This window comes from Streptomyces sp. NPDC001728, from assembly GCF_040297565.1.
Taxonomy (GTDB): Bacteria; Actinomycetota; Actinomycetes; order Streptomycetales; family Streptomycetaceae; genus Streptomyces.
The window spans coordinates 1-56,551 of the sequence record NZ_JBEOZK010000028.1; the positions used below are offsets into that span (position 1 = coordinate 1).

The 56,551-nt window shown below is 72.9% G+C and carries 52 protein-coding genes (1 of these 52 cut by a window edge); 21 read left to right on the forward strand and 31 right to left on the reverse strand.

Translation table 11 applies throughout. The features are described from left to right. Nucleotides 1-602: 602 nt before the first annotated feature. Nucleotides 603-1,601 (forward strand): tryptophan--tRNA ligase, encoded by a 999-nt coding sequence (gene trpS / locus ABT154_RS30655; protein ID WP_351861160.1) that lies wholly within the window; start codon nt 603-605, stop codon nt 1,599-1,601. Here the strand turns inward: trpS and ABT154_RS30660 are convergent. Then, nucleotides 1,568-2,611, reverse strand: a complete 1,044-nt coding sequence (locus ABT154_RS30660) for a GlxA family transcriptional regulator (protein WP_351861162.1) — start codon at nt 2,609-2,611, stop codon at nt 1,568-1,570. The genes trpS and ABT154_RS30660 overlap by 34 nt on opposite strands. A gap of 45 nt (nt 2,612-2,656) precedes the next feature. On the opposite strand from ABT154_RS30660, the gene ABT154_RS30665 reads away from it, so the two are divergent. Beyond that, on the forward strand, nt 2,657-3,268 hold the full coding sequence (locus tag ABT154_RS30665; protein ID WP_351861165.1) for a cysteine hydrolase family protein: 612 nt from the start codon (nt 2,657-2,659) through the stop codon (nt 3,266-3,268). Nucleotides 3,269-3,274: 6 nt separating this feature from the next. On the opposite strand, the gene proC is transcribed toward ABT154_RS30665, so the two are convergent. From proC to ABT154_RS30695, 6 genes are all read right to left on the reverse strand, one after another. Continuing rightward, the gene (gene proC, locus ABT154_RS30670; protein ID WP_317877189.1) at nt 3,275-4,084 is read right to left on the reverse strand and encodes a pyrroline-5-carboxylate reductase; all 810 of its coding nucleotides are present in this window, start codon (nt 4,082-4,084) and stop codon (nt 3,275-3,277) included. A gap of 84 nt (nt 4,085-4,168) precedes the next feature. Beyond that, on the reverse strand, nt 4,169-4,906 hold the full coding sequence (locus tag ABT154_RS30675; RefSeq protein ID WP_351861167.1) for an ABC transporter permease: 738 nt from the start codon (nt 4,904-4,906) through the stop codon (nt 4,169-4,171). Continuing rightward, complete coding sequence (locus tag ABT154_RS30680) at nt 4,903-5,751, reverse strand: ABC transporter ATP-binding protein (RefSeq protein WP_351861169.1); 849 nt, start codon at nt 5,749-5,751, stop codon at nt 4,903-4,905. Before ABT154_RS30680 ends, ABT154_RS30675 begins: the two co-directional genes overlap by 4 nt. Before the next feature lie 57 nt (nt 5,752-5,808). Then, a complete protein-coding gene (locus tag ABT154_RS30685; RefSeq protein WP_351861171.1) occupies nt 5,809-6,900 on the reverse strand; it encodes an NAD(P)/FAD-dependent oxidoreductase in 1,092 nt (363 codons plus the stop codon). A gap of 183 nt (nt 6,901-7,083) precedes the next feature. Beyond that, nucleotides 7,084-7,629, reverse strand: coding sequence for a hypothetical protein (locus ABT154_RS30690; protein WP_502969624.1), 546 nt, complete (start codon nt 7,627-7,629; stop codon nt 7,084-7,086). Nucleotides 7,630-7,664: 35 nt separating this feature from the next. Then, nucleotides 7,665-7,979 carry a peptidase gene (locus tag ABT154_RS30695; protein WP_502969625.1) on the reverse strand — a complete coding sequence of 105 codons (315 nt, stop codon included), beginning with the start codon at nt 7,977-7,979 and terminating at the stop codon, nt 7,665-7,667. A gap of 158 nt (nt 7,980-8,137) precedes the next feature. Between ABT154_RS30695 and ABT154_RS30700 the strand changes: the two genes are divergently transcribed. Beyond that, entirely contained in the window at nt 8,138-10,345 is a 2,208-nt protein-coding gene (locus ABT154_RS30700) for a protein kinase domain-containing protein (RefSeq protein ID WP_351861173.1), read from the forward strand. A 118-nt stretch (nt 10,346-10,463) separates the two neighbouring features. Here the strand turns inward: ABT154_RS30700 and ilvD are convergent, their stop codons facing one another. The 4 genes from ilvD to ABT154_RS30720 all read right to left on the reverse strand — a co-directional run bounded on the left by ilvD (nt 10,464) and on the right by ABT154_RS30720 (nt 15,019). Then, entirely contained in the window at nt 10,464-12,317 is a 1,854-nt protein-coding gene (ilvD, locus tag ABT154_RS30705) for a dihydroxy-acid dehydratase (protein ID WP_351861175.1), read from the reverse strand. A gap of 167 nt (nt 12,318-12,484) precedes the next feature. Next, nucleotides 12,485-13,096: a TetR/AcrR family transcriptional regulator gene (locus ABT154_RS30710; protein WP_351861177.1), complete on the reverse strand. Its 612-nt coding sequence runs from the start codon at nt 13,094-13,096 to the stop codon at nt 12,485-12,487. Continuing rightward, the gene (locus ABT154_RS30715) at nt 13,093-13,929 is read right to left on the reverse strand and encodes a sugar phosphate isomerase/epimerase family protein (RefSeq protein WP_351861179.1); all 837 of its coding nucleotides are present in this window, start codon (nt 13,927-13,929) and stop codon (nt 13,093-13,095) included. Before ABT154_RS30715 ends, ABT154_RS30710 begins: the two co-directional genes overlap by 4 nt. 157 nt (nt 13,930-14,086) lie before the next feature. Next, the gene (locus ABT154_RS30720) at nt 14,087-15,019 is read right to left on the reverse strand and encodes a Ppx/GppA family phosphatase (RefSeq protein WP_351861181.1); all 933 of its coding nucleotides are present in this window, start codon (nt 15,017-15,019) and stop codon (nt 14,087-14,089) included. 41 nt (nt 15,020-15,060) lie between these two features. Between ABT154_RS30720 and ABT154_RS30725 the strand changes: the two genes are divergently transcribed. Next, nucleotides 15,061-15,927 (forward strand): DUF3109 family protein, encoded by an 867-nt coding sequence (locus ABT154_RS30725; RefSeq protein ID WP_502969626.1) that lies wholly within the window; start codon nt 15,061-15,063, stop codon nt 15,925-15,927. A gap of 28 nt (nt 15,928-15,955) precedes the next feature. Here the strand turns inward: ABT154_RS30725 and ABT154_RS30730 are convergent, their stop codons facing one another. Then, nucleotides 15,956-17,728, reverse strand: a complete 1,773-nt coding sequence (locus ABT154_RS30730; protein ID WP_351861183.1) for a BACON domain-containing protein — start codon at nt 17,726-17,728, stop codon at nt 15,956-15,958. Between the two features lie 171 nt (nt 17,729-17,899). Between ABT154_RS30730 and radA the strand changes: the two genes are divergently transcribed. After that, a complete protein-coding gene (gene radA, locus ABT154_RS30735; protein ID WP_317877424.1) occupies nt 17,900-19,297 on the forward strand; it encodes a DNA repair protein RadA in 1,398 nt (465 codons plus the stop codon). Nucleotides 19,298-19,605: 308 nt separating this feature from the next. After that, entirely contained in the window at nt 19,606-20,730 is a 1,125-nt protein-coding gene (disA, locus tag ABT154_RS30740) for a DNA integrity scanning diadenylate cyclase DisA (protein ID WP_056569600.1), read from the forward strand. Between the two features lie 136 nt (nt 20,731-20,866). Here disA and ABT154_RS30745 read toward each other — a convergent pair whose 3' ends face one another. After that, nucleotides 20,867-21,727 (reverse strand): hypothetical protein, encoded by an 861-nt coding sequence (locus ABT154_RS30745; protein WP_351861185.1) that lies wholly within the window; start codon nt 21,725-21,727, stop codon nt 20,867-20,869. A gap of 269 nt (nt 21,728-21,996) precedes the next feature. Between ABT154_RS30745 and ABT154_RS30750 the strand changes: the two genes are divergently transcribed. From ABT154_RS30750 to cseC, 6 genes are all read left to right on the forward strand, one after another. Continuing rightward, entirely contained in the window at nt 21,997-22,680 is a 684-nt protein-coding gene (locus tag ABT154_RS30750) for a phosphatase PAP2 family protein (protein ID WP_351861187.1), read from the forward strand. Nucleotides 22,681-22,712: 32 nt separating this feature from the next. Beyond that, nucleotides 22,713-23,756 (forward strand): iron-sulfur binding domain-containing protein, encoded by a 1,044-nt coding sequence (locus tag ABT154_RS30755; protein ID WP_351861188.1) that lies wholly within the window; start codon nt 22,713-22,715, stop codon nt 23,754-23,756. A gap of 212 nt (nt 23,757-23,968) precedes the next feature. Beyond that, nucleotides 23,969-24,541 (forward strand): SigE family RNA polymerase sigma factor, encoded by a 573-nt coding sequence (locus ABT154_RS30760; RefSeq protein ID WP_351861190.1) that lies wholly within the window; start codon nt 23,969-23,971, stop codon nt 24,539-24,541. Beyond that, complete coding sequence (locus ABT154_RS30765; protein WP_502969627.1) at nt 24,529-25,326, forward strand: hypothetical protein; 798 nt, start codon at nt 24,529-24,531, stop codon at nt 25,324-25,326. Before ABT154_RS30760 ends, ABT154_RS30765 begins: the two co-directional genes overlap by 13 nt. Nucleotides 25,327-25,420: 94 nt before the next feature. Then, a complete protein-coding gene (gene cseB, locus ABT154_RS30770; protein ID WP_351861192.1) occupies nt 25,421-26,125 on the forward strand; it encodes a two-component system response regulator CseB in 705 nt (234 codons plus the stop codon). A 12-nt stretch (nt 26,126-26,137) separates the two neighbouring features. Then, on the forward strand, nt 26,138-27,502 hold the full coding sequence (gene cseC / locus ABT154_RS30775) for a two-component system sensor histidine kinase CseC (RefSeq protein ID WP_351861194.1): 1,365 nt from the start codon (nt 26,138-26,140) through the stop codon (nt 27,500-27,502). A 135-nt stretch (nt 27,503-27,637) separates the two neighbouring features. On the opposite strand, the gene ABT154_RS30780 is transcribed toward cseC, so the two are convergent. Next, nucleotides 27,638-29,224 carry an MDR family MFS transporter gene (locus ABT154_RS30780; RefSeq protein WP_351861196.1) on the reverse strand — a complete coding sequence of 529 codons (1,587 nt, stop codon included), beginning with the start codon at nt 29,222-29,224 and terminating at the stop codon, nt 27,638-27,640. A gap of 101 nt (nt 29,225-29,325) precedes the next feature. On the opposite strand from ABT154_RS30780, the gene ABT154_RS30785 reads away from it, so the two are divergent. Then, on the forward strand, nt 29,326-29,883 hold the full coding sequence (locus tag ABT154_RS30785) for a TetR/AcrR family transcriptional regulator (protein ID WP_351861198.1): 558 nt from the start codon (nt 29,326-29,328) through the stop codon (nt 29,881-29,883). A gap of 67 nt (nt 29,884-29,950) precedes the next feature. On the opposite strand, the gene ABT154_RS30790 is transcribed toward ABT154_RS30785, so the two are convergent. Beyond that, nucleotides 29,951-30,652 (reverse strand): M23 family metallopeptidase, encoded by a 702-nt coding sequence (locus tag ABT154_RS30790; protein ID WP_351861200.1) that lies wholly within the window; start codon nt 30,650-30,652, stop codon nt 29,951-29,953. Between the two features lie 488 nt (nt 30,653-31,140). Here ABT154_RS30790 and ABT154_RS30795 point away from each other — a divergent pair, with 488 nt between their 5' ends. The 3 genes from ABT154_RS30795 to ABT154_RS30805 are packed head-to-tail and all read left to right on the forward strand — an operon-like array spanning nt 31,141 to nt 37,354. Continuing rightward, on the forward strand, nt 31,141-34,194 hold the full coding sequence (locus ABT154_RS30795; RefSeq protein ID WP_351861202.1) for an NACHT domain-containing protein: 3,054 nt from the start codon (nt 31,141-31,143) through the stop codon (nt 34,192-34,194). 38 nt (nt 34,195-34,232) lie between these two features. Further along, nucleotides 34,233-34,565: a trypco2 family protein gene (locus ABT154_RS30800; RefSeq protein ID WP_351861204.1), complete on the forward strand. Its 333-nt coding sequence runs from the start codon at nt 34,233-34,235 to the stop codon at nt 34,563-34,565. Beyond that, a complete protein-coding gene (locus ABT154_RS30805; RefSeq protein ID WP_351861206.1) occupies nt 34,562-37,354 on the forward strand; it encodes an NACHT domain-containing protein in 2,793 nt (930 codons plus the stop codon). The genes ABT154_RS30800 and ABT154_RS30805 overlap by 4 nt, the downstream gene beginning before the upstream one ends. Before the next feature lie 96 nt (nt 37,355-37,450). On the opposite strand, the gene ABT154_RS30810 is transcribed toward ABT154_RS30805, so the two are convergent. Next, nucleotides 37,451-39,973: an ATP-dependent Clp protease ATP-binding subunit gene (locus ABT154_RS30810; protein WP_351861208.1), complete on the reverse strand. Its 2,523-nt coding sequence runs from the start codon at nt 39,971-39,973 to the stop codon at nt 37,451-37,453. A 474-nt stretch (nt 39,974-40,447) separates the two neighbouring features. On the opposite strand from ABT154_RS30810, the gene ABT154_RS30815 reads away from it, so the two are divergent. Next, nucleotides 40,448-41,038, forward strand: a complete 591-nt coding sequence (locus ABT154_RS30815) for an SCO3374 family protein (RefSeq protein WP_351861210.1) — start codon at nt 40,448-40,450, stop codon at nt 41,036-41,038. On the opposite strand, the gene ABT154_RS30820 is transcribed toward ABT154_RS30815, so the two are convergent. From ABT154_RS30820 to ABT154_RS30865, 10 genes are all read right to left on the reverse strand, one after another. Then, on the reverse strand, nt 41,017-41,352 hold the full coding sequence (locus tag ABT154_RS30820; RefSeq protein ID WP_351861213.1) for a histone-like nucleoid-structuring protein Lsr2: 336 nt from the start codon (nt 41,350-41,352) through the stop codon (nt 41,017-41,019). The genes ABT154_RS30815 and ABT154_RS30820 overlap by 22 nt on opposite strands. A 136-nt stretch (nt 41,353-41,488) precedes the next feature. Continuing rightward, on the reverse strand, nt 41,489-42,034 hold the full coding sequence (locus ABT154_RS30825; RefSeq protein WP_351861214.1) for an amino-acid N-acetyltransferase: 546 nt from the start codon (nt 42,032-42,034) through the stop codon (nt 41,489-41,491). 9 nt (nt 42,035-42,043) lie between these two features. After that, entirely contained in the window at nt 42,044-42,463 is a 420-nt protein-coding gene (locus tag ABT154_RS30830; RefSeq protein ID WP_317874819.1) for a BlaI/MecI/CopY family transcriptional regulator, read from the reverse strand. A 120-nt stretch (nt 42,464-42,583) separates the two neighbouring features. Then, nucleotides 42,584-42,763 (reverse strand): hypothetical protein, encoded by a 180-nt coding sequence (locus tag ABT154_RS30835; protein ID WP_351861216.1) that lies wholly within the window; start codon nt 42,761-42,763, stop codon nt 42,584-42,586. Nucleotides 42,764-42,777: 14 nt separating this feature from the next. Then, complete coding sequence (locus ABT154_RS30840; protein ID WP_351861286.1) at nt 42,778-43,374, reverse strand: hypothetical protein; 597 nt, start codon at nt 43,372-43,374, stop codon at nt 42,778-42,780. Nucleotides 43,375-43,490: 116 nt separating this feature from the next. Then, nucleotides 43,491-44,297, reverse strand: coding sequence for a type III pantothenate kinase (locus ABT154_RS30845; RefSeq protein ID WP_351861218.1), 807 nt, complete (start codon nt 44,295-44,297; stop codon nt 43,491-43,493). Next, nucleotides 44,297-45,319 (reverse strand): carboxylating nicotinate-nucleotide diphosphorylase, encoded by a 1,023-nt coding sequence (gene nadC / locus ABT154_RS30850; protein ID WP_351861220.1) that lies wholly within the window; start codon nt 45,317-45,319, stop codon nt 44,297-44,299. Before nadC ends, ABT154_RS30845 begins: the two co-directional genes overlap by 1 nt. Beyond that, nucleotides 45,320-47,014: an L-aspartate oxidase gene (locus ABT154_RS30855; RefSeq protein WP_351861222.1), complete on the reverse strand. Its 1,695-nt coding sequence runs from the start codon at nt 47,012-47,014 to the stop codon at nt 45,320-45,322. It lies immediately after the preceding gene. After that, on the reverse strand, nt 47,011-48,102 hold the full coding sequence (panC, locus tag ABT154_RS30860) for a pantoate--beta-alanine ligase (protein WP_351861224.1): 1,092 nt from the start codon (nt 48,100-48,102) through the stop codon (nt 47,011-47,013). Before panC ends, ABT154_RS30855 begins: the two co-directional genes overlap by 4 nt. Next, complete coding sequence (locus ABT154_RS30865; protein ID WP_351861226.1) at nt 48,099-49,064, reverse strand: Rossmann-like and DUF2520 domain-containing protein; 966 nt, start codon at nt 49,062-49,064, stop codon at nt 48,099-48,101. Before ABT154_RS30865 ends, panC begins: the two co-directional genes overlap by 4 nt. Before the next feature lie 124 nt (nt 49,065-49,188). Here ABT154_RS30865 and ABT154_RS30870 point away from each other — a divergent pair, with 124 nt between their 5' ends. After that, nucleotides 49,189-50,445 (forward strand): threonine aldolase family protein, encoded by a 1,257-nt coding sequence (locus ABT154_RS30870; protein ID WP_351861228.1) that lies wholly within the window; start codon nt 49,189-49,191, stop codon nt 50,443-50,445. Here ABT154_RS30870 and ABT154_RS30875 read toward each other — a convergent pair. Beyond that, on the reverse strand, nt 50,442-50,642 hold the full coding sequence (locus ABT154_RS30875) for a hypothetical protein (protein WP_351861230.1): 201 nt from the start codon (nt 50,640-50,642) through the stop codon (nt 50,442-50,444). The two genes, ABT154_RS30870 and ABT154_RS30875, sit on opposite strands and share 4 nt — an antisense overlap. Before the next feature lie 100 nt (nt 50,643-50,742). Between ABT154_RS30875 and ABT154_RS30880 the strand changes: the two genes are divergently transcribed. Continuing rightward, on the forward strand, nt 50,743-51,831 hold the full coding sequence (locus ABT154_RS30880) for a DUF5937 family protein (RefSeq protein WP_351861232.1): 1,089 nt from the start codon (nt 50,743-50,745) through the stop codon (nt 51,829-51,831). A 17-nt stretch (nt 51,832-51,848) separates the two neighbouring features. On the opposite strand, the gene ABT154_RS30885 is transcribed toward ABT154_RS30880, so the two are convergent. After that, nucleotides 51,849-52,526 (reverse strand): response regulator, encoded by a 678-nt coding sequence (locus ABT154_RS30885; protein WP_351861234.1) that lies wholly within the window; start codon nt 52,524-52,526, stop codon nt 51,849-51,851. Nucleotides 52,527-52,555: 29 nt separating this feature from the next. Next, entirely contained in the window at nt 52,556-53,758 is a 1,203-nt protein-coding gene (locus tag ABT154_RS30890; RefSeq protein WP_351861236.1) for a sensor histidine kinase, read from the reverse strand. A gap of 97 nt (nt 53,759-53,855) precedes the next feature. Between ABT154_RS30890 and ABT154_RS30895 the strand changes: the two genes are divergently transcribed. Beyond that, on the forward strand, nt 53,856-54,890 hold the full coding sequence (locus ABT154_RS30895; protein WP_351861238.1) for an SAM-dependent methyltransferase: 1,035 nt from the start codon (nt 53,856-53,858) through the stop codon (nt 54,888-54,890). A gap of 4 nt (nt 54,891-54,894) precedes the next feature. Further along, entirely contained in the window at nt 54,895-56,037 is a 1,143-nt protein-coding gene (locus ABT154_RS30900; protein WP_351861240.1) for an NADH-quinone oxidoreductase subunit D, read from the forward strand. Between the two features lie 14 nt (nt 56,038-56,051). Here ABT154_RS30900 and ABT154_RS30905 read toward each other — a convergent pair whose 3' ends face one another. After that, nucleotides 56,052-56,540, reverse strand: coding sequence for a GNAT family N-acetyltransferase (locus ABT154_RS30905; RefSeq protein ID WP_351861242.1), 489 nt, complete (start codon nt 56,538-56,540; stop codon nt 56,052-56,054). Further along, nucleotides 56,537-56,551: the final stretch of a hypothetical protein gene (locus ABT154_RS30910; protein ID WP_351861243.1), read on the reverse strand. It continues 1,098 nt past the right edge of the window; 15 of the gene's 1,113 nt are visible here — the last part of the coding sequence; the start codon falls outside the window, past its right edge — the gene reads right to left on this strand; its stop codon occupies nt 56,537-56,539. Before ABT154_RS30910 ends, ABT154_RS30905 begins: the two co-directional genes overlap by 4 nt.

The window sequence follows — 56,551 nt, forward strand, 5'->3', positions numbered from 1 at the left end:
GGTATCAACTAATCTGGCGTTGATTTTTGGCACGCTGTTGAGTTCTCAAGGAACGGACGCTTCCTTTGTACTCACCCTCTCGGGCTTTCCTCCGGCGCTTCCTTCGTTTCCGACTCTATCAGATCCTTTCGGCGTCTGATTCCCAGTCAGCGGGATTTGCCTTTCCGGCTGTTGGGCCGTTCCGACGAGTGAGACTTTAGCGGATTCCCTGCCTCCGACGCTAATCGGGCGGCTGCGTCCGTAGTTCGAACGCGGATTCCTCATTTCGCAAAAACGCACGGAAAGCAGAACGGCGCGACAAAGCGCCGACGGCTTCTGTGGATCTTGCGGAATGGCTGTCCGGGGCCGACCGGAGTCGGTGCTCACGTCGGACAACTCGGAGAACACTACGGATCCGGTAATCCCGTGTCAACCCGGGGCCTGGGGAGTAGCCTCTCCCCCATGACTACGCGTGCGCACACCACCCAGTGGTGGGCCGCCTGACGGCGGCCCGCACTCGCGCATGCACCACGCGGCCGCCGCTTCGGCGGCCGTTCGCGTATCCCCCTCCGGGAGCCGGGCCGTCGAGGCCGGCGCCCAGGAGAAGAGGGAGAACGAACGCGATGACCAGGATCTTCAGCGGGGTCAAGCCCACCGGGCATCTGACGCTGGGCAACTACCTCGGGGCCGTACGACGGTGGGTCGAGGTCGACCAGCACCGGGCGGAGGGGCTGTTCAGCGTCGTGGACCTGCACGCCCTCACCGTCGAGCACGATCCGGCCCGGGTGCGGAGGCTCAGCCGGCAGGCGGCGACGCTGCTGCTGGCCTCGGGGCTCGATCCGGAGCTGTGCACCTTGTTCGTGCAGAGCCACGTGGACGAGCACGCGAGGCTCTCGTACCTGCTGGAGTGCACGGCCACCGACGGTGAGCTGCGGCGGATGATCCAGTACAAGGAGAAGAGCGTCCAGGCGCGGGCGGCCGGGCAAGGGGTGCGGCTGTCGTTGCTGACGTATCCGGTGCTGATGGCGGCGGACATCCTGGCGCACGGAGCCGACGAGGTGCCGGTGGGTGAGGACCAGACTCAGCACGTGGAGCTGACGCGGGACCTGGCGGTGCGGTTCAACCAGCGGTACGGGCACACGTTCACCGTGCCCCGGGCCACTCGGCCCGAGGTGGCGGCGCGGGTCATGGACCTGCAGGACCCCCACTCGAAGATGGGGAAGTCGCACGCGAACACGGCCGGGATCGTCTATCTGCTCGATGACGCGGAGACCGTGCGGCGGAAGATCATGCGGGCGGTCACCGACAGCGGGAGGGACGTGGAGTACGACCGGGAGGGCAGGCCGGGGATCGCGAACCTGCTCGATCTGCTGGCCGCCGCGACGGGTGGGAAGCCCGAGGTGCTCGCTGATGCGTACGCGTCGTACGGGGCGTTGAAGAGGGATACCGCGGACGCGGTCGTCGAGCTGCTGAGGCCCGTACGGAAGCGGCATGCCGGGCTCGCGGCGGATCCCGGTCATGTGGACCGGGTGCTGCGGGACGGGGCCGAGCGGGCCCGGGGAACGGCGCGGCCCCTGGTGGACCGGGCCTATCGGGCGATCGGGCTGTTGCCCGCCGGGTGACGGAAGGCATTGCGGTAGTCGCGCGGGCTGGTGGCGAGGTGCGAGGCGAAGTGCTGGCGCATCGTGACCTCGCTGCCGAAGCCCGCGCGGCGGGCCACCTCGGGGAGAGGGTGGTCGGTCAGTTCGAGGAGTTTCTGCGCGGCGGCTACGCGCTGGGTGATGAGCCAGTGCAGGGGGGTGGCTCCGGTGGTCGCCTGAAAGTGGCGGGCGAAGGAGCGGGGGGACATGCCGGCACGGGCGGCGAGCGTGGCGACCGTGTGGGGCTCGTCCAGGTGGGCGAGGGCATGGGCGCGGACGGCGGCCAGGGCGTCGGCGTCCCGGTCGGCGCGGGGCGTGGGGTGCTCGATGAACTGGGCCTGGGTGCCCGTACGGAAGGGGGCGGTGACCATCGAGCGGGCAATGGCCGCGGCTGCTTCGGCGCCGTGGGCGGTGCGTACGAGATGGAGGCAGAGGTCGATCCCGGCGGCGGTGCCTGCGGAGGTCCAGACTCCGGTGTCCTCGACGAAGAGGGCGTCCGCCTGGACCTGGGTCCCGGGGTGGCGGGCGGCCAGGGTGGCGGCCAGGTGCCAGTGGGTGACGGCGCGGCGGCCGTCGAGGAGTCCGGCGCGGGCGAGGACGAACGCGCCGGCGCAGAGCGAGGCGACCGGGGTGCCCCTGGTGTGGGCGCGGCGGAGGGCGTCGAGGACGGGGGCCGGGAGGCCGGCGTCGGGGTCCTCGATGCCGGGGACGACGACCAGGTCGGTGGTGGTGAGGGCGTCGAGCCAGTCGAGCGGGCGGTCGGGGGTGAGGGTGAGGCCGCCGCGCAGGGGGATGGGGGTGTCCGGGTCGGCGGCGGCTCTGCGGAGTTCGAAGGGCGGCACGCCCCGGAGGGTGCGGTCGCTGCCCCAGACCTCGGTGATGACGGAGATGTCGAAGGCGCGGACGCCCGGGAAGGAGAGGAGGGCGATGCGCTGGGGGCGGGGCGCGGGGGTCGGCGGCACGTGTGGCAGTAAATCATCGATCGCTGTCATTCATCCCTCTGGGAGTGGGGGCCGCGCGGGGGAAGGATCGTGGGCATGGAGATCGCAGAGAACGCAGCGCTGGTGGTCATCGACGTACAGAAGGGTTTCGAGTTCGACTTCTGGGGGCGCCGGGACAACCCGGGGGCCGAGGGGAACATCGCGGCCCTGATCGATGCCTGGCAGGAGACGGGACGGCCGGTCGTCTTCGTACGGCACGACTCGCCCCGGGCGGGTTCGCCGCTGGAGCCGGGGACCGAGGGGAACGGGTTCAAGGACTTCGTCGAGGAGCGGCGGGGGAAGGGCTCCGGTCCGGAGCTGCTCGTCACGAAGTCGGTGAACTCGGCGTTCTACGGGGAGCCGGATCTGGACGCCTGGCTGAAGGGCGCGGCCCGCGGCGGAGCCGCTGATGGACAGCGTGGGCAGATCGTGATCGTCGGGATCCAGACGAACATGTGCAACGAGACGACGGCCCGGATGGGCGGGAACCTCGGGTACGACGTGCTGTTCCCGCTGGACGCGATGCACACCTTCGACCTGGCGGGGCCGTTCGACTGGACGCAGACGGCGGAGGAGCTGACCCGGGCGACGGCGGTGTCGCTGCACGGTGGGCGGTTCGCCCGGGTCGTGACCACGGAGGACGTGCTGAAGGGCGCGGCCTCGGAGTAGTAGGGGTCAGCTGTTGCCGGAGGCGAGTTCGCGGCTGCGGTCGCGGGCGGCTTCGAGGGCGGCGATGAGGGCGGCCCGGACGCCGTGGTTCTCCAGCTCGCGGATGGCGCTGATGGTGGTGCCGGCCGGGGAGGTGACGGCCTCGCGGAGCTTGACCGGGTGCTCGCCGCTGTCGCGGAGCATCACGGCGGCGCCGATGGCGGCCTGGACGATGAGGTCGTGGGCCTGGGCGCGGGGCAGGCCGAGGAGGATGCCGGCATCGGTCATGGCCTCGACGAGGAAGTAGAAGTACGCGGGGCCCGAGCCGGACAGGGCGGTGGCCGCGTCCTGCTGGGACTCGGGAACGCGGAGGGTCTTGCCGACGCCGCCGAAGATCTCCTCGGTGTGGGCGAGGTGCTCGGGGGTGGCGTGGCTGCCGGCCGAGATGACGGACATGCCCTCGTCCACCAGGACGGGGGTGTTCGGCATGACGCGGACGACGGGGGTGCCGGTGGTCAGGCGGTCCTCGATGAAAGAGGTGGGGATGCCGGCGGCGGCGCTGATGACCAGGCGGTCGGCGGCGACGTGCGGGGCCAACTCGTCGAGGAGGCGGCCCATGTCCTGGGGCTTCACGGCCAGGATGAGGGTGTCGGCGCGCTTGGCGGCCTCGGCGTTGGTGACGGTCTCGACGCCGTAGCGGGCGCGGAGTTCCTCGGCGCGCTCGGCACGGCGGGCGGTGACCAGGAGGTTCGCGGGGCGCCAGCCGGCGCGGATCATGCCGCTGAGGAGCGCTTCACCGATCTTGCCGGTGCCGAGGACTGCGACGGTCTGGGTCATGGCTCTGTTCACCTCGCCGGAGGGGGTACGTGTCGTCATCCTCGCACCGGTGGGCCGGGTGGTGTGGTGGTGTCCGAGGGGCGGTCACGCGGTGCGGCGGCGGAGGGTGGCCGCGCCGAGGACCAGGACGAGGACGGCGCAGCCCGCGACGACGAGGGCGTCGCGGACGAAGTCGCCGGTGATGTCGGGGTGGTGGAGGACCTGGTTCATCCCGTCCACGGCGTACGACATGGGCAGGACGTCCGAGATCGCTTCGAGGGCGGGGGCCATGCGGTCGCGCGGGGTGAAGAGGCCGCAGAGGAGCAGCTGGGGGAAGATCACGGCCGGCATGAACTGGACGGCCTGGAACTCGGAGGCGGCGAAGGCCGAGACGAAGAGGCCGAGGGCGGTGCCGAGGAGGGCGTCGAGGAGGGCGACCAGGAGGAGCAGCCAGGGGGAGCCGATGACGTCGAGGCCGAGGAACCAGACGGCGAGGCCGGTGGCCAGGACGGACTGGAGGACGGCGACGAGTCCGAAGGCGAGGGCGTAGCCGCCGATGAGGTCGGCCTTGCCGAGCGGCATGGCGAGGAGGCGTTCGAGGGTGCCCGAGGTGCGCTCGCGGAGGGTCGCGATGGAGGTCACCAGGAACATCGTGATCAGCGGGAAGATGCCGAGCAGGGAGGCGCCGATGTTGTCGAAGGTGCCCGGGCTCCCGTCGAAGACGTACCGGAGCAGGAAGAGCATCACGCAGGGCACCAGCAGCATCAGGGCGATCGAGCGGGGGTCGTGGCGCAGCTGACGCAGGACGCGGGCGGCGGTGGCGAGGGTGCGTGCGGTGTTCATGTCCGGGGCTCCTCGTGGGCGGCTCGGGCCGCGGCGGCGTCGACCAGGTGGAGGAAGGCCTCCTCGACGGTGTGGGTGTCGTTGTGTCGGCGGAGGTTCTCGGGGGTGTCGTCGGCGAGGAGTTCTCCGTCGCGCAGGAGGAGGAGGCGGTGGCAGCGCTCGGCCTCGTCCATGACGTGCGAGGAGACCAGGAGGGTCGTGCCGCGGTCGGCGGCGATCTGGTGGAAGAGGTTCCAGAGGTCGCGGCGGAGTACGGGGTCGAGGCCGACGGTGGGTTCGTCGAGGACGAGGAGTTCCGGGGTGCCGAGGAGGGCGACGGCGAGGGAGACGCGGCTGCGCTGGCCGCCGGAGAGCCGGCCTGCGAGGGAGTCGGCGTGCGAGGCGAGGTCGACGTCCTCGACGGCCCGGTCGACGGCGACGCGGCGTTCTTGGCGGCGGGCGCGGCCGGGGAGCAGGACGGCGGCGAAGTAGTCGAGGTTCTGGCGGACGGTGAGGTCGTCGTAGACGGAGGGGGCCTGGGTGACGTAGCCGATGCGGGAGCGGAGGGCGGCGTCGCCGGCGGGGCGGCCGAGGACGCGGAGGGTGCCGTCGACCTTGGCCTGGGTGCCGACGACGGCGCGCATGAGGGTGGACTTGCCGCAGCCGGAGGGGCCGAGGAGGCCGGTGATGCGGCCGGCGGGGACGGTGAAGTCGAGGTCGCGCAGGGCGGTGCGGTCGCCGCGTACGACGGTGAGGCCGTGGGCGGTGATGGCGGGGGTGGCCTCTTGGGCCGCGGCGGTGGGCGACGTGGTGGCCCGGGCGTGGCCGGCGGGGTCGGCGGGCTCCCCCGCCGAGTAATTCATCATGTGATGAATACTGCTCCCGGGGGTACCCGTCGTCAAGCACCCGGTGTGCCCCGCCGGTCAGAGGCGGTGGGCCGAGCGGCGGACGAGCCAGGTCGCGCCGCGTACCACCAGCTCCTTGAACACCGCCGCCGGGCGGCCCGTGAGGATGCGGTCGCGGGGCGAGTCGTCCGGGTGGACGAACTGGATGAGTCCGTCACGGCGCCCGAGGCTGACGCACTGGAAGTGGAACCCGAAGTCGAGCGGCTCCGGCTCCTCGCCGCGCAGCTCCCTCTCGATCGACCGCGCCGTGTGGATGCCCGTGGGCAGCGCGGTGGCGCAGGCCATCCGCAGCTCCCCGCCGGTGGCCGCGTGCGGGGCGGCGCCCGCGTCGCCGGGGACGTAGATCTCCGGGTGGGAGACCGAGCGGAGCGAGGAGTCGACGGCTATCCGGCCCGAGGGGGCGAGGGTGAGGCCGGCGGAGGCGGCGAGTTCGGCGTTCGGGACGAGGGAGGCGGCCCAGACGACCACGTCCGAGTCGATCTCGTCGGCGCTGGTGACCCTGCGGCCCTCCTCGACGCGGACCCCTCGCGCCTGGAGGACCCGGTGCACATGGGCCGCGCCGCGCGGGGAGAGCCCGGGGCCGACCCGGCCCCCGGTGAGGAGGCGTACCCCGGTGCCCAGCGGGCGGTACGTCTCCGCCAGCTCGGTGGCCGTCTCGATGCCGGTGAGACCGCCGCCGACGACGGTGACCGTGCCGGGGCGGTCCCGCAGGTGCTTGTGCAGCGCCCCGGCGGACTCCGCCGTGTAGGCGCGGGAGTCCCCGGGCGTGGCGGGCAGACGGGTGCGGCTGCCGAGGGCGTAGACCAGCCGGTCGTACGGGAGGCGGCGGCCGTCGTCGGTGGTGACCAGGCGGGCCGCCGTGTCGATGGCGGTGGCGCGGGCCGGGACGTGTTCGATGCCGGTGCGGTGGAGGAGTCCGGCCAGGGGGTGGGTGACGTCGGGGCGGCCGGCCGCCCGCTCGTGGAGCCGCACCCGCTCGGTGAAGTGGTCGGCGGGGTCGACCAGGGTGACCTGGGCGTGCCGGCCGAGCCGGAGGGCGGTCATGAGGCCCGCGTATCCGGCGCCGAGGACGAGAACGCGGTGGGCGGGGCGGTGCTGTGTCGTCTGCATGCCAAGGGGACGGCGCAGGCCCCGCGAAGTGTGACATCGGCGCGGACAGAATTTCGGGAGCGGTGATTCGGGGGCGGGGGCCGGGGCCGGGCGGGGCGATTCGGGGGCGGTGGGCCGGGAACGGTCGGCCGGGAACGGTCAGCCGGGGCGCGCCGCTTGGCGCGCGGGTTACTTGCGCTTGGGCTACTTACGCTTGGGCTTCTTGCGGGCGGCCGGGTTGCCCGTGCGGGTTCCGCGCCGCTTCTCGAACTGGGCGACGGCCGTCTCGTACTCGGCGCGGCGCAGCTTCTCGCCGGGTGCCTCGACGAAGCAGCGGGCGCAGTAGGCGAGGAGCGAGCCGATGAACCCGATCGCCTTGAGGCTGCGCAGGGACTCCTCGCGGGCCGGGTCGGCGGGCCGGCGGAGGAAGCCCTCCCAGGTCTTGCGGAAGGCGATGGCGCTGCAGACCGCGAACATGACGACGACCAGCATGTTGACGATGCCGCCGACGTCCGCGATCTCCAGGCCCTCGTACGCGAAGCGCAGCACGAAGCAGGCCGCGACGGCGACGGCGAGCGAGCCGGCGGCCATGCCGACGCGGCGCGCCGTGTAATTGCCGTCGTGGTCGACCCAGGTCGTGCCGAAGAAACGGATCTCCTCGGGCTGCGGCCCGGCGGGGGTGCCGCCGGTCGTGCCGCCCGTGCCGCCGGCCGTACGGGGGGTCTGCTCGTCGTCGCTCTGGTCGCTCACGAGGTCGATTATCCCCGGGCCGGCGGAGGAGGGCCTCAGGCGCAGCGCGGTGCGACGAAGCCGTCGCTGCCCGTGTGCACATAGGCGTCGGAGACGTACTCGCCGGGCGCGATGCTGTCCCAGATCCTCGTGGTGCCGTACGGGCCGGTGATCCACTCGCCGTACTTCTGGCAGGTGATCGCCACCGTGGCGTCCAGGGGCAGCACCCGCACGATCGCGTACTGGGTGCCCGGGCCCGAGCGCACGTTGACCCGGTAGCCCGGTGCGACCGTGTAGCGCGAAGCGGCCATCGCCGTCACCGCGCTCGGCGCGGCGGCGTCCTCCGTCGTCTTCTTCTTGTCCGTGTCCATCTGGTCCTCCCCCGTTGGCGCAAAAGCACTCCGCTGAGTTTCACTCTCCGCGACGCGCAGGCTAGCAAGCCGCACCGACATCGCGGGGGTCATGGACTAGGCTCCGTCGGGTCGCGCACGTGCGCGCGAGGTGACGGGCAACCACACGGGGGTGGGCGATGCCGCCGCTGCGAAACACCGGTGCCGACCGGGAAGCGGAGGGGCCCGAGTACGCGGGCGACTACCGCCTCCAGGCATGCCTGGGCGCCGGTGGCATGGGGGTCGTGCACCTCGCCGCCTCGGCCTCGGGGCTACGGCTCGCGGTCAAGGTCGTGCACGCACGGTATGCGGAGGACCCCGAGTTCAGGGCGCGTTTCCGCCAGGAGGTCGCCGCCGCCCGCCGGGTCAGCGGGGCCTTCACCGCGCCGGTCGTCGACGCCGACCCCGATGCCGTACGCCCGTGGATGGCCACCCTCTACGTCCCCGGGCCCACCCTCTCCGACCAGGTGAAACGGAACGGCCCGCTGGCCCCCGCCGAGCTGCGCAGGCTCACCGCGGGACTCGCCGAGGCCCTCCGCGACATCCATCGCGCCGGGGTCGTCCACCGCGACCTCAAGCCCAGCAACGTCCTGCTCACCGACACCGGCCCCAAGGTCATCGACTTCGGCATCTCGCGGCCCGTCGACAGCGATCTGCACACCGAGACGGGCAAGCTCATCGGCTCGCCGCCGTTCATGGCGCCCGAGCAGTTCCAGCGGCCGAGGGAGGTCGGTCCCGCGGCGGACGTGTTCGCGCTGGGCTCCGTGCTCGTGCACGCGTCGACCGGGCACGGCCCCTTCGACTCCGACAGCCCGTACATCGTGGCGTACCAGGTGGTCCACGACGAGCCGGACCTGACGGGTGTGCCCGCGGACCTCGCGCCGCTCGTCGCGCGCTGCCTCGCCAAGGACCCCGCCGGGCGGCCGACGCCGGCCGAGATCATGTCGGCGCTGCTGCCGCCCTCGTACGCGGCGGAGGCCTTCATACCGGCGCAGCGGCGGCGGCCCGCCCTGCCGGACGGCCGGGACGACGAGTCCGGCCCCACGCCCGCGTGGGACGCGGACACACCGGTCCGGGCCACCGCGCCGGCCCCGCCCCGACGGCGTCCGCGCCCCGGCCGGGACCGCGCCGACGGGACATCCGGCCGCACGGGCCTCGGCAGGGTACGGCTCCGGCCGACGCTCGCCGTCGTCGCCGCGCTCGCGCTGGCCGGGGCCGGGCTGTACGCGGCGCTGACCCCGCCGGCGGGCGGGACCCCCGAGCCGCCCGCCCGTCCGGCCGAGGTCGGCACCGCCTTCGCCGGCTGGCACACCGGGCTCCAGAAGCACGGCCCCACCGCCGCTCCCGCCTGCGCGTACGGCGGCGGCGCCCTGTACTGCGCGGCCCGGGGCATCGGCCTGGCCCGGCTCGACCCCGTCACGGGGCGGGTCCTCTGGTCGCGGACCACTCCCGTCGAGGGCGACTCCCCGAAGCCGCCCCTCTTCCTCGCCGACGGTCTGGTCGGCGCCTCCACGCCGACCGGGCCCCTGCGGGCGTACGCGGCCGAGGGCGGCGTCCCCGGCTGGACCGCCGACGCGGACCTCCCCGAGCTGTACCGGACGGCCGGTTCCGCCGTCGTGCTGTCCGACGGGCAGGGCGGGACGCGGGCCGTCGACGGCCGCACCGGGAAGGAACTCTGGCGGCACGGTCTTGCCGGCTTCGGAGCCGCGCGGCTCGGGCCGTACGACGCCCCGACCGGGCTGATGACCGTGTCCGAGATCTCGGCCGACGGCACGCACACGCGCGTGGCCACGCTCCGGCCGAGGACCGGCGAGCTGGTCCGGCAGCGGAACCTGGAGGGCGACCTCGACCCGCTGGGCCTCACCGGGGACGGCGCCGTGCTCCTCGCCTCCCGCTACCAGGCGCTGTTCGACGCCCTGGTCCTGCTGGACCCCGAGAGCGGTTCCGTGCGCCGGCTCGCGCTGCCCTACCGGATCGACATCCGGGGCGTCGCCGTGCGCGGCGCGGTCGTCCACGTCCTCGACGCGGACGGGCACCTCACCGCCTTCGACACGGCGGCGCCCAGGGGCCGGGTGCTGTGGGAGCTGGAGACCGGCGCCGGGAACGTGTCCGCGCCGGTCCTCGGCCCCGGCGACCGGTTGTACTTCGCCGCCCAGGACGGACGGCTGCTCGCCGTGGACACCGCGCGCGGGGCGCTGATCGGCCAGACCAGGCCCCGGCTCACGAACGGGCGGATGGAGTACGCGCCCCTCGTGCCCGTACCGCTGGTGGTCGGGGACCGGGTGTTCGGCACGGCCCCGGACGGCTCCGTCTTCGCGGTGGACGCGCGCGATCCCGCGTCCTGGTGACATCGGGCGGCGGCGTGGGGACGACGGCGGCGGGGAGCGGGCGTCTCCGCCCGCTCCCCGCCGCCGTCGTTCGTTCCCGCCCGCTCCGGGTGGGTGTCCGGGCGGGTCTCAGGGCGGGTCAGCCCAGCTTCGTCACGTCGCGGACCGCGCCCTTGTCGGCGCTCGTCGCCATCGCGGCGTACGCGCGGAGGGCCGCCGACACCTTGCGCTGACGGTTCTTCGGCTCGTACACGCCGTTCAGCGCGTCCCGGCGGGCGGCGAGGGTCTCCTCGTCGACGAGCAGCTCGATCGAGCGGTTCGGGATGTCGATGCGGATGCGGTCGCCGTCCTCGACGAGGGCGATGGTGCCGCCCGAGGCGGCCTCCGGCGAGGCGTGGCCGATGGACAGGCCCGAGGTGCCGCCGGAGAAGCGGCCGTCGGTGACGAGGGCGCAGGTCTTGCCCAGGCCCCGGCCCTTGAGGAAGGAGGTCGGGTAGAGCATCTCCTGCATGCCGGGGCCGCCGCGCGGGCCCTCGTAGCGGATGACGACCACGTCGCCGTGGGTGATCTGCTTGTTGAGGATCTTCTCGACGGCCTCGTCCTGCGACTCGCAGACCACGGCCGGGCCCTCGAAGGTCCAGATCGACTCGTCGACGCCTGCGGTCTTCACGACGCAGCCGTCGGCGGCGAGGTTGCCGTGCAGGACGGCGAGGCCGCCGTCCTTCGAGTACGCGTGGGCCGCGTCGCGGATGCAGCCGCTCGCCGCGTCCGCGTCGAGGGTGTCCCAGCGCTCCGACTGGGAGAAGGCGGTCGCCGAGCGGACGCAGCCGGGGGCCGCGTGCCACAGCTCGACGGCCTTCTCCGAGGGGGAGCCGCCGCGCACGTCCCAGGCGTCCAGCCACTCCTTGACTGAGCGGGAGTGGACGGTGTGGACGTCCTCGTTCAGGAGTCCCGCGCGGTAGAGCTCGCCGAGGATGGCCGGGATGCCGCCCGCCCGGTGCACGTCCTCCATGTAGTACGTACGGTCCTTGGCGACGTTCGGGGCGACCTTGGCCAGGCAGGGCACCCGGCGCGAGACCTCGTCCATGTCCGGCAGGCCGTAGTCGAGCTCGGCCTCCTGAGCGGCGGCCAGCAGGTGCAGGATCGTGTTGGTCGAGCCGCCCATGGCGATGTCGAGGGCCATGGCGTTCTCGAAGGCGCCGCGGGTCGCGATCGAGCGCGGCAGGACGGAGGCGTCGTCCTCGTCGTAGTACCGGCGGGTGATGTCGACGACCGTGCGGGCGGCGTCCTCGTACAGCGCCTTGCGGGCGGTGTGGGTGGCGAGGACCGTGCCGTTGCCGGGGAGGGAGAGGCCGATCGCCTCGGTCAGGCAGTTCATCGAGTTGGCGGTGAACATGCCGGAACAGGACCCGCAGGTCGGGCAGGCGTTCTCCTCGATGCGGGAGATGTCCTCGTCCGAGATGTTCGGGTTCACCGCGTCGGAGATCGCGTCGACCAGGTCGAGGGTGCGAACCGAGCCGTCGACGAGGGTGGCGCGGCCGGACTCCATCGGGCCGCCGGAGACGAAGACCGTCGGGATGTCGAGGCGCAGGGCGGCCATCAGCATGCCGGGGGTGATCTTGTCGCAGTTGGAGATGCAGATCAGGGCGTCGGCGCAGTGCGCCTCGACCATGTACTCCACGCTGTCCGCGATCAGGTCGCGGGAGGGGAGCGAGTACAGCATGCCGCCGTGGCCCATCGCGATGCCGTCGTCGACGGCGATCGTGTTGAACTCGCGGGCGATGCCGCCGGCGGCCGTGATGGCCTCGGAGACGATCCGGCCGACGGGCTGGAGGTGGGTGTGGCCGGGGACGAACTCCGTGAAGGAGTTGGCGACCGCGATGATCGGCTTCCGGCCGATGTCCGCGCCGGGTACACCGGAGGCGCGCATCAGGGCGCGTGCGCCCGCCATGTTGCGGCCGTGGGTGACTGTGCGGGACCTCAGCTCGGGCATCGTCGCTCGCTCCTCGTGAAGGGTGTGCTTGCCGTCGAGCGTACGCCGACGGACCACGATCTGGACAGTGCGTCCGCATGGCGGACCGGGTGTTCAGTTGCCGGTCCGGGCTCGGCCCGGCGGACCGGGCTCGGCCGGGGCGCGCGGTACGGGCCTCCGGCCGGTGTTCAGGCCTCGGTCAGGTAGCGCTGGAGCGTCGGGGCCACCTGGGCCACGATGTCCTCCGGGTCCGCCGAGGCCATCGGCTCGACCTGGATCACGTACCGCATGATCGCGATCCCGATCATGTGGGAGGCCGCGAGCTCCGCCCGGAACTTCGGATCCGGTACGTCGAGCTCGGCCGCGATCCGTTCGAGCAGCCGCCGCAGCACGAACGCCCGCAGCACCTTCGCCGCCGCCTCGTGGGTCAGCGCCGAGCGCACCACCGCGAGCAGCGGAGCGCGGCTGGCCGGATTCTCCCAGACGCCGATGAAGAAGCGCGCGAGCCGCTCCCCGATCGCCTCGCGGGGGCCGCCGACGATCGCCGGGACCACCGTCGCCGCTTCGAAGGAGACCTCGATGGAAGCGGCGAAGACCTCGTCCTTCGTCCCGAAGTAGTGGTGGACGAGCGCCGGGTCCACCCCGGCCGCCTTGGCGATGCCACGCACCGAGGTCTGGTCGTAACCCCGCTCGGCGAACTGGGCGCGGGCCGCCTCCAGGATGCGTTCGCGGGTGCCCGGTCCGCTCTCCTCGCCGGTACGGGAGGGGCGGCCTCGCCGGCGCGGGGCCGGTGCGGTCACGGTCGCGGCACCCGGGAGGGGCGGGGGGCCGCCGACGCGAGGTGGAGCCTTGTGAACGCCAGGGCCTCCGCGAGGTCGGCCTCGCGTTCGGCGGCCGACATCGCGCGGCGGGTGTTGACCTCGATGACGACATGGCCGTCGAAGCCGGTGAGCGCCAGCCGCTCCAGGAGTTCGGCGCAGGGCTGGGTGCCGCGCCCCGGGACCAGGTGCTCGTCCTTGGCCGAGCCCTTGCCGTCGGCGAGGTGGACGTGACCGAGCCGGTCGCCCATGCGGTCGATCATCGCGAGGGCGTCGGTACGGGCGGTCGCGGTGTGCGAGAGGTCGACGGTGAAGTGCCGGTAGTCGCCCTTGGTGACGTCCCACTCGGGGGCGTACGCGAGCATCTCGCGGTCCTTGTACCGCCAGGGGTACATGTTCTCGACGGCGAACCGCACGTCCGTCTCGTCGGCCATCCGCCAGATGCCGGTGACGAAGTCCTTGGCGTACTGGCGCTGCCAGCGGAACGGCGGGTGGACGACGACCGTCGACGCACCGAGCCGCTCGGCCGCCGCCTGGGCGCGCTGGAGCTTGGTCCAGGGATCGGTGGACCAGACGCGCTGGGTGATGAGGAGGCAGGGGGCGTGCACGGCCAGGATCGGGACCTGGTGGTAGTCGGAGAGGCGGCGGAGCGCCTCGATGTCCTGGCTGACCGGATCGGTCCACACCATGACCTCGACACCGTCGTAACCGAGGCGCGCGGCGATCTCGAAGGCCGTCGCCGTCGACTCCGGATAGACCGAGGCCGTCGACAGGGCGACCTTCGCATCCGGGATGCGCACCACTGGTTCTGCCACGGGGACAGGGTACGGGGCTGGCCGGGGGGCCGGGGGGTGGTTCAGGTCACGCCGGCGGGCATCCCGCGCGCGCGTGGGATGGGGTTTCCGGCGGGGTGGGGCACGCGCGCGTGGGCGGGGGTCCCTCGGGTTCCGGCGCCGCGCGCGCGTGCCCGGGCTACTCCGTCGGCAGGTGGTCCAAGCGGCGCAGGATGACGCCCTCGCGCAGGGCCCAGGGGCAGATCTCCAGTTCCTCCACCCCGAGCAGGTCCATCGCGCCCTCGGCGACGAGCGCGCCCGCGAGGAGCTGGCCCGCGCGGCCCTCCGAGACGCCCGGCAGGGCCGCGCGCTCGGGGGCGGTCATCGCGGCGAGGCGCGGGACCCACTCCTCCAGGGACTTGCGGGTCAGGATCCGCTGGACGTAGAGGCCCTCCCCCGAGCCGGGGGCGCCGGCGATCCTGGCCAGCTGCTTGAACGTCTTCGAGGTGGCCACGACGTGGTCGGGGCGGCCGGAGCGGCTGAAGTCGCCGACCGTACGCGCGATCTGCGCGCGCACATGGCGGCGGAGGGCCTTCACGTCGGCGGTGTCGGCGGGGTCGCCGGGAAGCCAGCCGGCGGTCAGCCGGCCCGCGCCCAGCGGCAGGGAGACCGCGGTGTCGGGGTCCTCGTCGAGGCCGTACGCGACTTCGAGGGAGCCGCCGCCGATGTCGAGGAGGAGGAGCTTGCCGGCGGACCAGCCGTACCAGCGGCGGGCGGCGAGGAAGGTGAGCCGGGCCTCCTCCCCGCCGGTGAGGACCTGGAGGTCGACCCCGGTCTCGTCCTTCACGCGCGCGAGGACGGCGTCGGCGTTGCTGGCCTCGCGGACCGCCGAGGTCGCGAACGGCAGCACCTCCTCGCAGCCCTTGTCCTCGGCGGCGAGCAGCGCGTCCCTGACGGTCGCGATGAGCCGCTCGACGCCGTGGGGCGCGATGGCGCCCCGCTCGTCGAGGAGCTCGGCGAGCCGCAGCTCCGCCTTGTGGGAATGGGCGGGCAGCGGCCGGGCGCCGGGGTGGGCGTCCACCACCAGGAGGTGCACTGTGTTCGAACCGACGTCGAGGACTCCGAGTCTCATGGGCGGAACGCTACTGCGCCCGCCCGCATACGCTTGGACCTGTGCCAAAGACGAAGAAGGCGAAGCCGGGCAAAGACCGCGGTGGCGACACGGACGTGACGGGCGTGAAGGCCGGCAAGGGCGTGAAGAGCGGCAAGAAGCGGGGCAAGGGCGTGGAGCAGGACGAGAAGGGGCTCGACTTCGCGCGCGCGTGGGTCGAGTTTCCCGACCCCGCCGACGAGGAGCAGGTCTTCCGCTGCGACCTGACCTGGCTGACCTCGCGCTGGACGTGCATCTTCGGCAGCGGCTGCCAGGGCATCCAGGCGGGCCGGGCCGACGACGGCTGCTGCACGCTCGGCGCGCACTTCTCCGACGAGGACGACGAGAAGCGGGTCGCCGGGCACGTGGCCCGGCTGACGCCCGACCTGTGGCAGTTCCACGACGTCGGTACCGAGTCGGGCTGGACCCAGCTCGACGAGGACGGTGACCGGCAGACCCGCCGCTGGGAGGGGTCCTGCATCTTCCAGAACCGTCCCGGCTTCGCGGGCGGCGCGGGCTGCTCGCTGCACATCCTGGCCCTCAAGGAGGGCAAGGAGCCGCTGGAGACCAAGCCGGACGTCTGCTGGCAGCTGCCGGTGCGGCGCACGTACGACTGGATCGACCGGCCGGACGACACCCGGGTCCTCCAGGTGTCGATCGGCGAGTACGACCGCAGGGGCTGGGGTCCCGGCGGCCACGACCTGCACTGGTGGTGCACCTCGGCCACCTCGGCGCACGGGGCGGGGGAGCCGGTCTATGTGACGTACCGGCCCGAGCTGACCGAGATGATGGGCAAGGAGGCCTACGAGGTGCTGGCCGGGCTGTGCGCGGCGCGGCTCTCCTCGCAGCTGCCGCTGGTGGCCCCGCACCCGGCGGACCCGAAGGCCTGAGGCCGGAGGCCCACGCAGGACGCCCGGCTCAGGATGACGGTGACGGCGGTTCCTCCGTCGTCGGCGGCGGGGTGTTCGGTTCCGTCGTGCCCGGGCCCGTCGTCGGCGGATCCGTCGTGGGCGGCGGGGTGCTCGGCTCCGTGGTCGGCGGGCTCGTCGACGGATCCGTCGTGCCCGGGTCGGTCGTCGGTGGCGGGGTCGTCGGCCCGGTGGTGGGCGGGCTCGTCGGCGGGGTCGTCGGCCGAGTCGTCTTCGGCGGCGGGGTGACCGGGTCGCCGACCGGCGGCACGGCGGTCTCACCGCGCCCGTCGATCCTGACCACCGCGCCCGAGGGGTTCACCCCGATCCGCGCGCTCCAGGCGCCCCGGGGCGCGCGGCCGTGGTCCACGCGGACGGCGATCGTGACCGTCTCGCCGGGGCGGAGCGTGCCCGAGGCCCGGCTCACGTACAGCCAGGGCGCGTCCGTCCACAGCGACCAGTCGACGGGTGAGCCGCCCTCGGCGGTGAGCGTGAGCAGCGTCAGGTCACCGTGGCTCCGGGCGCTCACGGTGATCCAGCCGGGGGCGGGGGCACCGGGCCGGGACGGGCCCGCGGAGCCGGTGGGGCCGCCGGGGCTGAGCACCTCGACGGAGACGTCGGGGGCGCGGCTGCCCCGGGTGAAGCGGGGCTCGGGGGTGGTGCGGGCGTTGCCCGCGTTCTCGTAGTGGTCGTAGGGGCGGCCGTCGGGGCCGTCCTGTTCGTCCCGGTCGCTCGCGCTGATCCGGGCCCCGTCGCGGGCGCCCGCGTCGGCGACCGGGCTGCCCCGGTAGGAGGTCCACAGGGCGAGGACGGGGGCGGCGACCACGGCCGCGACGACGGTGGTGGTGACCGCGCGGGCCCGCATCCGGTCGCGGCGGGCCACATGGTCCTTCGGGTCCATGGGGAATCCGGTCGGCGCGAAGCGCGGGGCGCCGGCACGCGCGCGCGGGACGTGCAGCATCGCCATGTACGCGGCGGCCCGGGGCGCCTCGACGAGCGGCAGTCCGGCCGAGGGCAGGGCCCCGGCGCCGGGCCAGGGGGCGGTGGCGCCCACCCGCTCGGCGGCCTTCCGGCAGCGCGGGCAGTCGTCGACGTGCCGGACGAGTTCGGCGCGCAGGGCGGCCGAGAGGAGCACCTGGTGGTCGCCGGTGAGCCGGGCGACGGTGGGGCAGCTGCCGGTCTCGACGACGGTGAGGGCGGCACGGGTGCGCTCGACCTCGCAGCCTGCGGTGGCGAGGAGTTCGCGGGCGGCGAGCGGGTCGAGGGAGAGCACGGCGGCGACCTGGCGGTGGCTGAGACCATGGCGGACGGCCAGTTCCAGGCCCTCGCGCTGCTCGGGGGTGGTGCCGGCGGCCTCGGGCCAGGCGAGCCTGGCGAGCTCGGCGCGGCGGCGCTCGGCGGTCTCCTCGGGGACCCGGGGCGGCTCGGGCGCGGTGACGGCGGGCCGGCCGGTGTGGGCGCCCTGGCGCCTGCGGCGCTGCTCGCCGAGGCTGCGGAGGCAGGCCCAGCGGGCGAGGGCGTACAGCCAGGCCGTACGGCCGTCCTCGTCGGAGGGGCAGCGGCCGTGGTGTCGGTCGGCGACGGCGAGGACGTCGCCGAGGACGGCGGTGGCCGTGTCGTGGTCGCAGAGCACGGAGAGGCAGTACGTGAAGAGCCCGTCGAGGGCGGCCTCGTAGCGGGCGGGGGGCCGTCGGCCGAGCGTGCGCGGGCTCTGGTCCGCGGCGGAGTGCGCCCGGTGTGCGCCGGTGGTGCGTGCGGGGGATTCCAGCCTGCTGCTCGTCACCGGTCGACCGTAGGCAGCCCGGGGGCGCTCTCCGTACCGGTTGCGGACTTCTCATTCGTACGGGTGAAGCTATCGCTCGATAGGGGACAGGAACCGGACGTTCCGGGGACGGGTGCCGGCCGTACGCCGGGCCGGGGCCCGTTGTCGGTGGCGGCGGCTACGGTGGGCGACATGGCTGCCCGTACGAAATCGACCAAGGACCGGCCGTCCTACCGCTGCACCGAGTGCGGCTGGCAGACGGCCAAGTGGCTCGGCCGCTGCCCCGAGTGCCAGGCCTGGGGGACGGTCGAGGAGTACGGTGCGCCCGCCGTACGCACGACCGCCGCGGGCCGGGTCTCCACCGCCGCCGTCCCCATCGGGCAGGTCGACAGCCGGCAGGCGACCGCCCGCTCCACCGGCGTCGACGAGCTGGACCGGGTCCTCGGCGGGGGGCTGGTGCCCGGCGCCGTCGTCCTCCTCGCGGGCGAGCCGGGCGTCGGCAAGTCCACACTCCTTCTGGACGTGGCGGCCAAGGCGGCGAGCGACGAGCACCGCACGCTGTACGTCACGGGCGAGGAGTCCGCGAGCCAGGTCCGGATGCGCGCCGACCGGATCAACGCGCTCAGCGACCACCTGTATCTGGCGGCCGAGACCGATCTGTCGGCGGTCCTGGGGCACCTGGACGCCGTGAAGCCCTCACTGCTGATCATGGACTCGGTGCAGACCGTCGCCTCCCCCGAGATCGACGGCGCGCCCGGCGGCATGGCCCAGGTCCGCGAGGTCGCGGGAGCGCTCATCCGGGCCTCCAAGGAGCGCGGCATGGCCACGCTCCTCGTCGGTCACGTCACCAAGGACGGGGCCATCGCCGGACCCCGCCTCCTGGAGCACCTGGTCGACGTCGTACTGAGCTTCGAGGGCGACCGGCACGCGCGCCTGCGGCTGGTCCGGGGCGTGAAGAACCGGTACGGGGCGACGGACGAGGTCGGCTGCTTCGAGCTGCACGACGAGGGCATCACCGGGCTCGCCGACCCCTCCGGGCTCTTCCTGACCCGGCGTGACGTGGCCGTGCCCGGTACCTGTCTCACGGTCACCCTGGAGGGCAAGCGTCCGCTCGTCGCCGAGGTGCAGGCGCTGACCGTGGACAGCCAGATCCCGTCCCCGCGCCGGACCACCTCGGGTCTTGAGACCTCCCGCGTCTCGATGATGCTGGCGGTCCTGGAGCAGCGCGGCCGGATCACCGCGCTGGGCAAGCGGGACATCTACAGCGCGACCGTGGGCGGTGTGAAGCTCACCGAGCCGGCCGCCGACCTGGCGATCGCCCTCGCGCTCGCCTCCGCCGCGAGCGACACGCCGCTGCCGAAGAACCTCGTCGCGATCGGTGAGGTCGGGCTCGCGGGCGAGGTCCGGCGGGTGACGGGCGTCCAGCGCCGGCTGTCCGAGGCGCACCGGCTGGGCTTCACACACGCACTCGTCCCCTCGGACCCGGGCAGGGTCCCGGCGGGTATGAAGGTGACGGAGGTCGCGGACATGGGCGACGCGCTGCGGGTGCTGCCGCGCAGCCGCCGCGCGGCGAAGGGGGCGCAGGAGTAGGCCTGGCGGAGGGTGCCGGGGACGGGAGCCCGCGCGGAGTGCGCGGGGTGCCGGGCCGGGCGTCCGCGCGAGGGCCGGGCCGGGTGCGCCTCGGGTGCGTAGGGTGCCGGTGAGAAGCGGTGCCGGGTGCGGCTCGACGGGTGCACAGGTGTGTTCCGTACGCTTCGCAAAGGCGGGAAGGGTTTGGCAGGTGCCAGGCCGGGGACCCCTCTCGGACCACCCGCGATCGGTCGGGGGCGGGGGGCGGCGGGGTGGTGTCGCTAGACTTTGCCCTGGTCTCGCCCATCCGTACGAGCCGGAGGAGTGCAGTGGCAGCCAAGGACGGGGCAGCAGCTCCTGGAAAGTCCGGCGCGGGCTCCGGCAACGAAGCGCTGATGCGCGCCGCCCTGAGCGCGGTCGCGCCGGGCACCGCGCTGCGTGACGGCCTGGAGCGGATCCTCCGGGGCAACACGGGCGGTCTCATCGTGCTGGGCCTGGACAAGACGGTCGACTCGATGTGCACCGGCGGTTTCGTGCTGGACGTCGAGTTCGCCGCCACGCGTCTGCGGGAGCTGTGCAAGCTCGACGGTGCGCTCGTCCTCGACAAGGACATCACCAAGATCCACCGCGCGGGTGTCCAGCTGGTTCCGGACGCCTCCATCCCCACCGAGGAGACCGGAACCCGCCACCGCACGGCGGACCGGGTCTCCAAACAGTGCAACTTCCCGGTCGTCTCCGTCTCCCAGTCCATGCGCCTGATCGCGCTGTACGTGGACGGGGAGCGCCGGGTCCTGGAGGAGTCGGGCACGATCCTGTCCCGGGCCAACCAGGCGCTCGCGACCCTGGAGCGGTACAAGCTCCGGCTCGACGAGGTGGCCGGCACGCTCTCCGCGCTGGAGATCGAGGACCTGGTCACCGTCCGGGACGTCACCGCGGTCGCCCAGCGCCTGGAGATGGTCCGCCGGATCGCGACCGAGATCGCCGAGTACGTGGTCGAGCTCGGTACGGACGGGCGGCTCCTCTCGCTCCAGCTCGACGAGCTGATCGCGGGCGTGGAGCCGGAACGCGAGCTGGTGATCCGGGACTACGTGCCCGAGCCGACCGCCAAGCGCTCGCGGACGGTCGCGGAGGCGCTGACCGAGCTGGACGCGCTGACCCACACCGAGCTGCTCGAACTCCCGGTCGTGGCACGGGCGCTGGGCTACAGCGGTTCGCCCGAGACCCTCGACTCGGCCGTCTCGCCGCGCGGTTACCGGTTGCTCGCCAAGGTGCCGAGGCTGCCGGGCGCGATCATCGAGCGGCTCGTGGAGCACTTCGGCGGGCTGCAGAAGCTGCTCGCGGCCAGCGTGGACGACCTCCAGACCGTCGACGGCGTCGGCGAGGCGCGCGCCCGCAGCGTCCGCGAGGGCCTGTCCAGGCTCGCGGAGTCCTCGATCCTGGAGCGGTACGTCTGATCTCCGGCCGGGGGCGCTGATTCCCCGGGGCCGTAGGGGTATGCGTGACTTCTGGCGGCCGAGGCCAGCCCAGGGGTACGCCTGGTGGCCGGGGTGTTTGATTCCCCGGCCCTGAGCGGTGGACCTGTCCGGCCCGTCAGTCCTTGGCCAGGCTGAACGGGGCCGGGAGCACCTTCGTGCCCGGCATCGTCGCCTCCGCGAGGTAGGTGCCGGGGCCGACCGGGCCCGCCGGGGCGGTGGCGCACTGCGGGGCGCTGCGGGCGCGGTTCCACTCCACGGTGTGGGTGACGGTGGCGTGCGCGGGGACGCGCAGCAGGACCGGGTTGCCGGGGCGCGGGCAGTCCGCGGTGGACCAGACCTCGTCGTCCTTGTTGTCACTGATCGTCAGAACCGCGCTGCGGGGCCCGAAGTCGGCCTTGCACGTGGTGTTCGAGGTGTTCTTCACGACGAGGTGGAAGCGGGGCTTCTCCCCCGCCTCGTAGGTGACCTTGGTCGTACGGAGCGTCAACTGCAGCGCTCCGGCGGGGCAGTTCGGGAGCGGGGAGCCGGCCGGGACCTGCTGGCCCGCGCCGGTGCCCGCGCCGCCGTCGCCGCCGGCGCCGTCCGTATCGCCGTTCTTGCCGCCGGCCCCGGTGCCCGCACCCGCGTCCGTACCCGCGTCGGCGCCCGAACCCGGGCCCGCACCGGTGCCGCCCGAGCCGCCGCTGCCGCTACCGCCCGTGGAGTCGCCGGAGTCGCCGGAGTCGCCCGACTCGTCGCGTCCGCCCGGGTGTTGGCTGATCGCGGGTCCGGTGCCGGAGGGGCCGGGGGTGATCGAGGGAGGTGTGGGGGACGAGCCGTTGGCGGCGTCGTTCGACTTCTTCCCGCCCCCGTCACCGGAGGCGAGGGCCCATACGGCGAGGAGCGCCAGAACCGCCGCCAGGCACGCCGCCACCGCCCTCCGTCGCCAGTAGATGGTGGAGGGAAGCGGCCCGACCGGATTGCGCAGAGATCCCACGACCCGAACCTTACGAGAGATCCGGCCCAACTCCCGCCCCACCCGCCGCCCGAGACCTCAAGTTTTGCCGATGATCACATCCGTCGGTTCCGGGAACTTTTCGGGGAACCGGCGCCCAGCCCCGTCCCGGACCCGGTCGGCCACCCTCCCGAACCCACCGGAACCGGGAGAGAACCGGCATGCCCCGGGGGACCCCCACTTTCGTCAGGGGTCGCTCTGGCCGTTGGCCCGGGGCGGGGGACTCCGGATTCCGGTTAGCGTCATCCACCATGGACACCCTTCTCGACCTCTCCGACCGTCTGTATCTCGACGTCGCCGACTTCGCGCACTCCACCCCCCACTGGTTCCAGTGGGGCGCCGAGGTCTGGACCGAGGCCGGACTGCTGCTCTTCGGCGTGCTGTTCCTGGCCGTCTGGTGGCGCTCCCGCGAGGGGTCGAGCCGGATGATGGCCCTCGCCCTGCTCGCCCCGCTCGCCACCGCCTTCGGATACGTGGTGAGCGAGGCGCTGAAGTCGCTGGTCGACGAGGACCGCCCGTGCCGGGCCCTCCTTGGGGCACCCGCCTCACTCGTGACCTGCCCGCCGCACGGCGACTGGTCCTTCCCCAGCAACCACTCGGCCATCGCGGGAGCCGCCGCCGTGGCGCTCGCCCTGTCCTGGCGCGGGATCGTCTGGCTGACCGTGCCGATGGCGCTGCTCATGGCGTTCTCCCGGGTCTTCGTCGGCGTCCACTACCCGCACGACGTGACCGTCGGCCTGCTCGTCGGCGCCTTGGTCGCCTTCGTCGTGATGCGGGCGGCGGCGCGGCCGATGGGGGCGCTGGTGGAGACGGCCAGGTCGAGCCGGAACCCGGCCGTGGCGTGGTGCGCGGGGCGCGGGCCCAGCGCGCACGCCCCGGCGCACGCCTCCCCGTATGCCGAGGACGCCCCGCGCTCACGCCACGGCGCGTACTGATCCCGTCGGGGACGTGCCAGGATCGGGGTGCCATGACTTCCATCGACGCTCCCCTCACTCCCGCCGTCCCCGGCATCTCGGCTGCCTCGGCTGCCTCGGCTGGCTCGGCCGTCCCGGCTCCCTCGGCCGTCCCGGCCGCGCCTCAGGCCTCCGCCGCCCTCCGCGCCTCCGGCATCCCGGCCGTCCCCGAGGTCCCGACGCCCCCCGCCGAGCTGCACGGGCCCGTCCTCGCCTGGTTCGACCGTCACGCCCGTGACCTGCCCTGGCGGCACCCCGAGGCCGGCGCCTGGGGCGTCATGGTCAGCGAGTTCATGCTCCAGCAGACCCCCGTCGTCCGGGTGCTCCCGGTGTACGAGCAGTGGCTCGCGCGCTGGCCCCGTCCTGCCGACCTGGCCGCCGACGCCTCCGGCGAGGCCGTCCGCGCCTGGGGGCGGCTCGGCTACCCACGCCGGGCCCTGCGGCTGCACGCGGCGGCCGTGGCCATAACGGAACGGCACGGCGGCGACGTACCCAGCGATCACGGGCAGCTGCTCGCGCTGCCCGGCATCGGCGAGTACACGGCGGCGGCCGTGGCCTCCTTCGCGTACGGGCAGCGGCACGCGGTCCTGGACACCAATGTGCGCCGGGTCTTCGCGCGGGCGGCGAGCGGAGTCCAGTACCCGCCGAACGCCACCACGGCCGCCGAGCGCAGGCTCGCCCGCGTGCTGCTCCCCGAGGACGAGCCGACGGCCGCCCGCTGGGCCGCCGCCTCGATGGAGCTGGGCGCGCTCGTCTGCACGGCGAAGAACGAGGACTGCGGGCGCTGCCCGATCTCCGGGCGGTGCGCCTGGCTGCTCGCGGGGAAGCCGGCGCACGACGGCCCGCCCCGGCGCGGCCAGACGTACGCGGGGACCGACCGCCAGGTCCGCGGCCGGCTCCTCGCGGTGCTGCGGGAGTCGCGCGAGCCGGTGGCGCAGGCAGCCCTGGACACGGTCTGGGACGAGCCGGTGCAGCGGGCCAGGGCGCTGGACGGCCTGGTCGCGGACGGCCTGGTCGAGCCGCTGGAGGGCGGTCTCTACCGGCTTCCGGTGGCCTGAACCCGGGCGGGACCCCGCCCGGGTTCCGTGGGAATCCGCCCGGGTTCCGTGGGAATCCGCGCCGGAAACCTCCTCCGCCCTCGTCGTTACACAACCGATGGGTACCCGTGCGTCCACCGAGGGCTGCCACGCACAGCCCCGTGACAACCGCTCCGTAGCGTCTTCCACGACACGAGGAACGAAGCAGGTCACGGGGTTCGGAGGCGGTTCGGATGAGGCATGGCGAGGTGCTCGACTTCGAGGAGTACGTACGCACGCGGCAGGACGCGCTGCTGCGCAGTGCCCGTCGTCTCGTGGCCGACCCCGTCGACGCGCAGGACCTGCTCCAGACCGCCCTCGCCCGCACCTTCGGGCGCTGGGACGGCATCGCCGACAAGTCGCTGGCCGACGCCTACCTCCGCCGGGTCATGATCAACACCCGGACCGAGTGGTGGCGCTCCCGCAAGCTCGAAGAGGTCCCCACCGAGCAGCTCCCCGACGCCTGCGTCGACGACCCCACCGAGCAGCACGCCGACCGCGCCCTGCTCATGGACATCCTGAAGGTCCTCGCGCCGAAGCAGCGCAGCGTCGTCGTCCTGCGCCACTGGGAGCAGATGAGCACGGAGGAGACGGCGGCGGCGCTCGGCATGTCGACGGGTACGGTGAAGTCCACGCTCCACCGCGCGCTCGCCCGGCTCCGTCAGGAGCTGGAGAGCCGTGACCTCGACGCCCGTGCCCTGGGGCGCCCCGGGGAGCGCACGACCGTACATGGCGACGAACGGGGGCGGGAGCGGTGCGCGGCCTAGACGGCGAAGCCGACGGCAGACGCGAGAGCGGCGAGCGGCGGGGCGGCGGAGGCCACCGCGGCGTGCGCCACGGCGGCGGCGTCGACATCGACAGCGCCTGCGACGGCGGCGACGACCGGTACGGAACCGGGCGGCGCCGCCGGCGCCGTACCGCCAAGGCGACGGGGCTCACGGCGACGGCCGGGCTCGTCGCCCTCGGTCTTCTCCTGGTCTCCTGCTCCACCGGCGGCACCGGCTCCCGCGACGAGGGCGCCGCCCGCACCGACGGGGTGGCCGCCACCGCGCCCACCCCCTCCGCCTCCGGCGGTCCGCAGTCCGCCGAGCGGGTGGACCCGATCGCGCTGCTCAAGGCCGACCCGAAGATCGGCGACCGGCTCAAGGCCGATCTGAAGCCCTGCGTCGCGGACGCGTACCCGGTGGACGCCTCCTACGGCAGTCTCACCGGCGCGCCCGCCCCCGATGTCGTCGTCAACGTGATGACCTGCGGCGACGCCGTCGGCATCGGCACCTACGTGTACCGGATGCAGAGCGACCGGTACGAGAACGTCTTCATGGCGGAGGACGCGGCCGTGTACGCCACGATCGACCGCGGCGACCTCGTCGTCACCAAGCAGGTGTACGCCAAGGGCGACCCGGTCGCGTATCCCTCGGGCGAGGACGTCATCACCTACCGCTGGTCGGGGAACAAGTTCACCCAGCACGACTGGGTGCACAACGACTACAGCCGTGCCCTCGGTGACGCCGGCGTCGCCGAGCCCGCCCCGTCCGCGTCCCCCGCCGACTGAGCCGTACGCCCCGCACCCGGCGGACGCCCCGGACCTGGCCGCACGCCCCGAACACGCACACAGCAGCAGCGCACAGACCCGAAGGACACGCACGATGGCCGAAACCCATGTCCTGTTCGTCGAGGACGACGACGTCATCCGTGAGGCCACCCAGCTCGCCCTGGAGCGGGACGGCTTCCGGGTCACGGCCATGCCCGACGGGCTCTCCGGCCTCGACGCCTTCCGCTCGCAGCGGCCGGACATCGCCCTGCTCGACGTCATGCTGCCGGGCATGGACGGGGTCAGCCTCTGCCGCCGCATCCGCGACGAGTCGACCGTGCCGGTGATCATGCTGTCGGCGCGCGCCGACTCGATCGACGTCGTCCTCGGTCTGGAGGCGGGGGCCGACGACTACGTCACCAAGCCCTTCGACGGATCGGTGCTGATGGCCCGTATCCGCGCCGTCCTGCGCCGTTTCGGGCACGCGGGCGGCCCCGGCGCCGGTGAGCACGGCGAGGGCGCGGCGGACGGCGGCGGCCTCCTCGTCTTCGGCGACCTGGAGGTCGACACCGAGGGCATGGAGGTCCGCAAGGGCGGCACGACGGTCGGGCTGACCCCGACCGAGATGCGGCTGCTCCTCGAGTTCTCCTCCGCGCCCGGCACCGTGCTCTCCCGGGACAAGCTCCTGGAGCGGGTCTGGGACTACGGCTGGGGCGGCGACACCCGGGTCGTCGACGTCCATGTGCAGCGGCTGCGCGCCAAGATCGGCCAGGACAGGATCGAGACGGTCCGCGGCTTCGGCTACAAGCTCAAGAGCTAGGGCGCGGACCGGATGAAGCTGCTCCCGCTGCGGACCGGGGTCCGCTGGAAGATCGCCGTCGCCATCGCGGCGGTCGGCGCGCTGATCGCCGTCACCCTGAGCGTGGTCGTGCACAACGCCGCCCGTATCTCGATGCTCGACAACGCGCGCGAGGTACAGATGGAGCGGCTGCTGTTCGCCCAGCGCATGTACGAGACCTCGAAGCCCAAGGAACCGCGCTTCGGCACGAAGATCAACGACCCCTCGCTGCCCGCCCAGCTCGACCAGCTGATGCGGGACCGGCGGCGCGGCACCTACGTACAGGAGCACCGGCACGGCGGGCCGCCCGACGTGTGGGCCGCCGTGCCGCTCGCCAACGGCGACGTGCTCTCCCTCCACATCCCCTTCGCCGACCGCAGCGCCACGATCATGAGCGATCTGGACCGGGCCCTGGTCATCGGCTCGGTCTCGGTCGTCTTCGGCGGCTGCGCGCTCGGCGTGCTCATCGGCGGCCAGCTCTCGCGGCGGCTGCGGAAGGCGGCCGTCGCGGCCGGGCGGGTCGCCCAGGGCAACACGGACGTACGGGTGCGGGACGCCGTCGGCGGAGTCGTACGGGACGAGACCGACGACCTCGCGTGGGCGGTCGACGCCCTGACCGACGCCCTCAACGAACGGATCGAGGCCGAGCGGCGGGTCACCGCCGACATCGCGCACGAGCTGCGCACCCCCGTGACCGGGCTGCTCACCGCGGCCGAGCTGCTGCCGCCCGGCCGCCCCACGGAGCTGGTACGGGACCGGGCGCAGGCGATGCGGACACTGGTCGAGGACGTGCTCGAAGTGGCCCGGCTGGACAGCGCCTCGGAGCGGGCGGAGCTGCAGGAGATCGCGCTCGGTGAGTTCGTGGAGCGGCGGGTGCGGGCACTGGACCCCGAGGTGGTCGTCCGTGTCGTCCACGAGTCCTGGGTGAACACCGACCCCCGGCGGCTTGAACGCGTCCTCGGCAATCTCCTCGCGAACGCCGCCAAGCACGGCAAGCCGCCGGTCGAGGTCACCGTCGAAGGCCGGGTCGTACGCGTCCGGGACCATGGCCCCGGCTTCCCCGAGGCGCTCCTCAAGGAGGGCCCGAGCCGTTTCCGTACGGGCACGAGCGACCGCGCGGGGCAGGGCCACGGTCTGGGCCTGACCATCGCGTCGGGCCAGGCCCGGGTCCTGGGCGCCCGGCTCACCTTCCGGAACGTGGCGTCCGAGACGGCGCCGAACGGGGTGGCCGGCGCGATCGCCGTGCTGTGGCTGCCGGACCACGCGCCGACGAACACGGGGAGCTTCCCGATGCTGCGGCCCGCGGAGCTGTGCCAGCTGGAGCAGCGGGCGGCGGAGTCGCGGACTTCGTCGGACTGAGTCCCGGTCGGGTCGTATCTCAGTCGGGCTGGATTTCCGGCGGACCGGTTTCCGGGGGTACGGCGGTGGGGCCGGCCCCTGTACCGGGACCGGCCCCACCGCCGTACGTACCGCTTCCGCTTTCGGGTCGGACCGTCAGACCTTCTGGTCGACCTTCGCGCTCTCGTCGTCCGAGGACGCCTTCGGCTCCGCCGCGGGACCGGCGCCGCGGAGCGCCACCTCCTTGACGAGGAAGGCGAGGGCGAAGCTGAGGACGGAGACCGCGGCGGCGACCACGAAGGCGCCGTGGGTACCGGCGGAGACCGCGTGCTGGTAGGCCTCGCGGAGCGCCGCCGGCAGCTTGGCGAGGCTCGCCGCGTCGAGCTGGGCGGTCCGCTCGGTGATCCCGGACCCGCCGCGCGTGGCCATCTCGTCCTGGACGCGGCTCGTGAAGAGCGCGCCCATGATCGCGACGCCGAAGGAGGAGCCGAGCGTCCGGAAGAGGGTGGTGGAGGACGAGGCGACGCCCATGTCCTTCATCTCCACGCTGTTCTGGGCGACCAGCATCGTGATCTGCATGAGGAAGCCCATGCCGGCGCCGAGGACGGCCATGTAGACGCCCGAGGTCAGCCGGGAGGTGCCGGTGTCCATCGTGGAGAGGAGGAAGAGGCCGGCCGTCATGAGCGCGCCGCCCACGATCGGGAAGATCTTGTACTTGCCCGTGCTGGTGGTGAACCGGCCGACGAGCAGCGAGACGACCATCATCGACAGCAGCATCGGCAGGAGCAGCAGACCGGAGTTGGTCGCCGAGGCGCCCTGGACGGACTGCTGGAAGATCGGCAGGTAGAGGACCGCGCCGAACATCACGAAACCGGTGACGAAGCCGATCAGGGACATCACGGTGAAGTTGCGGCTGCGGAAGATGTGCAGCGGCATGATCGGGTCGCTCGCCCGGGTCTCCACCCACAGGAAGGCGGCGAGGGCGAGGGCTCCGCCGACCGCGAGGCCGATGATGGTGGCCGAGCCCCAGGCGTACTCCGTACCGCCCCAGGTGGTGACGAGGACGATCGCGGTGATGCCGACGGTGAGCAGCGCGGCGCCGAGGAAGTCGATCCGGGTGCCCGTGGCGCGCTGCTTCTTCGGCAGGTGCAGGACGGTGCTGACCATCGCGAGGGCGACGGCGCCGAGCGGCAGGTTGATGTAGAAGGACCAGCGCCAGCCCCAGTGGTCGGTGATGGTGCCGCCGACGAGCGGGCCGCCGATCATGGCGAGGGCCATCACGCCGGCCATCATGCCCTGGTACTTGCCGCGCTCGCGGGGCGGGATGAGGTCGCCGATGATCGCCATCACGCCGACCATGAGGCCGCCGGCGCCGAGGCCCTGGATCGTGCGGAAGCCGATGAGCTGGCCCATGTCCTGGGCCATGCCGCTGAGCGCCGAGCCGATCAGGAAGATCACGATCGAGGTGAGGAAGACGCCCTTGCGGCCGAACATGTCGCCGACCTTGCCCCAGAGGGGGGTCGAGGCGGCGGTGGCCAGGGTGTAGGCGGTGACGACCCAGGAGAGGTGCTCCAGGCCACCGAGCTCACCGACGATCGTCGGCATCGCGGTGCCGATGATCATGTTGTCCAGCATCGCGAGGAGCATCGCGATCATCAGGGCGAGGAGGACGACGCGGACGCTGCGTGGCTGCGGCTCCGATTCCCCCTGCACCGTTTTCACCGTGTCTTGTTGCGCCGCCATGTCAGTCCCTTACTTGCCGCCCGGCTAGTTACTACACTGGGGAAAGTAGACCCGTAACTTGCCGGTCGTCAAGTAAGTTCTTTGGAAAGTGGAGGGCAGTCATGGCCCGAGGCAACACCCGCCAGCGCATCCAGGACGTGGCCCTCGACCTCTTCGCCGAGCAGGGCTACGAGAAGACCTCCCTGCGCGAGATCGCGGAACGCCTCGACGTCACCAAGGCGGCCCTCTACTACCACTTCAAGACCAAGGAAGACATCCTCGTCGGGATCTTCGACGACCTGACCCGGCCCATGGACGAGCTGATCGCCTGGGCCCGGGAACAGCCCCGCACCCTGGAGACCCGCCAGGAGGTACTGCGCCGCTACCAGGTGGCGCTGCGCGCGGCGGCCCCGCTCTTCCGCTTCATGCAGGAGAACCAGGCGACGGTCCGCGAGCTCAGCGTCGGCCTCACCTTCAAGGAGCGCATGCTCGAACTGACCGGGCTGATCCAGGAGCCGGACTTCGCGATGGTGGACCAGGTGCGCTGCGTCAGCGCGATCTTCACCCTGCACGCGGGCACGTTCTTCACGCAGAACATCGAGGGCGACCCCGAGGAGAAGCACAAGGCCACCCTCGAGGTCGCCCTCGATCTGCTCAATCAGGCCCACGGGGCCGTGTAGAGCGTTCTGTGCGGTTGGACCGGGCGCGCCCGGTCGAGGCCCCGGCGACCCAGGGCGCTCAGGACGCTCAGATGGAGACGCCGTGGGTCCGCAGGAAGGCGGCCGGGTTCACGGCGGAGCCGTAGTTGGGGGTGTTGCGGATCTCGAAGTGCAGGTGCGGGCCGGAGGAGTTGCCGGTGTTGCCCGAGAGGGCGATCTGCTGGCCGGCGCCGACCTTCTGCCCGATGTGCACCTTGATCTTCGACAGGTGGGCGTACTGGGAGTACTTGCCGTTGGCGTGCTTGACGACGATGGCGTTGCCGTACGCGGGGCCGTCGCCGCCGCCGTTCGGGCCGGCCTTCACGACGGTGCCGGCGGCCGCGGCCTTGACCGGGGTGCCGGTCGGGACGGCGAAGTCCTGGCCGGAGTGCTTGTGGGCCCACATGGCGCCGCCCTGGTTGAAGCTGGCGCTCAGCGTGTAGGCGCTGACCGGCTTGACCCAGGACGGGGCCTTCTTGGCGGCGACGATGTGCTGCGTGGCGGCGGCCTTCACGGCCACGGTCTTGGCGTTCGCCTTCGCGGCGGCGGCCTTCACCTGGGCGGCGACGTGGGCCTGGGCCTCGGCCTGGGCGGAGACGGCGGCGGACGCGGTGAGCGCTACCGGGGCGGCGACCTTGCCCTCGGCGGCGAAGGCGGACCCAGCTCCGGCCACCAGCGACGCTCCCAGGCCGGCGGCGGCGAGAGCGACGACGGTGACACGGGCGGCGGGGTTCATGACGCGCTTCGACATACGGGGGAAAACCTCCGGGTAGGGCGGAACGGAATGTGCGAGGCCCGACGCGAACGGTGCGGCGCCGGGCTTGCTCATCCTTGGTAACCCGGACCCCCATCCAGCCCAAAACCCCCCATCTACGACATCACCTCGTAGCGATCTCCGGAGAAGTTCAGCCCTTGACGACCTCCGGACCCATCCCTGAAATCGGACATAACGGCACAAGCGAATCGGTTTATCCGCATGTCACGGATGCCCGGAACCGCCGAAAACGCCGCCTCGCGTCCGGTTCGGGACCCCTCGGGACCAAAGTCCCGACGATTCGCTCAGGAACGTCCCGAATCGACACCAAAGGGCACCACTATTCCGGCTAGTACCCCCCCAAAGCCCTGTGCGCCTTGTCACCAGACACCGGCCCCGAATGGGACCTGGGTCACGCGACCGGCCCGCCCCGAGGCCCCTCCCGCACTACGCTGACCGCTTCGGGGACCCATGGGGGGACACAGATGGAACCGGCACTCATCGGCACACGCCTCGCTTCGGCCGCGATCGGCCCGCTCCTGAAGAAACTGCTGGTCAGCGAGGGTCCGGGGGCCGGTCTCACGGGACGGTCCGGCAAGGTCCGGCTCTCCTCGCTGGTCTCCTTCCGCGGCGAGAAGCGCACGCTGACCGAGAAGGACGTCCGGAAGCTGGCGTCGACGCTGGTCGAGCGCTCACTGCGGGGGAGCGACGCCGGGCCCGGCGAGCGCCCCTTCCCCGCCGACGAGGCCGAGGCCGTCACCGACACCCTCGCCGCCACCCTGATCGCCCTCGGCGACCTCGACATGGACGACGTCCAGGCGGTCCGCCTCGGCCATCTCGACCTCGCCCGCCGCCTGCGCGCGGCGGCCCCCGCCCCGGACGGCCTGTCCACCGACTCGGTCCTCTACCTGGAGTCGATGACGCAGTGGGCCTGCCTCCACATCCTCGACTTCTTCACCCAGCGCTCCACCTTCGTGGCCCGCAGCCTGGTGGAGCAGACCCGTGGCCAGCGGGAACTCATCGCGAAGGTCGACGAGGTCATCCGCAGGACCCCACGGCAGGACGGCCGGGACACGGAGTTCGAACGCCGCTATCTGGCCCACCTCGCCAAGAAGCACGGCCGACTGACCATCTACGGCGTGGACCTCAGGGACGCCCCGGAGAAGTGGCCGCTGGACGTGGCGTACCTGTCGCTGGAGGCGACGGGAGGACCCATGACGCTGAGCATGATGCAGCGGGAGTACGCACGCCGGGTGGAGAGGGTGTTCGCGGAGAACCCGGCGGACGGGCTCTCCGAGAACCCGAGCACCGGGTTCTCGGACACCGCCACCGCCATCCTCCGGGGCGACCTCTCCGGCGGCCCCGCCGACCGGATCCTCACCCGCCACGACAAGGTCCTGCTGCGCGGCACGGCCGGCTCCGGCAAGACGACCCTCATCCAGTGGCTGGCCGTCTCCGCCGCACGCGAGGACCTCGCGGACGACACGGCGTACCTCCGCGACCGCGTCCCCTTCGTCCTCCCCCTGCGCGCCCTGACCCGCCACGGCGAGCGGCTCCCCACCCCCGACCGCTTCCTCTCCGCCGTCGACTGCCCGCTTCCCGCACCCGAGGGCTGGGCCGACCGCGTCCTCGCCGCCGGGCGCGGACTGGTCCTCGTCGACGGCATCGACGAGATCCCCGAGGCCGAGCGGGACCGCGCCCGCCGCTGGCTCCGGGACCTCCTCGACGCCTACGAGGGCAACCGCTGGCTCGTGACCTCACGCCCCACCGCCGTGCGCGACGACTGGCTCGCCCCGGACGGCTTCGCGGAACTCACCCTCGCCCCGATGTCCTCAGCCGCGGTCACCACCTTCGTCCGCCGCTGGCACCGGGCGGCGGGACCGGAGGCGGCACCGTACGAACAGCCCCTCCTCGACGCCCTGCGCACGACGGCCGACGTCGCGCAGCTCGCCACCAACCCTCTGATGTGCGGTCTGATCTGCGCCCTGCACCACGGCAGGCGCGGCTTCCTGCCGCGCGGCCGGAAGGCGCTGTACGACGCGGCCCTCTCGATGCTGCTCTCGCGCCGGGACCGCGAGCGGGACATGGGGACCCCGTACGGGATCGACCTCGGCGAGACCCCGCAGATCCAGCTGATCCAGCGGATCGCGTACTGGCTGACGCTCAACGGCCGCACGACGATGGACCGCGCGCACGCGCAGGACGTCGTACGGGAGGCCGTGCCCGCGATCACGGAGGCGGCCGGGTGCGACCCCGGCACCGTCTTCACGCATCTGCTCCACCGCAGCGGTCTCCTGCGCGAGCCGACCGCGGACACGGTCGACTTCGTGCACCGCACCTTCCAGGACTATCTGGCGGCGAAGGCCCTCGTGGACCGCTGGGACATCGGCGTCCTCGTCCGGCACGCGGCGGACGACCAGTGGGAGGACGTCATCCGCATGGCCGTCGGGCACGCGCGCCCGCGCGAGTGCGCGGAGATCTTCGACGAGCTGCTGAAGGCGGCGGACGCGGCACCGGACCGCCGGACCCAGCTCCGCGTCCTGGTGGTGGCGGCGACGGCGCTGGACCACGCGACGGAGGTGGCACCGGAGATCCGGGAACGGATCCTGGCCCGCACGGCCGAGGTGATCCCGCCGCGCGACGCGGACGAGGCCCGGGAGCTGGCGTCGGTGGGACGGGCGGTCCTGGACCTGCTGCCGGGCCCGGAGGGGCTGGACGACGAGGTGGCGGAGAACCTGATGATCACGGCGACCCACATCACGGACGACGCCACGCTGCCGTACCTCGCCCGGTTCACGGACCATCCGTCCCTGGGCGTCCGCTCCCAGCTGATGTGGGGCTGGGCCCGGTTCGCGACCGCCCCCTACGCGGAGGAGATCACCGCCCGACTCGATCCGGACGGACTCGACTTCACGCTGGTGTCCGACGAACAGGCAACCGAGATCGCCCGCCTCGGGCTGCGCCCCGAGCGCCTCGACCTGCGCAGAAGTCCGAGCCTCACCCTCGACGGCATGGCCATGCTCCACGGGGCGTTGGGTGAGGCGCGGAGCGTGCGGATGCCAGGTGCCCTGGCCCCGTTCCTGCGCCGCCTCCCCTCCGGGAACAGTCTGCGGAGTCTCGTCCTGTACAGCTCTCCCGCAGACGGGCTCGGATTCCTCCGCCACCTGAGCGGCCTCGAGGATCTCGCCCTCCACGAAGCCGCCGTGCTGAGCGAGCAGGACTGGCATGAGGTGGCCGCCCTGGACGAACTCTCCGTCCTCGACCTCGAGGCCGAGACCGTGAAGAGCGTCCCGGTTTCGCTGCGGCTGCCGCAGGCGTTCGGTCTGTCGGTGCATTGCTCCGGCTCCGCCGCACCGCTGGACACCATCGTCCGGGCCTTCCCCGACCTGCGTGTGCTGTCCCTCTACGGCAACCCCGCGGGGCAGGTCCACGACCTCACCCCGCTGGCGTCCCTGGCGCGACTCCGGTCCGTCCACGTCCTCAGCGGCGGCTTCACCGGCGCTGAGGCCCTCGCCGCCACGGTCGAGATCCGCCCATGACCTGACCGCCTCCCACCTCCCCCGATACGTTCATGGTCATGACCGACATCGAACTCGCCGACGCCATCGCCTCCGTACGCGACCAGCTCGTCGCCGCCGCCACACGGGCGACCGGCCAGCCCGTCGCCTTCGAAGTGGGCGACATCGAGATGGAGTTCACCATCGAACTCCGCAAGGAGGTGAAGGCCGGCGGCAAGGTCAAGGCCTGGGTCGTCGAGGCCGGCGCGGACGCCTCCCGCACCCGGGGCGAGACCCACCGGGTCTCCTTCACGCTCAAGCCCCGGAACGCCACGACCGCCGGACCCTGGCTCGTCGGCAACGACGAGGGCGCGGACCTGTCCGACTTCGGCGGCGGGCCCGAGGCCCGGTGAGCGACCTCACCCCCGCCACCGCCGCCACCTCCGTCCTCGCCGTGCTCGGCGAGCAGCAGGGCACCGGGGTCCTGCTGACCCCGACCCTCGTCCTGACCAGTGCCCATGTCCTCGGCGGCGCCCGCAGCGCCACGGCCGCCGCCCCGCACAGGGCGGTACCGGGACGGCTGTCGGTCGTCTGGTCCGACGACCGCCTCGACGCCGCCCTCCTCCAGTCCGGCCATCTCCTCGGCGTCCCGCCCCTGTTCAGCGCCCTCGCCACCGACCGCCCGATACCCGGCTGCGAGATCGTCGGCTTCCCCCGGATCCAGCGGTACGAGGGCCAGAAGCCGGACGTCGACCAGTTCACCGGCACCGTCCTGCCCATGGCCGGACTCCTCCGCCGCACCCTGACCGTCGAGCTGGACCACCCTCCCGTCACCGGCACGGAGGACGGCCCCTCGCCCCTCGCGGGCCTCTCCGGCGCCCCCGTCCTCGCCGACGGGCGACTCCTCGGCATCGTCCGCGCCGTACCGCGCGGACGCGGCCACCGCCGCCTGGAGTGCGTACCCCTGACCGCCGTCCTCGCGGACGAGGAAGTACGGCGGTGGCTTCCCCCCGACGTCGCCCCACCGGTACGGATCACCGGCACGCACCCCCATGACCGGCCGTACGAGGAGGAGTACGCGGAGGCCGTCGGAGCCTCCTACCGCCGCACCCGGATCTTCGGCCTCGACGAGCTGGGCAAGCGCGCCTCCCAGTGGGACCTCGACACCGCCTACCTCTCCCTGGAGGCCGCGTCCAGGACCCCCGGCTCGCCCGATCGCGTCCCGCAGCGCATCGACGACCTGCTCGCCTCCCGGCCGCGCGTCCTCCTCCGGGGCGACGCCGGGGCCGGGAAGACCACCCTGGTGTGGTGGCTGGCCGCGCACGCCGCCGCCGGGACCCTGGGGCCCAACCTCGCCGAGCTGAACGGCCTCGTCCCCTTCGTCGTCCCGCTGCGCACCCTGCGCGCCCGGGGCAACGGCTATCCCTCCCCCGCCGAACTGGCCCGCGTCTCGGGGCTCATGATCGACCCCGCCCCCGAGGGCTGGGCCGGCCGGGTCCTCAACGCGGGGCGCGGCCTGCTGCTGGTCGACGGCCTCGACGAGGTCCCGGCGGAGGAGCGCGAGGCCGCCCACACCTGGCTCTCCCAGCTGCTCGCCCGCTACCCCCGCACCCGGTGCGTGGCGACCGTACGGCCCTTCGCCGTCGCCCCCGACTGGCTCGGCTCCGAGCAGTTCGAGGAACTGGCCCTCCTCCCGCTCCGGGACGCCGACATCCAGGCCTTCGTCGCGGCCTGGCACGCCGCCGCCCGGCTGGACGGAGACCCCGACCGGAACCTCGCCGACCTCGAACGCGACCTGGCCCAGCAGTTCCGCCACAACCGTGCCCTGGCCGATCTCGCCCGGACCCCGCTGCTCTGCGCGGTCATCTGCGCCCTGCACCGGCTACGGGAGGGCTTCCTGCCCGAGACCCGCTGGGCGCTCTACTCCTCGGCGCTGCACCTGCTGCTCGGCGTCCGCGACGAACAGCGCGGGATCCGCACCCCCGACGGCATCGGCATGACGGTCGACGAGCACACCGAACTCCTCCAGCGGCTCGCGGCCTGGCTGGTCCGGGGCGGCCAGACCGAGTTCACCCGGGAACAGGCCCTGCACCAGCTCGCCCGCGCCCTGCCGGGCATGCCGAGGGTCGCCGCCCAGGGCACCCCTGAGCAGATCCTCACCCATCTCCTGAACCGCAGCGGCCTGCTCCAGGAGCGCACGGACGGCGTCTTCCAGTTCGCCCACCGCACCTTCCAGGACTTCCTGGCGGCGAAGGAACTGGTGGAGGACGACCAGCTCAAGGAGGCCCTGCGGCACGCCCACGACCAGCAGTGGCACGACGTCCTGCTCCTGGCGGCCGGCCACTGCACCCGCCGTGACCTGCCCACTCTGGTCGAGGGCCTCCTCACGGCCGGATCGGCCACCCGCAAACGGGACCTGAAGACCACGCTGTACGTCCTGGCGGCGCTGGCGGCCCAGCACGCGGCCTGGCTGGACGGCGCCCTGCACGGACGGGTACGGAAGGCGGTGAAGTCGGTGATCCCACCGCGCAACACCGAGCAGGTGGGGCAGCTGGCCCGCCTGGGCGGCTACGTACTGCCACTGCTGCCCGGCCCCGCGGAGGTGTCCAGGGAGGCCATCGGCACCATCGTCCATCTGGTCTTCACGATCGGCGGCCGGGAGGCCCTGCCGTACGCCCGCGCATTCGCCGAGGCGGGAGAGGCGGACAGGTTCTCCGGCGTCTGGAGCCAGTTCCCCCTTGAGGCGTACGCGCGGGAGATCGCCCCGCACCTCACCCCGGACGCCCCCATCATGGTGACCGGGGTGGAACAGCTGCGGCACCTGCCGGACCACCCGAGCGTCCACCTCTACGGGGACTTCGAGGCACCCGAACTCCTCAGCGGCCTCAGCGGGCGGAGGCTGCGCTTCCTCGGGCTCGCCCAGAACACCCGGCTCACCGGCCTCGGCTTCCTCAGCGGAGTGGACTGCGCCCGGCTCACCGGCCTCTACCTGTCGCGCTGCCCCCGGCTGACGGATCTGACGGCGGTGGCGCGGCTGAGCGCGCTCGCCTACCTCAGGATCGGCGGTGTCCCGGACTCCGCCGGGACACTGGACCTCACCCCGCTCCACGACCTGCCCCATGTGATCGTGAACATCACGTCCTTCCCCCGCAAGCAGATCCTCGGCGCCGCCGCCCTCGGTGACCGGCTCACCGTCGAATAGACGGCCGCGGCGGCGACCGGACGGCAAAAGGGGCGGCCCCGGAACCATCGGGTTCCGGGGCCGCCCCTTTCACAGCGCTGTCTGCTCAGCGCGGCGTCACGCTTCCTTCGACAGGTTCGGGCCCGTGCCGCCCGTGGCCTCGATCGGCGGGGCGTCCGGCAGCGCCGTCTTCTCCTCGCCGCGGAAGGTGAACGTGCGCTCCTCACCCTCGCCCTCGGTGTCCACGACCACGATGTGACCGGGGCGCAGCTCGCCGAAGAGGATCTTCTCCGAGAGCGTGTCCTCGATCTCGCGCTGGATCGTCCGGCGCAGCGGCCGGGCGCCCATGACCGGGTCGTAACCCTTCTTGGACAGCAGCTCCTTCGCGGACTGGGAGAGCTCGAGGCCCATGTCCCGGTCCTTGAGGCGCTCGTCGACGCGACCGATCATCAGGTCGACGATCTGGAGGATGTCCTCCGGGGTCAGCTGCGGGAAGACGATGATGTCGTCCACGCGGTTGAGGAACTCGGGGCGGAAGTGCTGCTTCAGCTCGTCGCTGACCTTCGCCTTCATCCGCTCGTAGTTGGACTTCGTGTCGCCCTGGGCGGCGAAGCCCAGGTTGAAGCCCTTCGAGATGTCCCTGGTCCCGAGGTTGGTCGTCATGATGATGACCGTGTTCTTGAAGTCCACGACCCGGCCCTGGGAGTCGGTCAGACGACCGTCCTCCAGGATCTGGAGAAGGGAATTGAAGATATCGGGGTGGGCCTTCTCGACCTCGTCGAAGAGGACGACGGAGAACGGCTTGCGGCGCACCTTCTCGGTGAGCTGGCCGCCCTCTTCGTAGCCGACGTATCCGGGCGGCGAACCGAAGAGCCGCGAAACCGTGTGCTTCTCGCTGAACTCCGACATGTCGAGGGAGATCATCGCGTCCTCGTCGCCGAAGAGGAATTCGGCGAGGGCCTTCGAGAGCTCGGTCTTACCGACACCGGACGGACCGGCGAAGATGAACGAGCCACCGGGGCGCTTCGGGTCCTTCAGACCGGCACGCGTACGGCGGATGGCCCGCGAGAGGCCGATGACGGCGTCCTTCTGCCCGATGACGCGCTTGTGGAGCTCGTCCTCCATGCGGAGCAGGCGGCTGGACTCCTCCTCGGTCAGCTTGAAGACCGGGATGCCGGTGGCGGTCGCGAGGACCTCGGCGATCAGATCGCCGTCGACCTCGGCGACGACGTCCATGTCGCCGGCCTTCCACTCCTTCTCGCGCTTGGCCTTCGCGGCGAGGAGCTGCTTCTCCTTGTCACGGAGCGAGGCGGCCTTCTCGAAGTCCTGCGAGTCGATCGCGGACTCCTTGTCGCGGCGGACGCCGGCGATCTTCTCGTCGAACTCGCGGAGGTCCGGCGGCGCGGTCATCCGGCGGATGCGCATCCGGGAGCCGGCCTCGTCGATCAGGTCGATCGCCTTGTCCGGGAGGAAGCGGTCCGAGATGTACCGGTCGGCCAGGGTCGCGGCCTGGACGAGCGCCTCGTCGGTGATGGAGACCCGGTGGTGGGCCTCGTACCGGTCGCGCAGACCCTTGAGGATCTCGATGGTGTGCGGCAGCGACGGCTCGGCGACCTGGATGGGCTGGAAGCGGCGCTCGAGGGCCGCGTCCTTCTCCAGGTACTTCCGGTACTCGTCGAGCGTGGTGGCACCGATGGTCTGGAGCTCACCGCGGGCCAGCATCGGCTTGAGGATGCTGGCGGCGTCGATCGCGCCCTCGGCGGCGCCCGCACCCACGAGGGTGTGGAGCTCGTCGATGAACAGGATGATGTCGCCGCGGGTGCGGATCTCCTTGAGGACCTTCTTCAGGCGCTCCTCGAAGTCACCGCGGTAGCGGGAGCCGGCGACCAGCGCGCCGAGGTCCAGGGTGTAGAGGTGCTTGTCCTTGAGGGTCTCGGGCACCTCGCCCTTGACGATGGCCTGCGCCAGGCCCTCGACGACGGCGGTCTTGCCGACGCCGGGCTCGCCGATGAGGACCGGGTTGTTCTTGGTGCGGCGGGACAGCACCTGCATGACCCGCTCGATCTCCTTCTCGCGCCCGATGACCGGGTCGAGCTTGGATTCGCGGGCCGCCTGGGTGAGGTTCCGGCCGAACTGGTCGAGGACCAGGGACGTCGAGGGGGTGCCCTCGGCAGGACCGCCGGCCGTGGCGGCTTCCTTGCCCTGGTAGCCGGAGAGCAGCTGGATGACCTGCTGCCGCACCCGGTTGAGGTCGGCGCCCAGCTTCACGAGGACCTGGGCGGCGACGCCCTCGCCCTCGCGGATCAGGCCGAGCAGGATGTGCTCGGTGCCGATGTAGTTGTGGCCGAGCTGGAGGGCCTCACGGAGCGAGAGCTCCAGGACCTTCTTGGCACGCGGGGTGAAGGGGATGTGCCCGGACGGGGCCTGCTGCCCCTGCCCGATGATCTCCTCAACCTGCTGGCGGACCGCCTCGAGCGAAATCCCGAGGCTCTCCAGGGCCTTAGCGGCGACACCCTCACCCTCGTGGATAAGGCCCAGAAGGATGTGCTCGGTGCCGATGTAGTTGTGGTTGAGCATCCGGGCTTCTTCCTGAGCCAGGACGACAACCCGCCGCGCGCGGTCGGTGAACCTCTCGAACATCGTTAATCGCTCCTCAGAGCGGTCAGTCAGTTAGGGGTCGATCCCCTCCCTGTCCTTCCGCAGCTTAGTCCCGCAAGCGGGGACCGCTCATTCCAACTGCCGACATCCGTCCGGATCACCCCACCTTCCGCGGGGAGACCTGCTGCCGAACAGCCGACAAATGCTCCAACCCGATGGTGCGAGACGATGTTCCCGCAGGCCAAGTAGTTACCCGCGCCATCAGTACGCCGATGGCGAACGTGAGACGCCGAAGCCCGCGAGTCGCCCCTCTCCACTAGGAATGTCTTACCCGTAAGGACTGACACTCCATGCGGCGCACCCCGGTTCCCTCCGCTACCAGCGAACACCCTTGCGCTGCCGAATGCACGCGTACGCCCCATCACGGACACCTTGCGCGTCCGGCCGGGGACTCACGGTCACCAAGGCGGTCCATCGCGGGCGTAACCAACACGCCCTCGCGGGAGTTCCCCCGGCATGGCCTTCACCGTCCCGCTTCCCCGTACGCCGCCCGACGGCGGTCTGGCACGGTGGTACGAGCAGGAGCTCGGCTGGGCGACGGTGGCGGGTCCGCCGGTGCAGCTGGTCACGGGGCTGCGCTTCGACGTCCTCGAGCTGCCCGCCGAGGCCGGCCGGGGCGTACTGCGCCGGACGGGCCCGGCGACGGGTCCGGTGGCCCTGCTGGGGCGCCGGATGCGGCTGCTCGTGGCCGCCGGGACGGCCGAGGAGCTACCGGGTCTGCTCGACTGGCTGGAGTGGGGCGGGATCGCGCTCGACCTCACGGCCATGGGGGCCGACGGCCGGATGACCGCGCCCCTTCCCCCGGGGCGGGGCGGATCCGGCACGCCGGGTGCCTCCGTGTGGCTGCGGGCCCCGGCGCCGGGCCGCGAGGTCGAGTCCTCGCTGCCGGCCCTGCGGTCCGCGCCGTGGGGCGGTGCGGATGCCCCGTGTCTGGTGCGTCTGGTGGCCGCGGCGGCCTCGGAGTGCCACCGGGCGCGGCTGCTGAGTGCGCGGACCCGGAGGCCGGCGGCTCAGCAGCTGTCGCCTCAGCGGTTCGCGTCCTCGTAGGCCGCCTTGACGGTGGCCGGCACGCGACCGCGGTCGTTCACGTCGTAGCCGTTCTCCTTGGCCCACGCACGGATCTTCGCGGTGTCCTGGCTGCCCGCCGCCACGGCGCGGCCCTTGCCGCGAGCACCGGCGGTACGGCCACCGGTACGACGGCCGCTCGTGGTGTACGGCTCGAGCAGACCACGGAGCTTTTCCGCGTTCGCGGTGGTGAGGTCGATCTCGTAGGTCTTGCCGTCCAGCGCGAACGTCACGGTCTCGTCCGCCTCGACGCCGTCGAGGTCGTCGACAAGAAGGACCTGAACCTTCTGTGCCACCGGATTTCCTTTCATCGAAAATGCAGTACGCGGAAAGGAAACCGCTTTTCCCGGAAAAACACAAACCCCTGGCAGAGGTTCAGAACCCCGACCACGCGGGAAACGTGCGCGATTCGGACATAGGGATCCGCACGGGTCACAGGTGCAGAAGCATCCGGCTGTTGCCCAAGGTGTTCGGCTTCACTCGTTCGAGACCGAGGAACTCGGCGACTCCCTCGTCATAGGAACGCAGCAGCTCGCTGTAGACATCTCCGTCGACCGGGGTCTCGCCGATCTCGACGAAGCCGTGCTTCGCGAAGAAGTCGACTTCGAAGGTGAGGCAGAATACCCGCCGCACACCGAGCCATCGGGCGGTGTGCAACAACTTGTTCAGCACCTGATGTCCGACGCCGGCTCCCTTGAACTCGGGATCCACGGCGAGAGTGCGCACTTCGGCGAGGTCTTCCCACATGACGTGGAGAGCGCCGCAGCCGACGACGCTGGCGTCCTCGTCCCGTTCCGCCACCCAGAACTCCTGGATGGACTCGTAAAGGGTGACGGTGGCCTTGTCGAGCAGGATGCCCCGGTTCACGAAGGGGTCGACGAGGCGGCGGACCGCGGCGACGTCTCCGGTGCGGGCCCTGCGGACGGTGACGGCTTTGGCGGAGGCCGGGGAAGCGGCCGGGGAAGCGGACGGCGACATGGGGGGACGCTATCGCTCCCGGGCCCCTGATCCCTCGGCGCCCTCCTCGGGCGGGGCGGGGAGCGGGGTGTCCCGCTGCACGATCCGGATGGCGTCGTTGAGGGCCTCGCGCTGTTCCTGCGACATCATCCCGAAGAAGGCGACGAGCGCGGCTGCCGGATTGTCGCTCTGCGCCCATCCCTCGTTCATCAGGGCCGCCGCGTAGGCGGCCCTGGTGGAGACCGCCGTATATCGATAGGCGCGGCCTTCGACTTCTCGGCGGACCCAGCCCTTCTGATGGAGATTGTCCATGACGGTCATGACGGTGGTGTAGGCGATGGACCGTTCCTGCTGAAGGTCCTCCAGAACTTCCCGGACGGTCACCGGACGGTTCCATTGCCAGACGCGCGTCATCACGGCGTCTTCGAGCTCTCCCAGGGGACGGGGCACAACGTCACTTTAGTGCTTAAAACGCCAGCAAGTGTCCATTGACGGAAGGAAACGCAACAAAAAGGACGCACGACCACGAAAGGTCGTACATCCCGGGCACTGCGGCGGTGCGGGCGTGCCTCAGACGGCGGGAGTGCCGTCCGCCTGGCGGGTCGCCTCGGCGCGGGCGAGCGCGGCGTCCACGACCGCGTCCTCCTTCGCCTTGTTCGGGCCGCCCTGGCTCTTGACGATCGTGACGACGAGGCCGATGAAGAACGCGGCCATCACGACGGGGGGCACGAGCGCGGATACGTAGTCCATGGCGACCAGCCTAGCTATCCGGCGACGCGTTCCTCGGGCGGGGGCGGGGGTACGGGCCTCCGGCGCGGCGGAAACACCTCGGAGGGCTTGGGCACCGGACGCTCGGCGGGCGCCGGGGGCGTCGGCTTGGGATCGTCGGCCGCGGCGCGCCCGCCGGGCAGGGCGAGCAGCCGGACCCGGGGCGCGGTGACCACGGCGCCCTGCGGGCTCCGTCCGGAGGGCGCGCCTGTGGCCTGGGAGACCCGGGCCAGGCGCGCGCGTACGGAGCGCTCGGCGAGGATCTGACAGCGGGCGAGCAGCTCGGCCGCCGCGGGGTTGCGGCGCAGGGCGCGCAGTGCGGCGAGGTCGTCGGCCCCGGGGTCGTAACCGGCGGCGAGGGCGTCCTGGAGGAGCTCCAGATAGCCGCTGAGCGACCCGGGAAGTGCCTCGCGGTAGCGGGCCAGGTCGGCGAGGAGGAAGGCGCGCAGCCGACCGGCCTCGCGTACCGCCTCGTCCACGGATTCGGCCAGGCGCAGGGTGTCCTGGACGTCCTCGTCCTGGAGCGGGGCGGGGTGGAGGGCGACGGCGAGGGCACGGCGGAGCACACGCAGCTCGTCCGCGCTGAACGCCATGCCGCCGCGGGATCCGTATGGCGTGGGCATGGGCCGACGATACGCGCTAATCGGACAATTTTCTCTTAGCGATCATCGCGGCGCGCCGACGGCCCCCGCCCGTCCGCCCGCCTCCCTCACATGCGGGAGACGTTCCGCTCGTACACCAGGCGCAGGCCGATCAGGGTCAGCCAGGGCTCGTGCTCGTCGATCTCCCGGGAGTCGGCGAGGACCATCGGCGCCAGGCCGCCGGTCGCGATCACCGTCACGTCCGAGGGGTCGCCGTTCGGCCCGACCAGTTCCCGCTTCATCCGGGCGACGACACCGTCGACCTGGCCCGCGTACCCGTAGACGATGCCCGACTGCATCGCCTCCACCGTGTTCTTGCCGATCACGCTGCGCGGCCTGGCCAGCTCGATCTTGCGGAGCATGGCCCCCTTGACCCCGAGGGCCTCGACCGAGATCTCGATGCCCGGCGCGATGGCGCCGCCCGCGTACTCGCCGCGCGTGGTGATCGCGTCGTACGTCGTCGCCGTACCGAAGTCGACGACGATCGCCGGGCCGCCGTAGAGCTCGACGGCCGCGACCGCGTTGATCACGCGGTCCGCGCCGACCTCCTTGGGGTTGTCCGTGAGGATCGGCACGCCCGTCTTGACGCCCGGTTCCACCAGGACCGCGGGGACGTCCCCGTAGTAGCGCCGGGTGACCTCGCGCAGCTCGTGCAGCACCGAGGGGACCGTCGCGCAGATCGCGATCCCCTCGATGCCGTCGCTGAGCTCCACGCCGAGCAGCGGGTGCATGCCCATGAGGCCCTGGAGCAGGACCGCCATCTCGTCGGCGGTGCGGCTCGGATCGGTGGAGATCCGCCAGTGCTCGACGATCTCGTCACCGTCGAAGAGACCGAGGACCGTGTGCGTGTTGCCGACGTCGATGGTGAGCAGCATCAGGCCCGCACCTCGCGCAGGTCGAGGCCGATGTCGAGGATCGGGGAGGAGTGGGTGAGCCCGCCGACCGCGAGGTAGTCCACGCCGGTCGCCGCGTACGCCGCCGCGTTCTCCAGGGTCAGCCGGCCCGAGGACTCCAGGGCGGCACGGCCCGCGACCAGCGCGACGGCCTCCTCGGTCTCGGCCGGGGTGAAGTTGTCCAGCAGGATCAGATCGGCGCCCGCCTCCAGGACCTCGCGGACCTGGGCCATCGTGTCGACCTCGACCTCGACGGGCAGCTCGGGGAACAGCTCGCGCACGGCCTTGAAGGCCTCGGCCACGCCGCCGGCCGCCACCACGTGGTTGTCCTTCACCAGCGCCGCGTCGGAGAGCGACATGCGGTGGTTGACGCCGCCGCCGCAGCGGACCGCGTACTTCTCCAGGGCGCGCAGGCCCGGAGTCGTCTTGCGGGTGTCGCGGACCTCGGCCTTCGTGCCCTCCAGGGCGTCGGCCCACGCGCGCGTGGCGGTGGCGATGCCGGAGAGGCGGCACAGGAGGTTGAGCGCGCTGCGCTCGCCGGTGAGCAGGTCACGGGTGCGGGCGGTGACGCTGAGGAGCACGTCCCCGGCCTCGACGCGCGCGCCGTCCTCGACGTGCCGCTCGACCTCGAACTCGGCCGTGCACACGATCGACAGGACGGCCTCGGCGATCCGCAGACCGGCTACGACACCGGCCTCGCGGGCGGTGAAGTCGGCGGTGGCGACGGCGTCCTCGGGGACGGTCGCCACGGTCGTCACGTCGACGCCGCCGTCGAGGTCCTCGGCGATCGCCAGGTGGGCGACGTCCTCGACCTGGACGGGGTCGAGTCCGGCGGCCTCCAGCAGCTCGGCCAGCGCCGGGTCGAGCCCGCACTCGAACTCGTCGGCACCGCCGCAGCCGCAGCCGTCGCCGCAGCCGCCGGCCGCCTCGTCGGAGGAGACCGTGTGGATCTGGATGAGAGGGACGTCCACGGGCTGCGGACGGGCTTCCTCGGGCGTGGTCACTTACGGCTCCCTTGGGGCATCGGAGGTGGGGGGAAAGTCATGTGTGCCGGTCGTCCGGACGTCAAGGGTGCGCTCCGGGGTGAGGCGTACGACGAGATGCCGGCGCCAGTCGGTGTCGTCGCGGTCCGGGTGGTCCTCGCGCCAGTGGCAGCCACGGGTCTCCTCGCGGCGGCGGGCGGCGGCGACCAGCACGCGTGCGACGCACAGCAGGTTGGTGGTCTCCCAGGCGTCCACGCCCGGCTCGCCGGCCTTGGTGTCGTCGGTGCCGCCCGCGAGGGCGTCGCCGTGCAGGGCGTCGAGGGCCTCGGCGGCCCCCCGCAGGCCGGTCTCGGAGCGCAGCACCCCGGCGCCGGCCGTCATGATCCGCTGGATACGGGTCCGGGCGCCGGCCACGGGCAGCGGCAGGGTCACCGGGGACGGGTGCGCGACCGGGGCGCCCGGCACGCGCGGGGCGGCCGAGATGACGTCCTCGGCGATCCGCTCGGCGAAGACCAGGCCCTCCAGGAGGGAGTTCGAGGCGAGCCGGTTGGCGCCGTGGACGCCCGTGCAGGCGACCTCCCCGCACGCGTACAGGCCGGGGACGGTGGTACGGCCCCGCAGGTCCGTACGGACGCCGCCGGAGGCGTAGTGCGCGGCGGGCGCGACCGGGATCGGCTCGGTCACCGGGTCGATGTCGTGGGAGCGGCAGGCGGCGAGGATCGTCGGGAAACGCTCCGCCCACATCTCGGCGCCGAAGTGGCGGGCGTCGAGATACATGTTGTCGGTGCCCTGCTCCCCCATCCGGCGGGTGATCGCCTTGGCGACGATGTCCCGGGGCGCCAGCTCGGCCAGCTCGTGCTGCCCGAGCATGAAGCGGACCCCGTCGGCGTCGACCAGGTGGGCGCCCTCGCCCCGGACCGCCTCGGAGACCAGCGGCTGCTGGCCCTCGGAGCCGACGCCGAGGAAGAGCACCGTGGGGTGGAACTGGACGAACTCCAGGTCGGAGACCTCCGCGCCGGCGCGCAGCGCGAGCGCGACGCCGTCGCCGGTGGAGACCCTGGGGTTGGTGGTGGCGGAGAAGACCTGGCCCATGCCGCCGGTCGCGAGGACCACCGCGGGCGCGTGGACGGCGCCGACGCCGTCGTGCTGGCCCTCGCCCATGACGTGCAGGGTCACGCCCGCCGTGCGGCCCTCGGCGTCCGTCAGGAGGTCCAGGACGAGGGCGTGCTCGATGGTGCGCACGCCCCGGTCCCGTATCGCCTCGACCAGGGCGCGGGAGATCTCGGCGCCGGTCGCGTCGCCGCCCGCGTGCGCGATCCGGCGGCGGTGGTGGCCGCCCTCCCGGGTCAGCGCGATCCCGCCGTCGGCGTCCTTGTCGAAGTCGGCGCCGGTCGCGATGAGCCTGCGGACGGCGTCGGGCCCCTCGGTGACGAGCACCCGCACGGCCTGCTCGTCGCAGAGCCCGGCGCCGGCGACGAGTGTGTCGTCGAGGTGCTGCTCGGGGGTGTCGCCGTCGCCGAGCGCGGCGGCGATGCCGCCCTGGGCCCAGCGGGTGGAGCCGTCGTCGAGCCGGGCCTTGGTGACGACGACCGCGCGGAGCCCGGCCGCGGTGCAGCGCAGGGCGGCGGTGAGGCCGGCGACTCCGGAGCCGACCACGACGACATCGGCGTCGATGGCCCAGCCGGGCGCGTGGGCCTGCAGCCGTATTCCGGTCACGGGTTCGCTCCCAGGGTGGTGGACATGGTGCCTCCGAGGTGGAGGGGGATGTTGTCGATCAGCCGGGTGGTGCCCACGCGCGCGGCGACGGCGAGGACCGCCTCCCCGTCGTGGTCGTCGGCGACCTCGGTGAAGTCCGCCGGGTCGACGAGCGCGAGGTAGTCCAGCGTGAGCGGCGGCTCGCTCCTCGTGGCGTCGTCGAGGACGGTACGGGCGGCGGCCAGGACGGCCTCGGCCCCGCAGCCCTCGACGGCCTGCGCGACCGCGTGGGCGTCGGCGGCGGCCCGTGCCTCGCCGAGCCGGGAGAGCGCCTCGGCGCGGTTCTCGGCCCGCCCCTGGGCGCCGGGCAGGGCGGCGGCACGCGCGCGGAGCGCCTCCTGCGCGGCGAGCCGCTCGCGGGCGGCGAACAGCGCGCCGGACAGCGCGAGGGCGGTACGGCGCTCCTCGGCCGACAGGAACCGGTTGCGGCTGGACAGCGCGAGGCCGTCGGGCTCGCGGACGGTCTCCACGCCGACGATCTCGACCGGGAAGTTCAGGTCGCGGGCCATGCGCCGGATCAGCGCCAGCTGCTGGGCGTCCTTCTGGCCGAAGAAGGCCAGATCGGGCGCGGTGAGGTGGAGCAGCTTGGCGACGACGGTCAGCACGCCGTCGAAGTGGCCGGGCCGTGAGGCGCCTTCGAGGCGCTCGCCCATGGGGCCGGCGGTGATCCTGACCTGCGGCTCGCCGCCGGGGTAGACCTCGTCGGCGGAGGGCGCGAAGACGGCGCCGGCGCCCGATTCGAGGGCGAGGGCGAGGTCGGCGTCGAGGGTGCGGGGGTATCGGTCGAGGTCCTCGCCGGCGCCGAACTGCAGCGGGTTGACGAAGACGGTGACGACGACGAAGCCCTTGGCCCCCACGCGCGCGCGTGCGGCGCGGATGAGGGTGGCGTGGCCCTCGTGGAGGGCGCCCATGGTCATGACCACGGCGGTGGAGCCGGGGGCGGCGAAGTGGGCGGCGGCGTCCCTGAGGTCCTCGCCGGTGCGCAGGAGTCCGGCGGGCTGGTGGCGGACCGGGCGACCGGTGTCGCGGTCACGGGCGGACAGGCTCATCGGTCGTCTCCTTGCGGCCCGTCGGCGGTTCCGGTGGGGCCGGTCCCGCCCGCCGGGGTGTCGGCGAGCACGCCCAGCAGGTCCTCGGCCAGCTCGGGCTTGAGCAGGCCGTGCGCGAGCGCCCGGTCGGCGGTCGTGCGGGCCATCGCCAGATAGCCGGCGACGGTGCCGGGCGCGTGCTTGCGCAGCTCCGCGACGTGCGCGGCGACCGTGCCCGCGTCACCGCGCGCGACCGGGCCGGTGAGGGCCGCGTCCCCGGACCGCAGGGCGTTGTCCAGGGCGGCGCCGAGCAGCGGGCCGAGCATCCGGTCGGGGGCGGCGACGCCCGCCTTGTGGAGCAGTTCCATCGACTGGGCCACCAGGGTGACCAGGTGGTTCGCGCCGAGGGCCAGGGCCGCGTGGTACAGCGGGCGGGCGTCCTCCGCGATCCACTCGGGCTCGCCGCCCATCTCGATCACCAGGGCCTCCGCGGCGAGCCGGAGCTCCCCGGGCGCGGTGACGCCGAAGGAGCAGCCGACGAGCCGCTGGACGTCCACCGCGGTGCCGGTGAAGGTCATGGCGGGGTGCAGGGCGAGCGGCAGGGCGCCGGCCCGGCGGACCGGGTCCAGGACCCGTGCCCCGTACCGCCCGGAGGTGTGCACGATCAGCTGTCCCGGCCGTACGGCCCCGGTGTCGGCGAGCCCCTCGACCAGCCCGGGCAGGGCGTCGTCGGGGACGGTGAGCAGGACCAGGTCGGCGAGGGCGAGGACGCGCGCGGGCTCGACGACGGGGACGTCGGGCAGGAGGGCGGCGGCGCGGCGCCGGGAGGCGTCGGAGACCGCGGAGACGGCGACGGGGCGGTGCCCGGCGAGCCGGAGGGCGGCGGCGAGGGCGGGGCCCACACGGCCGGCGCCGACGACTCCGACGGTGAGCCGGGCGGGTCGGTCCTCGGCTCGGGGTTCTGGCGCTGCTGGTGCGTTCACGGTGGGGACGGCCTTCCGTTCCAGTCCTCGGCGGGTACCGGACGATTTCTGGTCATGCTACGCCAGCGTTTCGTGCTCCTCCGTGGCTGTCCACAGGGTGTGGGCGGGGTGTGATGATCGGCTCATGAATGGCATGCATCCCGTGAATCCCGTGGACGGCACGGACCCTGTGGACGGCACGGACCCGGTGGCCCCCGCGGACCCGACAGACCCCGTGGAGCCCCCCGACGAGGAAGCGGCCCGGCTGTACCGGGCGAAGGTCTGGGGCGAGGCCGCGCGCAAGATGGGGCAGACCTCGGTGGACGGCACGGTCGGCACGCGCCTGCGTGAGCTGGCCGACTGGGCGGACACCGCCGGATACGGCGGGGCCCCGCTCGACACGTACGGCAACGGCACCGTGGAGGTGCTGGAGCGGCGCGTCGCCGAGGAGCTCGGCATGCCCGCCGCCGTCTTCTTCCCCACCGGCACGATGGCCCAGCAGGTGGCCCTGCGCTGCTGGGCCGGACGCACCGGCAGTCCCGTCGTCGCCCTCCACCCGCTCGGCCACCCCGAGGTCCACGAGAACGGCGCGTTCGGGGCCGTCTCCGGGCTCCGTACCGTCCACCCCACCGACGCGCCCCGGCTGCCGACGGCCGAGGAGGTGCGGGACCACCCGGAGCCCTACGGGACGCTGATGCTCGAGCTTCCGCTGCGGGACGCGGGCTTCGTCCTGCCGACCTGGGAGGAGCTGACCGAGGTCGTCGAGGCGGCCCGGGAGCGGGACGCGGTGGTCCACTTCGACGGGGCCCGGCTCTGGGAGTGCGCGACGCGCTTCGGCCGTCCGCTCGCGGAGATCGCGGGGCTCGCCGACAGCGTCTACGTCTCGTTCTACAAGTCCCTCGGCGGCATGTCCGGGGCCGCGCTGGCCGGCCCCGAGGACGTCATGGAGGAGGCCAGGGTCTGGCGGCACCGGTACGGGGGGATGGTCTTCCAGCAGTACCCGGCGGCGCTCTCCGCGCTCCGGGGCCTGGACGTCGAACTGCCCCTGCTCCCCTCGTACGTGGCCCACGCGCGCGTGGTGGCGGACGCGCTGCGGGAGGCGTTCACCGAGGCCGGGACGGGCTGGTTCCGGATCCACCCCGAGACGCCGCACACCCACCAGTTCCAGGTCTGGCTGCCGTACGCCCCCGAGGCCCTGACGGCGGCGGCGCTCGCGCAGACCGAGGACACCGGCACGGCGCTCTTCCGCCGCTGGTTCGCCCCGGGCGCGGGCGGCCCGCCGGGCGTCTCGTTCACGGAGGTGACGGTGACGGAACCGGGCCTGGAGTGGACGGCGGAGGACGTGAGGACGGCCGTACGGGACTTCCTGGGGCGGCTGGGCCAGGGCGGCGCGCCGGGCTAGCGGAGGCCGAGGGCCGCTCGGAGGCGGTGGCGGAGGACGCCCCGCGCCGGGCGGCCCGCGCACTCACGCTCGGCGCGGCGCCGCTCGCGGACCGCCCGCAGGACGGCGACGTCATGGGTGCCGGGCGCCGGCGGCGCCGGCTCACCGAGCCGGGCGGCGCGGTACGCGTCGAAGAGGTACTGGTGCATCGCGTTCATGCCCTCACCGTGCGCCGGGCCCCGAGCCCTTGGCGCGCCGATTGACGGCCGCCGTCAAACGGCGCGACACCACCCCCTCTCCACCCCGCACCATGGACGGGTGAGCGTGACCATCGACATCACCGGACTGCCGCACGAGCGGATCACCTTCAGCCCCTCGCCGCTGGCCGAGCTGGGGGCCGCCCTGCACGCCCTGTCCGAGCCCGCGCACCACGCCCGGCTCCACGCCTGGACCACGACGACGGCGGCGGCGCTGAAGCCGGAGCTCGCGGACCGGCTCCACGAGGCCGACTTCATGTGGAACTCCACCCGCTCGGACATCCTGCTGCCCTCATCTCCCCGGGGGACCCTCGCCGAGGAGCTGGACGACCTCGACCGCATGGACGACGAGAAGTACGTCGGCTCCGCCCTGGAGATCTCCTGCAACAGCAAGTACACGCAAGGCGCTCCCTCGCCGCTCGTCGACGAGCGGATGCGCCGCCGCACCCTGGACCTGGCCGCCGCGCGCGGCCCGCGCCAGGTCGCCTTCGTGGAGCGGATGCTCGCCGATCCGCCCGGTACGCGCGCGTGGGTCCGGCGTCTTCTCGAGGACTGCGACGAGGCCTTCTTCGCGGACACCTGGTGCCGTGTCCGCGTCCAGCTCGCCGCCGACGCCCGCCACAAGACCGAGCTGATGCGGCGCAAGGGCCTGGCGGAGGCCGTCGCCGACGCGTCCCCCGCGATGACCCTGGTCGAGGACGCGGCGGGCTCCCGGATCGTCGTCGACAAGCTGCTCCAGGGCCGGGCGAGCGCCGTCGGCTCCGCGGTGACGTTCCTGCCGACGGCCTTCGGCTGGCCGCACCTCTTCGCCCTCTACGCCCCGGGCTGGCAGCCCGTCATCCAGTACCCCGTCCCCGACCGCGAGCCCGGCGGCGTGGCCTCCGTCGAGGCGGTCACCCGGCGTCTGGAGGCCGTCGCCCACCCCATGCGGATGCGGCTCTGCCGCAGTCTGGCCCGGGGTTCGAGCACGACGAGCGAGCTGGCCGACGCGTACAACATCACCGCCCCCGAGGTCTCCCGGCACCTCGCGGTCATGAAGAAGGCCGGACTCGTCACCACCCAGCGCCGGGGCCGTTACGTGCTCCACCAGCTGGACGTGGCCGTCGTCGCCCGCCTCGGCAGCGACTTCCTGGAGAGCGTGCTCCGCTAGCGGGTCCGGCCCCCGGGTCAGCCCGCCGCGCCGCCGCCCGCCCTGACCAGACCCGTCTCGTACGCGAGGACGACGACCTGCACCCGGTCGCGCAGGCCCAGCTTGGTCAGGATGCGGCCCACATGGGTCTTCACCGTCGCCTCGGAGAGGACCAGCCGGGCGGCGATCTCGCCGTTCGACAGGCCCTGCGCGACCAGCATCATCACCTCGCGCTCCCGGTCGGTGAGGCGCCCCAGCTCCTTGTGCTCGGGCTCCCGGCCCGTCGACGGCAGCATCGGCGAGAAGCGGTCGAGGAGCCGCCGGGTGGTGGAGGGCGCCACCACCGCGTCGCCGCTGTGCACCGAGCGGATCGCGCCGAGCAGCTCCGCCGGCGGCACGTCCTTCAGCATGAAGCCGCTCGCCCCGGCCTTGAGCCCCGAGAAGGCGTACTCGTCGAGGTCGAAGGTGGTCAGGATCAGCACCTTCGGGGCGTCGGGCTGGGAGCAGATCCGCCGGGTCGTCTCCACCCCGTCGAGCTTCGGCATGCGCACGTCCATCAGGACGACGTCGACCGCCGTCCCCCGCAGCACCTCCAGGGCCTCGACCCCGTCCCCCGCCTCCGCCACGACCTCCATGTCCGGCTGGGCGGCGAGCACCATGCGGAATCCGGTGCGCAGCAGCACCTGGTCGTCGACGAGCATCACGCGGATGGACATCAGGTTCCTTCGGGTTCGTGTTCGGGTCGTCAGTGAGCGGGCTTGAGCGGGAGCAGGGCGCTGATCCGGAAGCCTCCGCCCGGACGGGGTCCCGCGTCCAGGGTGCCGCCGACCATGCCGACCCGCTCGCGCATGCCGATCAGACCGTGGCCCCGGCCGTCGGCGCCGCCGTCCTCGTACATCTCCTGCGGCGCGCCCCGGCCGTCGTCCTCGACGAGCAGCCCGAGCCCGTCGTCGAAGTAGACCAGGCGGACGCTGGCGCCGACATCGGGGCCGCCGTGCTTGCGCGTGTTGGTGAGGGCTTCCTGCACGATCCGGTACGCGGTGAGCTCGACGCCGCTGGGCAGCGGGCGCGGGCTCCCCTCGATGGCGAAGTCCACGGTGAGCCCGGCGCCCCGGACCTGCTCGACGAGGTCCTCGATCTGGCCCACGTCGGGCTGGGGCACGTACTCCCCGGCCTCCTGGTGCTCCCCGGTGCGCAGGATGCCCAGGAGTCTGCGCATCTCGGCGAGCGCCTGCCGACCGGTGGTGGAGATGGTCTCCAGGGCCTGCTTCGCGGTCTCCGGGGAGGAGTCCATGACGTAGGCGGCGCCGTCGGCCTGGACCACCATCACCGACACGTTGTGCGCGACGACGTCGTGCAGCTCGCGGGCGATCCGGGCCCGCTCGGCGGCGACCGCGACCTTGGCCTGTGCCTCGCGCTCCTTCTCCAGCCGGGAGGCCCGCTCCTCCAGCTGCGCGAAGTAGGCGCGGCGGGTGCGGAGCGAGTCGCCGAGGACCCAGGCGAGCGCGAACGGCACGGTCATGATGATGACGAAGAAGACCTTGGCCGCACCGGAGTCGGTGGCCTCCATCGGCCATCTCAGCTGGGAGACGGGCGAGGCGCAGAGTCCGCCGACGAGCGCGAGCCGGGACGCCCAGCGGGGTCCGTCGTGCGCCGCGACCGTGTAGATGATCACGAGCATGGCGAAGTCGGCGATGAACGGCCTCAGGCCGAAGCCGAGCTGTGCGAGCCCCAGTCCCGCCGAGAGCAGCAGCATCTTCTCGGGGGCTCGCCGCCGCAGGGCCAGGACCAGCGAGAAGAGCAGGGCGACCACGCCGTACGCGACGGGGTCACCGCGCCCCGGAGGGGTCTCCCCCACCCACAGCAGGGAGAACCCGAGGAGGACGACGGCCCAGAAGCTGTCGACGCCCGTCGGGTGTCTGCGGATGAAGTCGTAGAGGCGCTGCACGTCACCCAGAGTAGGGAAGGGAGGCAGGTGCGGGGATCAACCGTGGGGTCGATCCTTGGCGCGGGGCCCGTACTCCCCGAGGTGGAGACTGGGGCCCGTGACGGATGAGACGTGTCAGTGGCAGGGGTGGCGGGAAGCCACGGAACGGGCGCTGTACGGCCCGGGGGGCTTCTATCTGCGCCCGGAGGGACCCGCGGGTCACTTCCGCACCTCGGTGCACGCCTCCCCGCTCTTCGCGGGGGCCGTCGCCCGGCTGCTCGGCGAGGTCGCGGAGGAGCTGGGGACGACCGGGATCGACCTGGTGGACGTGGGCGCGGGGCGCGGTGAACTCCTCACCGGGGTGCTCGCCGCCACGGAGGGCAGCGGGCTCACCGTCCGGGCGTACGCCGTCGAGCGGGCCCCCCGGCCGACGGGGTTCGACCCCCGGATCGAGTGGACCGGCCGGATCCCCCGAGGGACGCGCGGACTCCTCTTCGCGAACGAGTGGCTCGACAACGTGCCGGTGGACGTGGCCGAGGCGGACGCGGAGGGCACCGTCAGGTACGTGGAGGTCCGCCCGGACGGCACGGAGCGGCTCGGCGGTCCCGTCGACGGCCGGGACGCGGAGTGGCTGGCCCGCTGGTGGCCGCTGACGGAGCCGGGCGCGCGGGCCGAGATCGGCTGGCCCAGGGACGAGGCCTGGGCGGCGGCGGTGGGTTCGCTGGCGGCGGGCCGGGCGGTGGCCGTGGACTACGCGCACGTACGGGCGTCCCGGCCGCCCTTCGGCTCCCTGACCGGCTTCCGCGCGGGCCGCGAGGTCCCGCCGGTCCCGGACGGCTCCTGCGACCTGACGGCGCACGTGGCCCTGGACGCGTGCGCGGCGGCGGGTGGGGGCGCGGAGGTCCCGACGGCTCCGGACGGTCTCGGCGGGCTCGTCACCCAGCGGGAGGCGCTCGGCCGGCTCGGGGTGGCGGGCGGGCGCCCTCCGCTGGCCCTCGCCTCGGCCGATCCCGCCGCGTACCTGCGCGCGCTGTCCGCCGCCGGGGAGGCCGCGGAGCTCACCGCGCGCGGTGGGCTCGGGGACTTCCTCTGGCTGACCCGGCGGGTGCCGGGTCGGGGCGGCCGGGCCGTGTCGGGCCTCGGGGGATACTGACCGCATGACGGAGACGACGGTCGGCATCGGCGGCGCGGCGGAGAGCACCGACATGGTGCTGAACATCGGGCCGCAGCATCCCTCGACCCATGGCGTGCTCCGGCTCCGGCTCGTGCTCGACGGCGAGGTCGTGCGGCAGGCCGAGCCGGTGATCGGCTATATGCACCGGGGCGCGGAGAAGCTCTTCGAGGCGCGCGACTACCGGCAGATCATCATGCTGGCCAACCGTCACGACTGGCTGTCCGCCTTCTCCAACGAGCTCGGCGTGGTCATGGCCGTGGAACGGATGCTCGGCATGGAGGTCCCGGAGCGCGCGGTGTGGACCCGTACCCTCCTCGCGGAGCTGAACCGGGTCCTCAACCATTTGATGTTCCTCGGTTCCTACCCGCTCGAACTGGGCGGGATCACCCCGGTCTTCCATGCCTTCCGGGAGCGCGAGGAGCTCCAGGCGGTGATGGAGGAGGTCTCCGGCGGCCGGATGCACTACATGTTCAACCGGGTCGGCGGCCTCAAGGAGGACCTGCCGGCCGGCTGGCTGGGCAGGGCCCGGCAGGCCGTCGCCGACGTGCGGTCGCGGATGGACGTGTACGACCGGCTCGTCCTCGGCAACGAGATCTTCCGGGGCCGTACGCGCGGGGTCGGCGTCCTGTCCCCGGCGGCGGTTCACGCCTACGGGGTGTCGGGGCCGATCGCCCGCGCCTCGGGCGTCGACTTCGACCTGCGCCGTGACGAGCCGTACCTGGCCTACGGGGACCTCCAGGACACCCTGAAGGTCGCCGTGCGCGAGGAGGGCGACTGCCTGGCCCGCTTCGAGTGCCTCCTCGACCAGACGCACAACTCCCTGGACCTGGCGGACGCCTGCCTGGACCGGATGGCGGAGCTGCCGCCGGGGCCGATCAACCAGCGGCTGCCGAAGGTGCTCAAGGCGCCGGAGGGCCACACGTACGCGTGGACCGAGAATCCGCTCGGCGTCAACGGCTACTACCTGGTGTCCAAGGGCGAGAAGACCCCGTACCGGCTGAAGCTGCGCTCGGCGTCCTTCAACAACATCCAGGCCCTCGTGGAACTGCTGCCGGGGACGCTCGTCGCCGACATGGTGGCGATCCTGGGGTCGCTGTTCTTCGTCGTCGGCGACATCGACAAGTAGCCGGGCGCCGGGAGTCAGCGCTCCCGGCGCATCACGACGTACTCCCGTTCCTCCCGGGCCGGCCGCCGCCGCTCGACCAGGGTCCAGCCCCAGCGCGCGTACCGCCCGGTCAGTTCCGGTACGTCGAGGGTCATCAGGAGCCGGGGTCCCGGGGGCGGTCCGTCGAGCAGGGCGTCGTGGAGCGCGCGCCCGAGGCCGAGGCCCTGCCGGGCGGGGGCGACGACGAGTTCGGCGAGTTCGAAGGCGGGCTCGCGGCCGGACAGCGCGGTGTCGGTCCAGCCGGCGGCGAAGCCCTGGAGTTCCCCGTCGGGGCCGAGCGCGGCGACGCCCCGGTAATCGGGCCGCCCGGCCGCCGAGTCCAGCAGCCGGTCCACCGTCCGTACGGCGCCGAGCGGCGGTTCGTGCCAGGGGGCGCCGCAGAAGGCCTGGGCGCACAGGGCGAGCAGTTCGTCCCGGCGCTCGGCGGCCCCACCGGCCGTGAGGTCGGTGAGGCGGTGCGTCACGAGTTCACCGC

What these genes read in the sequence shown, in the direction of transcription:
- ABT154_RS30840 (WP_351861286.1), bottom strand. Translation starts at nt 43,374, where the DNA reads ATGGCGTTCAGCGCGGACGAGCTGCGTGTGCTCCGCCGTGCCCTCGCC.
- trpS (WP_351861160.1), top strand. Translation starts at nt 603, where the DNA reads ATGACCAGGATCTTCAGCGGGGTCAAGCCCACCGGGCATCTGACGCTG.
- ABT154_RS30660 (WP_351861162.1), bottom strand. Translation starts at nt 2,611, where the DNA reads ATGACAGCGATCGATGATTTACTGCCACACGTGCCGCCGACCCCCGCG.
- ABT154_RS30835 (WP_351861216.1), bottom strand. Translation starts at nt 42,763, where the DNA reads ATGGACTACGTATCCGCGCTCGTGCCCCCCGTCGTGATGGCCGCGTTC.
- ABT154_RS30900 (WP_351861240.1), top strand. Translation starts at nt 54,895, where the DNA reads ATGACGGAGACGACGGTCGGCATCGGCGGCGCGGCGGAGAGCACCGAC.
- cseC (WP_351861194.1), top strand. Translation starts at nt 26,138, where the DNA reads ATGAAGCTGCTCCCGCTGCGGACCGGGGTCCGCTGGAAGATCGCCGTC.
- proC (WP_317877189.1), bottom strand. Translation starts at nt 4,084, where the DNA reads ATGACCCAGACCGTCGCAGTCCTCGGCACCGGCAAGATCGGTGAAGCG.
- ABT154_RS30760 (WP_351861190.1), top strand. Translation starts at nt 23,969, where the DNA reads ATGAGGCATGGCGAGGTGCTCGACTTCGAGGAGTACGTACGCACGCGG.
- ABT154_RS30695 (WP_502969625.1), bottom strand. Translation starts at nt 7,979, where the DNA reads ATGGACACGGACAAGAAGAAGACGACGGAGGACGCCGCCGCGCCGAGC.
- ilvD (WP_351861175.1), bottom strand. Translation starts at nt 12,317, where the DNA reads ATGCCCGAGCTGAGGTCCCGCACAGTCACCCACGGCCGCAACATGGCG.
- radA (WP_317877424.1), top strand. Translation starts at nt 17,900, where the DNA reads ATGGCTGCCCGTACGAAATCGACCAAGGACCGGCCGTCCTACCGCTGC.
- ABT154_RS30680 (WP_351861169.1), bottom strand. Translation starts at nt 5,751, where the DNA reads ATGATGAATTACTCGGCGGGGGAGCCCGCCGACCCCGCCGGCCACGCC.
- ABT154_RS30665 (WP_351861165.1), top strand. Translation starts at nt 2,657, where the DNA reads ATGGAGATCGCAGAGAACGCAGCGCTGGTGGTCATCGACGTACAGAAG.
- ABT154_RS30700 (WP_351861173.1), top strand. Translation starts at nt 8,138, where the DNA reads ATGCCGCCGCTGCGAAACACCGGTGCCGACCGGGAAGCGGAGGGGCCC.
- ABT154_RS30795 (WP_351861202.1), top strand. Translation starts at nt 31,141, where the DNA reads ATGGAACCGGCACTCATCGGCACACGCCTCGCTTCGGCCGCGATCGGC.
- panC (WP_351861224.1), bottom strand. Translation starts at nt 48,102, where the DNA reads ATGAGCCTGTCCGCCCGTGACCGCGACACCGGTCGCCCGGTCCGCCAC.
- ABT154_RS30780 (WP_351861196.1), bottom strand. Translation starts at nt 29,224, where the DNA reads ATGGCGGCGCAACAAGACACGGTGAAAACGGTGCAGGGGGAATCGGAG.
- ABT154_RS30815 (WP_351861210.1), top strand. Translation starts at nt 40,448, where the DNA reads ATGGCCTTCACCGTCCCGCTTCCCCGTACGCCGCCCGACGGCGGTCTG.
- ABT154_RS30810 (WP_351861208.1), bottom strand. Translation starts at nt 39,973, where the DNA reads ATGTTCGAGAGGTTCACCGACCGCGCGCGGCGGGTTGTCGTCCTGGCT.
- ABT154_RS30755 (WP_351861188.1), top strand. Translation starts at nt 22,713, where the DNA reads ATGACTTCCATCGACGCTCCCCTCACTCCCGCCGTCCCCGGCATCTCG.
- ABT154_RS30790 (WP_351861200.1), bottom strand. Translation starts at nt 30,652, where the DNA reads ATGTCGAAGCGCGTCATGAACCCCGCCGCCCGTGTCACCGTCGTCGCT.
- ABT154_RS30825 (WP_351861214.1), bottom strand. Translation starts at nt 42,034, where the DNA reads ATGTCGCCGTCCGCTTCCCCGGCCGCTTCCCCGGCCTCCGCCAAAGCC.
- ABT154_RS30800 (WP_351861204.1), top strand. Translation starts at nt 34,233, where the DNA reads ATGACCGACATCGAACTCGCCGACGCCATCGCCTCCGTACGCGACCAG.
- ABT154_RS30720 (WP_351861181.1), bottom strand. Translation starts at nt 15,019, where the DNA reads ATGAGACTCGGAGTCCTCGACGTCGGTTCGAACACAGTGCACCTCCTG.
- ABT154_RS30785 (WP_351861198.1), top strand. Translation starts at nt 29,326, where the DNA reads ATGGCCCGAGGCAACACCCGCCAGCGCATCCAGGACGTGGCCCTCGAC.
- ABT154_RS30675 (WP_351861167.1), bottom strand. Translation starts at nt 4,906, where the DNA reads ATGAACACCGCACGCACCCTCGCCACCGCCGCCCGCGTCCTGCGTCAG.
- ABT154_RS30875 (WP_351861230.1), bottom strand. Translation starts at nt 50,642, where the DNA reads ATGAACGCGATGCACCAGTACCTCTTCGACGCGTACCGCGCCGCCCGG.
- ABT154_RS30750 (WP_351861187.1), top strand. Translation starts at nt 21,997, where the DNA reads ATGGACACCCTTCTCGACCTCTCCGACCGTCTGTATCTCGACGTCGCC.
- cseB (WP_351861192.1), top strand. Translation starts at nt 25,421, where the DNA reads ATGGCCGAAACCCATGTCCTGTTCGTCGAGGACGACGACGTCATCCGT.
- ABT154_RS30685 (WP_351861171.1), bottom strand. Translation starts at nt 6,900, where the DNA reads ATGCAGACGACACAGCACCGCCCCGCCCACCGCGTTCTCGTCCTCGGC.
- ABT154_RS30885 (WP_351861234.1), bottom strand. Translation starts at nt 52,526, where the DNA reads ATGTCCATCCGCGTGATGCTCGTCGACGACCAGGTGCTGCTGCGCACC.
- ABT154_RS30845 (WP_351861218.1), bottom strand. Translation starts at nt 44,297, where the DNA reads ATGCTGCTCACCATCGACGTCGGCAACACGCACACGGTCCTCGGTCTC.
- ABT154_RS30870 (WP_351861228.1), top strand. Translation starts at nt 49,189, where the DNA reads ATGAATGGCATGCATCCCGTGAATCCCGTGGACGGCACGGACCCTGTG.